We start from the raw sequence: 57671 nt of genomic DNA on the forward strand, positions 1-57671 counted from the left end.
ACCTTGACCATGGTGAATTCCTTTTCGTTGCGGAACTTCCATTCCACTTCGCCGTTAGCAAGACCCTTCTTGCCGATAGCGATACGGACCGGGGAGCCCCACAGGTCGGCATCCTTGAACTTGACGCCCGGACGTTCGTCACGGTCATCCACGAGAACGTCGATACCATTAGCTTCCAGTTCAGCTTCGAACTTTTCAGCCAGTTCGACCAGTTCCGGTTCCTTGCCGATGGGAACGATTTCCACCTGGAAGGGAGCGATGGACTTGGGCCAGATGGGGCCGAAGTCATCGTGGCTATTTTCAACAACAGAAGCCATCAAGCGGCCAATGCCGATACCGTAGCAGCCCATGATTGCGGGAGCGGTGGTCTTTTCGGCAGTAAGATACTTGGCACCCATGGATTCAGAGAACTTGGTACCCAGCTTGAAGATGTTACCCAGTTCGATACCGCGGGTTTCAGAAAGTTCGCCACCGCAGCTGGGGCACTTGCAGCCGCCCTGAGCTTCGGCGATGTCGGCCACTTCGAATGCCGGGAAGTCGCGCTTCGGGGTGCAGTGCAGCAAGTGGTAGTTTTCTTCGTTTGCGCCCATAACGAGATCGCAAGCGTCAGCCAGAGCTTCGTCAACGATGATGCGGGTGTCGTGTGCGCCGATGGGGCTAGCAAAGCCCGGCACCATGCCGCACTGGCGGATCAGGGCGTCGTCTGCGGGGTAAAGTTCCTTGGCCTTCAGCAGGTTGTGGAGCTTGATTTCGGAAACGTCCAGGTTGCCCGGAACCATGACGGTAATGAGCTTGCCTTCGAAGTCGAAGAACACACACTTGGCGGTGGACTTGGGATCGATCTTCAGGAATGCGCTCAGTTCTTCAATAGACGGGCAGTGGGGAGTTTCAACCTTTTCGGGCATGGCGTTAGCGTCGCCCTTGTAGGTTTCGCGGGTAAACTTTGCAATTTCACGGTTAGCCTGGTAGCCGCACTTCTTACAGAGGATCAGGTAGTCTTCGCCGTTGGGAGTGTCCAGCATAAACTCGTGGGCAACCTTACCGCCCATAATGCCGGTATCGCTCTGCACCACCACCGGTTCAATGCCTACGCGGCGATAGATGCGGAGGTAGGCGTCATATTCTTCCTGGTAGTGCTTGTCCAGGTCTTCCTGGGAAGAATGGAAGCTGTAGGCGTCCTTCATGAGGAATTCGCGAACGCGGATCAGACCGCCGCGGGCACGGGCTTCGTCGCGGTACTTGGTCTTGAACTGGTACAGCATGAAAGGCAGCTGCTTATAGCTGTTCAGCACGTAGCGAGCCATATCGGTCATGGCTTCTTCGTGGGTCATGGCCAGCACCATGTTGTGGTTGTTACGATCCTTAAAGCGGAGAAGTTCTTCGCCAATGGCCTGGTAACGGCCAGATTCGCTCCACAGGTCTGCGGTCTGAACCACAGGCAGATCCACTTCGATACCGCCAATCTTGTTCATTTCTTCGCGAACAATGTTGGTGATCTTCTGGATCACGCGGAAACCCATGGGCATCATGGAATAGATACCGGTGGAAACGGGCTTGATGTAGCCGCCGCGCATCAGGAAGATGTGGCTGGGCATGGTAGCGTCGCTGGGCGTTTCGCGGAGCGTGACGTAGAAGTACTTAGAGAGTTTCATAACGATCCTTTAAATCCGTATGGACTATAAGACAAATTTTTCGGGCGAAAATTTAGCAATATTACAACAGCTATTTTTTTAAATGTCAGGGTTTGGCACCGCCAATTTTGTATTTTTTCGGCCATGGAATTTATAGATAAAGTTCGCAACAAGCCTTCCGTTCAAAAAATCATGAAGTTTTTCCCGGCAATTGCCTTTTTAGGCGGTTTCGGCTGGGATTCCATTACCCTGGGAATGTCTATCGATGATTCGGACCTGTGGTTTCTGCTGGCCTACTACACCGGCGCCCTGATCCTGGTCATTTTGCTGTCTGCCCGCCTGGAACACCCTGAAGGATGGACCAAGGAGCGCCTGGCAGCCGCTGCCGCCGCACAGCCTGTAAGGCCCGCCGCCAAAAGCACGGCAAAAACCGACAGCAAGGCCGAAGCAAAGGTTGAACCCCCTGCCGAAATCAAGGCAGAAGCCCCCAAGCCCGCAACTGCCGCCAAGGCCGCCCCCACCGGCAAACTGGGCAAGGCCGCCGAAATGGCAGCAGGAGTGGCCGCAAATGCAGCAGGTGTAGCCGCAAACGCCGCGGGAGTTGCCGCCAAGGCAACTGCAAATGCCGCCGCCAACGCCGCAGGAGCTACCGCCCGAGCCGCAGCAAACGCCGCCGGAAAGCTGGCCGACAAGGTGGGCTACGAAAGTACCGCCATCCCCCAGAACGCCATCGTCGTAGAGCACCACTTCCTGGACCGCGAATGGAGTCCCGTCTGGAAGGACCGTTTCACTTGGGCCCTGCAGTTCTTCTTCGGCGGCATGTTCAGCGCCCTGGTGGTCTGCTATTTCAAGAGCAGCGGTTCCATCGCCTCCTTCATCCTCGTTATTTTACTTGCAATTCTCCTGGTCGGAAACGAATTCCTCAAGAAGCATTACGAAAGTTTCGGCTTGAACCTGGCGCTGTTCTGCCTGCTGGGGACCATGTTCATGAACTTCACCATCCCCCATGTGGTTCACCGCATCGGTTTCGGATGGTTCTTCCTCTCTACACTTCTTTCCTTCGGCATCTGTACCGCCATCTGGAAGATTTCCCGCCGTTCCAAGGGCGTCCTGATTGCACCCGCCCTCATCAGCATCCTGCTGGTGGTTGCTTACCTCATGAACTGGGTTCCGCCTGTTCCCCTGGTATTAAAGCAACACATGGCCTGCCAGAATTTTGACAAGGCCACCTACACCTGCGACATGGACGAACCCACCTTCCTGCAAAAGATCGGCCTGGGCACCCCCACCGTCCATAAGCAAGAAGGCAACGAAGTCTACTTCCTGGCCTCGGTTTATGCCCCCGCCAAGCTCAAGGCCGAAATAGAATACCGCTGGTACTACGAAGACCCCACCACCGAAAAGTTCAAGCTGACCGACAAGATCTCTTCGGGCCGCATGGTCATTAACGGTGGCCGCGAAACCGGATTCCGCAGTTTCTCTCGCAAGAAGAACGCGCCCCCCGGCAAATACCGCGTAGAAATCGCCTACAAGAACGGCGCCGTGATTGGCGCAGGTGCGTTCGAGGTCTTTGACGCCACCCCCGAAGACACCTTCGTCCGCGATACCCTGCAGTAATCAACCTGACTCCCCTACATAAATATTAAAGGTCAGACGAACTCTTTCGCGGATCAAACCCATAAAAACAAAACGGACTAAACCTGCATCAAAGCAAAGTTTAGTCCGTTTTTTTGTGCCATTCCGAGGTCTACAGCCCCGAGGGAGCCCGCAGCAATTACTTACTCGGGCTGATTTTGTTCAGGCCGATTACTTGCCCAGGCCGAAGCGGATAGCGCGTTCACCCTGCACGCGGAGCACATACACGCCGCTATTCAGGGAGCTCAGGTCAACCATCTGACCGGCAGAAACATTGCCGCTCATGGCTGCACGACCGCGAAGGTCCACAACTGCATACTGCAGGTCCTTGCCGCGAGAAACGCTGAAGTTCATGTTGCCTGCGCCCATGCGGATTGCAGAAGCCTGGGCAAGCATAATGGGCTTGCGTTCGATACCCACCACAGGTTCGCTCTGGGTCAGCTTGTAAAGGAACTCGAAGGCTCTCTTCTGCACTTCCTTTTCGTACTTGGGATCGTCATCGTAGAATTCGTGGGCAACACCTTCGACAAAGTAAGTTTCATGTTCAATCTTCTTCTTGGTCAGCAGGGAGTCAATCACATAGCTGCCATACAGAGTGGGAGCGTGCAAATCCAAGGCATAAGAAGCCACAGTGGCACCCAATTCAGAAGGAATCAGGTTCTGCAGCACCTTGGCCACATTGCTCAGGGGGCGACCCGTCTTGAAGTAAACGGTTTCATCCTTGGTGCCGTGAATCAGGAGCACCGGAGTCTTGTTGTCACCAATCATCTTCAGGTTGTGAACGGCACCCCACAGGGCAACCACACCGTTGGCAAAGGGATTTCCCTCAGAACCGTAATCATCCAGGAGACCCAGGTCAGGAGCGCCCTTCTTCTTGATATAAGAGGGGAAATCATCTTCGGTACGGGCATAAACATCTTCCAGGGAGATGATTGCGCCGGCGCTATTTCCGAGGAGGTAGATACGTTCGGGGTTGATGCCGTACTTGTCGGCGTTGGCACGGAAGTAACGAACGGCGGCACGAACGTCCTGAACGCCACGGTAAACGGCGCGGGCGAAGTCAACGCTATCGATGCTGAGCTGCTTATCCTTACCGGTCAAGGTTACGCCCAGGCGGTATTCAATGGAAGCGGCCACGTAACCGCGGGCAGCCAGGGAGTCGCAATAGTTCACGGACTTCTGTTCGAAATCGTCCTTGGCACCGGCCACCATGGCACCACCATGACTCACGATCACCAGGGCACGATCCTTGGCCTTGTCATCCTTCGGTTCATAAAGGTCCAGCTTCAGGTCGCGCTTTTCGGTATCATTTTCGTTGTTGTAGAAGTAGGCGACCGTCGTGGGGTCCTGCTTCAGAATTGAAGCTGCCTGATTGTACTTCAGCAGGGATTCCGTAATGGTATGATAGGAGCTGAGGTGCGGCACCTTGGTAGCGAAGCTAACGTCAGTAGTCTTCTTGACCTTGAACTGGCGATCCTTATAGCGTTCTGCGGCAGTTGCAGACGTCGAAAGAACCAACATAGAGAGCGCAACGGCGGCTACGCCCCATGTTTTTGATGAAAAATAGTTCATATTCTCTTCCTTTCTTAAAAATTCGGCGGGAAATATAGACAAATTTTCATAAATTTGTAGGTATGACAAAGATTAAAACCGCAACTCTGCAAGGAAAGTGGACTGGTGATACCAAGTCCAACAACGAATGGTACAAGGCCGAAGCCCGCAAACTCAAAGGCCAGGGTGTCGATATCATCATCCTCCCCGAAATGTTCCACACGCCCTACTTCCCCTTCGAAGAAAACGCCGACTTCTTCGACATGGCCATCGAAAAAGATGACGTCCTTGTTCAGGAATGGCAGAACATCGCCCGCGAATTGAACGCCGTCGTGGTGTTCCCCTTCTTCGAAAAGCGCGCCCGCGGCATCTACCACAATTCAGCCTTTGTCTTTGAACGCGACGGAAGCATCGCCGGCCTTTATCGCAAGAGCCACATTCCCGACGATCCCGCCTTCTACGAAAAGTATTACTTCATCCCCGGCGACACCGGCTTTGAACCCATCCAGACTTCCGCCGGCAAGATCGGCGTGCTGATTTGCTGGGACCAGTGGTTCCCCGAAGCCGCCCGCATCATGAGCCTGAAGGGCGCAGACCTTCTGATCTACCCCACCGCAATCGGCTGGATGAAATCCGAACCCGCAGAACTTTACCCCCGTCAGCAGGACAGCTGGACCACCGTCATGCGCGGCCACGCCATCGCCAACCGTACCTTCGTGCTTTCTGCAAACCGCATCGGCACCGAAGGCGAACTGACCTTCTGGGGAACAAGCTTTGTTGCAGCCCCCGATGGCTACCTGATCAAGAAATGCGATACCGATTTCCTGGGAGCCTCCATCGTCGAAATCGACCTGGGCGAAACTGAATTCAATCGCCGCTGGTGGCCGCACTTCAGAGACCGCCGAGTAGACCTGTACGGCGACATCCTAAAAATCTGGTGCGACTAGGACGCACCTTCGGTGCGTTGAGGTTTAGGGAGGCGTCGCCGACCGACCTCATCGCTCAAACCTAAAATTGGAATTATCTATGGCAACATCTATTCGATATCCCGCTGAATGGGAAGAACAGGCAGCCACATGGCTCGCCTTCCCCCACAATCCCAAGAACTGGAACGGCGAACGCGGCGTAAAAATCCGCGCCTTCTATTTCAAGCTGATCAAGACCATTACCGATTTCCAGCCGGTCAACGTCATTGTCCCCAGTCAGAAGTTCTTCTCTGACGAAGAAAAAAGTATCCTGGCCTCCTGCAAGCACCCGGCCAACGTCATGGTCATCAAGAACAACGACATCTGGATCCGTGACTACGGTCCGTTCTTCATGCAGAAGGGCAAAAAGAAAGTCATCGTAGAAACCCTGTTCAACGCCTGGGGCGCCAAGTTCCCCCCTTGGACTCTCGACAACAAGATTCCCGCAGCCATCGCCGAAAAGACCGGAACCAAGCTGGTCAAGAGCGTTCCCTACATCTTTGAAGGCGGCGCCATCGAAGTGAACGGCGACGGTCTGGGCATCACCACCCTGGATTGCCTTATCGGCAAGAACCGCAACGCCGACAAGGACCTGCCCAAGGTTGTAAAGGCCCTCTGCAGCGCCTTTGGACTCCGCGATCTACTGGTCCTCCCCCACGGCCTTCACGGCGACCACACCGACGGCCACATCGACAACGTCGCCCGCTTCGTAGAAAAAGACCGCGTGGTCATGTGCTGGGCCGAAGGCAAGTCCCCCAATGCCCCTATCCTCGCCGAAGCCAAGTACCTGTTGGAAGCCTGGCTCAAAAAGCACTACGGTGATTCCGCCAAGGTCGACACCCTCCCCATGCCGCCCCAGCGCACCTTGCCCACCGGCGAAATCATGCCAGCAAGCTATATGAACTTCATTTATGCAAATGGAGCATTGATTTTCCCCAAATACAAGTCTCCTAACGATGCAGTCGCTATGAAGTATTTCCAGAGCGTCTATCCTGACCGCAAGATTATTGCGATCGATAGCCGAACCGTTCTGGAAGAAGGCGGAAGCCTTCACTGCATGAGTAAACACGAGAACGCGTAGTTCAAGCGAACTCTTTGAAATATGGGCCGCAGAAAAAAAACTGCAACCTGTAAGAAAAGCCTCTTGATTCAAGAGGCTTTTTCTTTTGGACTTGTAGAAAATGCAGAACGTTTGTGCAAAGCAAAAAAAAACGCCCCCCCCAAAAAAAAGAGGAACGTTTCTCAGTTTTTTACTTGAAATTTTCAAGTAGTTTCTATGCGTTTTCCAGCAGTTTCTGGACGCTCTGGGCAAACTTTTCCAGGCTGGGGTCGCGGGCGCCCATCAGGAGGATGGTATCACCGGGCTTGGCGTCGGCAACCATAGCCTTGGCACATTCATCACGCTTTTCAATGTAACGAGCATCTGCGCCAAGGGCCACCAGGTCGTTGGCCAGATCGCCTGCGGAAATGTCACGAGTAACCGTTCCACCAGCGTAGTAGATTTCGCTGAAGTACATTGTGTCGGCGGCACGTTCCCCGTCTGCGGAGGCTGCGTCGGAACCGCGCAGAGCCTTGTTGATGAATTCAACCAGATCGTTACGCAAGAAGCGAGTAGGTCCAAATCCATGAGGCTGGAACCAAGCCAGAACGCGGCCCTTGGTGAAACTCTGGGCGCTCAGGATACTTGCAGAAATCTTTGCTGGATTATGGGCAAAGTCATCCACCAGGGTAACGCCATTGAAGGTGCCAAGAATCTGATGACGGCGGAACACTCCCGGGAAAGAGCTGAGGGCATCGGCACAAGTGCGGAGACTTACACCAGCCTGCAGTGCAGCAGCCGTTGCGGCCAAGGCGTTTTCCATATTGTGACGGCCCGGCAGCGGCACCGTAAACTTCACCAGTTCATTGTTGTGACGGCAACGGAAAATGATGCTGGGGCCTTCCGTGCGGAAATCAATGCCCTGGACGCCCACATAGCTTTCAGTACCGAAGTCGTTATGACGATCCTGGCTGAGAGGCTTTGCCAGCGGATGAGCGTCATTCACAATCAGAGTCTTGCCGTTGTTCAAAATGTTGCTGCGGAACTTGCCAAAGATTTCCTGCAGCTCGCTCATTTCCTTATGGTCCTTGTCCACGTTCAAAATGAGGCCCACTTCAGGTTCGTAACGGACCAAAGTTCCATCGCTTTCGTCAGCTTCAACCACCAGCCATTCGCCAGAACCGCTGACGGCGTTACCAATCTTGCCTTCCTTCTGGAGGTTCACAAGACCTGCGCCCGTCATCACCGACGGATTCAAACCGGCGTACTGCAGAATGTGGTAAATCATAGCAGTCACAGTGGACTTTCCACTAGTACCGCTCACAGCAATGGTCTTTGCTTCCTTGGAAATCTTGGCCAGCATTTCACTGCGGTGCATCACCTTCACACCAAGTTCCTTGGCACGCTTCAAATCAGGATTGGAATCTTCGATGGCGGTGCTGACCACAACGGCGGTCAAGTCTGCGGAAACACCGGAACCATCCTGGGCAAAGCACTTGATACCGCATTCTTCCAGTTGTTCCATCACACGAGGCTTTTCGCAGTTGCCTGCAAGATATTCACCAAACTGACGGTCAGATCCGCGAACTTCTACACCGCGGCCAACCAAGTACTGGCCAATGGCACTCATGCCAACACCAGCAACACCAATAAAGAAATAAGCTTCCATAATTCAGGTGGCTCCTGCGCCAATTATAAAAGGTTCGGATCGATTGTGGGTTCGTAACCGGGTTCTACGAAGTCTTCCTTGGCAATTCCCTTCTTGCGGGCGGCCTTCATCTGCTTGATGAGCTTGCGTTCGGCAGCCTTGGCCTTACGGGCAGCGGCACGTTCCTTACGTTCAGCAAAACGCTGGGCACGAGTCTTACGTTCCTTATAAGGAGCAGCTTCTTCCGGAGTGATGGCCAGGAGTTCGTCGCTTTCGTATTCGTCGATGTAATCGCCCTCGTCCTCAAAACGCATTTCGGGATCCAGTTCGCGGAAGGCGGTATCGTCTTCAGAGAAGTTGGGAGCGTCTTCGGGGCATTCCTTCTTCAAGAGTTTCAGCACCTTGTCGAAAGGCTTTTCCAGAGGAACCTTGAACTTCATCTTCTTGCCGGTAGTCGGGTGAATCAGTTCAATCTTCACAGCCTGCAGCAACTGGGCCGGAGCAATTTCCAGAACCTGTTCTGCATATTCGCGCATCAAGGGAGACACGCGGTTCAGGCAACCTTCGCGACCATCGTACAAGGGATCGCCCACCACAGGGTGGCCCATGTAACGGCTATGCACGCGGATCTGGTGAGTACGGCCGGATTCCAGCTGCAGTTCCAGAAGGGTTGCAAAATTAAAGAACTTCTTGGCGGTATAATGGGTACGGCTTTCCTTGCCGCCATTGACCACAGCCATCTTCAAGCGGTTCTTGGGATTACGACCAATGGGCGCATCGATAGTACCTTCCAAGTCGCGAACATGGCCCCACACCAGAGCGTTATAGGTGCGGTGCAAAGTGCGGGTTTCCAACTGATGTGCCAGATGACGGTGAGCGTTGTCATTTTTGGCAACCACCATCAAACCCGGAGTGTCCTTATCCAAACGATGGACAATACCCGGGCGCAGAGCGCCATTGATGGTAGAAAGGTTTTCCTTGAAATGGTACAGCAAACCGTTGGCCAAGGTACCGCCCTTTACGCCGGCACCCGGATGCACCACCAGATTACGAGGCTTGTTGATCACCACAATATCGTCATCTTCGTAAACGATATCCAGAGGAATTTCTTCCGGTTCCAGGGTAGAGGCTTCCTTTTCGGGAACTTCACCGCAAACCACCACCATACCCGTTTCTACACGGAAGTTCTTGGGAGTGGCCACCCCACCCACCTTCACTTCGCCGGCAGCGATCATCTTCTGCACATCGGTACGGGAAACATTTTCAAGAACGCCAACAAGGAACTTGTCGATACGTTCACCATTCTTCTTTTCGTCTACGAGATAATTCATACAAGGGTAAAGATAGAAAAAAGCCAAATCCCATTTAAGATTGGAATACAGCAAACAGTACAATTCAGACTTTTTGGATTTATATTAATCGGTATGCGATACTGTATACGATGTGCAAGGGATATCGGTGAAGGGCACGAGTATTGCCCTCACTGCGGGACTCCGCAAAAGAGCCCCCTGCCTCGCCCAGTACCTGCAAAAAAGAAAGCGATCTGGTTCAAGATCGCAATTATCGTGGGAATCGTGCTGGTATTGATTATCGCGGTCTGCGTATCCATGGCAGTCACCGTGTACGAAGATTCGAAACCCAATCCCGACGCCATCATCCACAACGCAAACGGGTCCATCACCACCACTGCAAAGACACTGCTCAAGGAATTCAACGACAACGAAATCCGCGCCGGCGAAATGTTCAACGAAAAGCGGGTCTCTTTCTCGGGATGCGTGGAATCCGTCAACGACATGCTCCTCTTTTCGACGGTTCACATCAACAACTGCGGAATCCTGGGCTCAAAAACCATCAAGGCCATCTTCCCCACCTCGGCCAAAAAAGACCTGGCCACCCTGGTAAAAGGGAACAAGGCGACCATCACCTGCACCATCGTAGATGGCGGCAACATCATGGGCGTCCTGGCAAAGGAATGCCTTGTAAATCACTAGAAGTTAACGGTTCCAGCCGGAATGGCCGTCACCATAAAGCAGGGGGCCGTTATCATCGGGGTGACCTCCCCCGGTAACCGCGCCCTTCACTCCAAGCCAGCCACGCATCCTTTTGATACGTTCGGCCTTGCGCTTTTCGTCATCAAGTTTCTTCTCTTCATTAAGGCACTGTTCGTAGGCATTTTCGTCGTAGAGAGACATAGATTATCTTCCTTTGTAAGAAAGATAATCATTTTTTGCAAACTATCTCTCAATGAATTGAGCTTTTTCCTCTAATGAGAGGTCGTTTATTGACTTGCCGACTTGTTCTGCATACGCAACCAAGGCACGATGATCATATCGGCAAGATGGAGCCACCTTGTAAGGGTCAATGTTCGCCACATATTCACCATGATTGTCAGCCAAATTCATCGTCTTTTCATTTCCACTCATAGGTGTAATTCTCCAAAAGTTTCCTTGCAGACTTAGGCTCCAAGAGGAAGTGATAAGGGTGGCGGATACCGACAAAGAAGCACCCTAGAACTTCAATATAGTGATTTAACAATTCTTTGTTAAGAGCATAGCCATAAACATATCCCTCATATCCCCATTTAATCGACATATCCACCGCAATGGCGAAAAGATGACCTCCGACACCAGCATACCTTTGCGAACCAAACAGATGCTTGTTATTCCTAGGAGCTGTACACGCCCAATGCAACTGAACAACCTTGGATTCAGGTTCATTTTTAACAGCTACAAGCCCCTGAATTTCTCCTGAATCTTTTAATCCAAGGGCAAATACATCAATTTCCTTGGGAATCTTATTCCAGTCTATCCCCCACCCTTTTTCCTCTGTAAAATTGTCTAGAAAAGACCTGCTCTCTATCTTAAAAACAGCAGTTTCCTTTATCTCGCCGGTTTCATTATCCTTAAGGCATGGGACTATTTCGTCAAGCCAAATATCCACGCACCCTATTTCTGTATATTGCATATATCCTCTGTACGTTAAAACCATCATTTTCCCCACGTCGGGAAAATGATCGATAGCATTCTTCTGATTTTGTGATGTTCTAGCACTGTTGTTGGCAGGGGTATTCCCTGGCTTACGTAATGAGCAGGCTGCGTCTCCTGCCAGCTATCCAACAACATCAACCAGATGGTTAATGAGCCTTGCCGCGAATGCACGTACGGACTTATGCAAGTCTATGTCGACTGTCGCAAGGATTGGTGAAATACGGGTAAAATATACACCACCCCAAAACAGACGTCAATAGCCCCAAATTAGGGTAAGAATTTGCCCTAATTTGTGCCACTTGACTGCGCAAAGAACCCCTGTTTATATTAAGCAGAAAAAGGAAGGCTTATATGACTCTCGAACAGGAACTGAACATTCGCTACAAGAAGGGACGGGTAGAAGAAAAGGTGGCTGTCGCGCGTAGGATGTTCGAAAAAGAAAAGCCGATTGCAGAAATCGTTGAGTTCACCGGACTATCCGAAGCAGAAGTTCTTGAACTGCAGAAGGAAATGCAATAATTGGGGTTTCGCAGACTAGAACCGCAAACCATATAGAAAAGGCCACCCTTTAGGGGTGGCCTTCTTGCTTAAAATTTCGGCAAATCATCTTCCGAATTGGCTTTCGCAAGGAACGCCGTCGCCGTCGCCATCCATCTTTGTGCCGGGGCAATTTCTTATGAAGAACAGAGCCTCTTCATAACTTGTCATTTGGCTGCAGTAAACACGGCCATCACAAACAAACCCCTTATTCTCATTTTTTGAAGGAGTAGACGACCCATTATTCTTATGGGACGGAGCTGAGTAATCTTCGTCTTCTTCGCAATCCTTATCGCAAGGAACAGTGGGTGTAGAACAGCCAATAAATAGAGCAACCAACACGGCCAATAGGCTAATAACACGGAAATTCATATTCCAAAGATAACAAATCCTCGACTATCAATTAGGATATCTTTCCGAAACGTCTTGTAATTCGGTACTCATATCAAGAGGAACCCACACATTTTTTAATATATATTTTCAGTAATAATGAACTGATTATGGGGAAGCTTACAAAAATGGGTAGCTGACAAAATAGAGCCAAATAAAAACAACGGTATATTAACCGTCCAAAATAAAATCAAAGAGATTGTAAATGATACTAATGCTAACTTCATCTCCCCTCCTCCAGTCTTTTCTTTCTTTCTTCCCAATCGGGCATAAATGTTGATAGCTGCTGGTAGAATTTCTTTGAATGATTCGGGTGCAATAAATGGGTGAATTCATGCATCACGACGTACTCAATACTTGATCTAGGTGCAGCAACCAATGCTGTATTGAAAGTCAATGAATTGCTTTTCTTTTGACAACTCCCCCACCTGGAAATCATGGTTCGAAACTGAATTTTAGGATACTCGACCCCATATTTCTTAAACTTAGGATAATATGCGATGCAAATTTCTTCAATCAGTTTTTTGAATTCGGCACGAAGCCAGCGATTCAACAGATTGCATTTTTCCAAATAATTCTTTGGATCTTTCACAAATAAGGTTACAAAGCTGCCATCACATTCTACATGGCGATTCATATCCTGAACGACTTTTAAACGAAGATTATGGCCCAAGAATTCAACAGATTCTCCATCAACGAATTGCTTTGTCGCGTTCTTATGTTCCGCAGACTTTTTAAATTCTGCAAGAGCTTTGAAAATGTAGTTTGCACGATTGAATACTAATTCGTCAATTTTCTTAACTGGAACACTTTTGGCAGCAGAAACATAAACCGTCAAATCAGCTCTAACACGCAAATTGATGTTCTTTACATCCTTGCGTTCCAAATTGTAGCTGATTTGCCCTAAATCGGTTTCGACAATCCGAATCATTTAAAGCGCCTCAAAGCAACGGTAATAACATTTTCGGCAATTTTGTCAATGACATCAAAGTCAACCTTCAATTCATATTTTTCTTCCATATCAAAGAACAAATCATCAATATCCTGGCGAATGCGATTGTGAATGTCCGTATTATTCTGCCAGTCAACACTAACATTGTTCTGAACAACAGACGTTACTTCCCGGGCAATTTCAGTAACGACAAAACGATTGGCATCCATATCTATGGCTTTTACCAATTCCGCACAAATTACGCCATAGAATGCTTCTGCATGGGGACTTCCCTTGATTTCGTCAGGATAGCTCGTGCCAGAATTTCCTTCGCGATAATCCTTAAGAATCTCCTTCATTTCCTTTAAATACTGAGCTTCATCAAGGAGTTTCTGCTTAAAGGCTTCCAGAGCCTTCTTGATTCGTTTGGAGAAGCTTTCGTACCATTCAGGATGTTCATCGTGGTTCAACTGAATACTTTTCGTCAAATGTGATGCAATAGCATCCGCCTTGGCACGCGGGGATTCCATTTTTTCCACAGCTTTTTCAAACGCCGGCTTATCCAGAATATCTACCGGTTCATAAATTTGCTGAACATCACCCACAGACATATAAGTATCAAGCAAATTCTGCATCTGTTTTTCATAAACAGAATTGTCTATGGCATCGGCATAGCGAATCTTTACGCAGCGACGAACCTTGGAGAAGAAAATAAACGCAGACTGATATTCTTCAATTTCCTCTCGGTCAAAGGCTATGAACGCCTTCTCGGAATTCAGCACCATGGTCAATCGACGACCAAAAAGGCAAAGAGCGTTATAGAAGTTTTCGCGAATATCGCCATCGGCAAGCAACAATTCTATTTCCTCTTCATCTCGCTTATTTTTCAGGGAAGAGAAAATATCGCACAATTGAGAATAAGATTCACGGAGCCGAGAAACATAGGACATTACATCAACGACAACGCCTTTGATATCTTCCTTGTCAAAGTTTTCAAGACCCGCGCCGCTATACATTTCCATGGCTTCATCAAGATTACCGATCAATCCACGATAATCAACAATCAAACCAAAGTCCTTGCCGTCATAAAGACGGTTCGTTCTTGCAATAGCCTGCAACAAGCCATGTTCCTTCAGTTCCTTATCGATATAAAGGACTTGAGTTCTCGGGGCATCAAAACCCGTCAGCAGCTTGCTACAGACTATGAGAATGTCGATTTCACCATCAATAAACTTGTTCTTTAAGGAATCCTCATAATCATCAGCATTGTCGTAACGATCCATCATCTTTTTCCAAAAGCCCTGAACAAGACTATCGTTACTTTCGTCGATATCTTCGTGACCTTCACGCATATCCGGCGCTGAAATCACCACTTCCGTTGTAATATCGCATAATTGATCAAACACAGCCTTGTAGCGGATCGCGTCACGCTTAAAGTTACATGCCAACATTGCTTTAAAGCCAGAAGCCTTAAAGTTATCCATAAAATGCTGGTAAATATCAATAGAAACGCGTTTAATACGAGTATCGCTAGATGTGAGTTTTTGAATGCTACTCCACTTGTTCTTCAGGTCTATGATTTGAGCCTTGCTCAACTTTTTTGTAACCATGTCAAACCATAGGTCGATATTCTTTTCATCAACATCTTGCTCAACAAAGCGGCCTTCATAAATCAAAGGAACAATAGCTCCGTCTTCCACACCATCCTTAATGGTATATTTATGGATGATTTTACCAAATTTCAGTTTGGTCTTTTCATTTTTCAAAAGAGGAGTTCCGGTGAAACCAATGTAACAACCATGCGGGAACACAATACGCATCTTGGCGGCCAACGAACCATAATTGGAACGATGGCTTTCATCAACTAGTACGAAAATATCCCTAGACTTGTTCTTTATGCCCTGATTTTCAACCGTATTGAACTTGTTGATAATCGAGGTGATAACATCAGCAGAACCTTCATTAATCAAGTCACAAAGGTTCTTGCCACTGGTAGCTCGTGTGGGAGAAAGTCTTGTATGGGAGAATGTATTGGCAATCTGCTTATCCAGTTCCTTACGGTCTGTAACGATAATCACCTTGGGGTTACAGGAACTCATTTCTTCAAGGATATATTTAGCCACCATGACCATGGTCAAGGACTTGCCACTTCCCTGGGTGTGCCAAATGAAACCGCTCTGACGGTTTCCTTCTTCATCATTCTGGTTGATGGTCTTGATAATTTCTTCAACAGCAAAGAACTGCTGGTAACGACATATCTTTTTTATCTTGCCGTCATAAAGCACAAAATACTTCGCAAACTTGCGAAGTCTTTCATGATCAAATAATGAAACCAAAATGCGGTCTTGTTCGGTGGGTTCCCGTTTGACAACATGCTGTTCCACCAGCTTACTTTGCCATTCTTGATTTTGTTCTCGCCACACATTCCAGTATTTCTTTCCGGTTCCTGTTGTAGCGTATTTCACCTTATTCTTGTTTGTTGCCACCAGAATCTGGGTGAACTTGAACAATTGCGGAATGTAATCCTTGCCCTGGTTTCTTATGTTCTGCTCTACAGCTTGGTCTTCACTAATGGTCGGAGCCTTACATTCAATGACAGCAAAAGGGATTCCATTTACAAATAGGACTATATCCGGTCGGGCGTTATTTCGTTTATCCCAGCTTTCGCACTGGAATTCTTCTGTTACATGGAAGACATTATTTTCAAAGTTTTCCCAGTCGATATACTTGAGATTGAAGCTTTTGGTAGTGCCATCCGTAAGAGTTTCTGGGTAACTTTTACCGAGCATCAAGGCGTCGTAAATACGCTCGCTAGTCTTAACGAGCCCTTCGGTAAGAGGAACATCAAGGTCGTTGATGGCCTTCTCTACATTTTCGGGAGAGAATCGATAATTTACGCCACCATATTCAAAGGTATTCATCTTCTGAAGTTGCTTACGAAGCACATCCTTCAAAAGAACATTGTAGAGAGTTCCGCGCTTCTGTTCGCATTCTTCACGAGAGATAAAAGTATAGCCTAGCTTTGTCAGCAATTCTATGGCAGGATACTTGCTGATATTATCTTCCAACATGATGTCTGACTGATTTTTGAAACTCATAAGGCACCTCTAAAAGTAAATTCGAATAACTAAGCAGAAACACGTACAAGTCCAGTAAGCAACAACTGCATTAGGGATTTTTTCTTCAGTTTTTCCTGTTCAAGATCCTTCTGCAAAAGGGAAATTTCTTCATCAGCAGTAGAGAGAACCTTAGCAATAGCCCTCATTTCCTCTATTGAGGGTAACGGTAATTCAAAACTTAAAAATTGAGATAAATGAACCCTTTTTTTCTCTATAAGAGATCCTGTTGAAACTTTATCGTAATAATTTAGCATAGCATCTGATTTTAAGAAATGTTCCATAAAAATTAAAATAGAAGGATCTTTGCATGTAAATGTATCATAGTAACCGGAAACCGCAACAGGAAACTCTTTCTTATGCAAACCTATTGCTCCGAAACGAATATTCATCGGGTTGTAAGCAAAATACTTCGGCTTAAGAATTTTATAGACATTTTCTTTTTTTACAAGATGTTGCCTTTCATAGCGCTCTGTCTTTGGAGTCACACCATTCTCTATCGTCAAACTGTATAAAGGATACTCTATCAAATTTTCCGTATGCTCTTTACACACATCAAAAAGTGTTTCAAATAAAAATAGTTTCCAATCACTTGGAACAGAGCCTATGGCACTAGAAACAAATGATTCCGTTTTTCCAACCAATCTTTTTTGACCAGAAAATAATTGATCCATCAAATAATTTTTTTGAGTCTGTTTTTCGGCAATAAGATTTTCCTTCAGTTCAATCACCCGATCCTGCGCAGCCAAAATCTCCGCAATCTTTTCCTGTTCCCTCTTTGAAGGAGTGTCTACCTCAATTTTTTTAAACCACTCATATTTCAAAGATCTAGTATCATCGACAAGCCCTTGTGAATTTCTATAAAAGCAGTTTATCAAGGATTTCATTTTAAATAAATAAGAAAAATACGGAACACAAATGCTTTTTATGGGATTCAAAACTGTATATGCCGGACTAACAATTCCTTCATATAAAGATAAGGCAGAAACCCCTTGCCACATACGCATTGTATTATACGCTATATCTCCAACATAAACTCGTTTATATTTGCTCTTATCCTCACTAGAATTATCCTTTCCTTCAATTTCGGAACGAGGAATAATTCCTTTATCTGCTGTAATAGAAAGTAATTCCATTGAAGAACAATTACTCTCGTTCCTGTCTGAAAAAAGAGTACCCAATAATACTGTTTGCCATTCTTTCGGAACAATCCCAATCTTAGTTCTCTTATAACCAGCCGGGACCTTCCCCGCCTTCACCAACTTAATTCGTTTCTCAATCTCAGGAGTCATTTTACATTTCCTCTTGGTGTAACGGGAATTTTGGGTAACAAATCACTTCCATCAGATTCATTTCTATCATGATGATATTTTGCTATTTCGACATTACTTATAATTTGTGTATTAATAAGATCTGTTGTTGCCTTTATTCTGTTTGCGAGACCTGTTGGATAATAATAATTTTTTATACATTCCCATCGAATGTTTTTTAATCCTAAAGACCTTGCCATTTCTTCCAACAATCGTAAATATTTGTCTGCTATATTTGCGTTTTGTCCCTTATTAGTCTCCGCAATAAAATTGGCATATGCTTTACGTACGGATTGATTCTTATAAAAGAATACATCAACAGTATTTAATGCTTTCACATTTTCTTCCGCAGCAATATCATAACGATAATGCATTACGACTTCAAATATTTTTAATTTTTGATTTTTCGAAGCTGTTTTACTTTGCCAATATAACGTAACCAAAGTAGCGATTAAACCTGATACCAAAGCCGTTCCAGCTAAGCTTAATATATTTATCCAATCTATATTATTCACAATCATCCTCTTTTTAAATTTCCGGTTTAATAAAAATCTTCACAAATCCATCGTGATTTTTTTCTAAATCATTTTTTATGCCAATAGAGTTGCCTAAATATCCATCTGGATCGTACACGAAACAGTACAGTTGTTTACAATCCGGATGAACTTTATACTTTTCAATGTCTACAATAAGCTCTTCGCCTAATTCCTTTTTTGACATGGAAGGACGGGTCTTTTTCACTTCAATAACCGTTTGTAAATCTTTTAGCAAGAAATCCATTCGTTCACAACCTCCTGCATACGAAGGAGTCCATTCCTCATCGCGAACATCATCAAAATGTAAGACCAACAAAGCATGCAATAAATCCTGCACATCATATTCGTCTTTTATAGTTAAGGTTTCTCTATTGTCATGACGAGTGCGCAATTGCCTCGCGACGCGAGCAAATTTATTGAAGATGTTTTCTAATAACTTACAAGAAAGTTCTTGAGCAGTATCGTCACAAACTATAAGACCTTCTTCTAAAGCAGAAATAGCACCATTTAGCTGTCCTAAAACGTCATTTACATATTCAAAGTTTGCAAAATTCACCTTGGTGTATTTCTGGATTTGTTCAGCATATATAGATTTTTCACATCCAACCTTGTTAAACAAAATCAGTATATCCGATACCCATTTCAGGAACAAACTTTTATCACACGATGTAACACAAAATCTTCCCTTCGTACTTGTAGATCCATTCCTAATGAGAGACTCTCCATCACTAACCTTCTTACGCAATAATTTAAGGTAATCCTTACCCATACCATCTCCTTATCATTTTCGTGAACCCACGAAAATGATAATCTCTATTTTTCAACATCTGAAGGAAAGCCACCTGACATTTTAACCTGTTTATCCTGTGTTTTCGCACGTCGTTCCAGTTTCTTAATATCTTCAGACGGAGGTAAATCCTCTGGCTTGATGCCTCGATTAACAAGCAATTCCCTAATGCCTACATTATTTTGAACATGTTCTTTTGTAATTGCAGGCTCTCCGAACAAGTCCTTGGTTTCAACATTAACGTTGGTCATTTCTGTTGCAAGATTTTTTGCTGCTATGGTAAGCGTGGGCAAAAAATCAGCTAAAGGTCTGTTTTCGCTAACACCATACTTCGCCTTCATCGCCTTTGTTGTATTTCCTCCAAACAAAGCCTGGTCTCCACGAGAACGAATTCTAGCAAAGCCGGAATCATCAACACCTCGCTCATAAATGTTTTGAGAAAGTCGTTTCTCAGACTCCTTCAAACGATTGCGAACCAAGGTTCTTTCTATGTAATTTACACGTTCTTCAATCAGTTCTTGCTTTCTTGTCTGGATTGCAAAATATCCTTGAGCAAAGGCAATTTCTTCCTTAGAAGGATCGCCATTCATCGCAACCAAATAACAAGCATAACGCGTCAGCATGAAGTCCTTGACTTCTCTTTTTGCACCGCTTCCAAGCGCAACCATTTTCGTGACCTCACGAAAATGGTTTTCAGGTTCTCCTCCAGCTGTTTTACACCCTGTTACAGCTCGTTCAATAGCCTTCTCGAAATTTTCCCATCGTTCATAGCCAAGCAGTTTCATCATATCACGAGCAAACCAATATTCAATATCCGTATTTTCGTAATGCTGCAAAGACTTATCGAAAGTGTCCTTAATGGCTTCAATCTGTTTCTTTTCCATATTCTCTCCTTACCATTTTCGTGGACTCACGAAAATGGTTTACAACCCCAGTTCCTTCATGTAATCGGCCATGCGTTTCTGAACCTTGGAAAGTTCCTTTTCGATGTACTTGATATTATCCTGGACCTTGTTGATATCAATCAGTTCTTCTTCTTCGAAGGTATCTACATAACGAGGAATATTCAGGTTATAGTCATTGTTCTTGATTTCTTCAAGAGTTGCAACATGGCTATACTTATCTTCGCCCTCAAAGTCAGGATTTTCACGATAGTTCTTGTAGGTTTCTACGATACGAGCCACATCCTGATCGCGAAGGATATTCTGGTTCTTGCCTTTTTCAAAGTTACCTTCACCACTTGCATCCACAAAAAGAACCTTGTCGTTGGAACCGCGATTCTTGCGGAAAATCAGGATACATGCAGGAATGCCTGCACCATAGAACAGGTTTGCCGGAAGACCAATCACTGCATCAAGGAAATTGAACTTTTCGATAATGGTCTGGCGAATTTTGCCTTCGCTTGCGCCGCGGAAAAGGACGCCGTGAGGCAACACAATACCCATACGACCAGTGGCATCATCAAGGCTATGGAGGTAGTGCATCACAAACGCATAGTCGCCCTTGGATGTAGGAGGAATGCCCCAGTCAAAACGACGGTAAGGATCCATATCCGGCGTCATCTTGGCTTTTTTATCGCTATCGGCATTTTCACCAAGGAAACCGCTATCCCATTTGTCCAGGGAGAACGGAGGATTGGCCACAATGCACTGGAACTTCATCAGTTTGTCGTTTTCGATATTGCCTGGGTTCGCGATGGTATCGCCCTGCCAGATTACGGCGTCATCAACGCCATGGAGGAACATGTTCATGCGGCAGAGAGCCCATGTCTGCATGTTCTGTTCCTGACCATAAATACGGACCTTCTTGCTCTCAACCTGATGGAACCCCTTGAGCAAAAGGCCGCCACTTCCGCAGGTACCATCATAAATTCGGTCATTTTCCTTGGGCTGCACAAGTTTTGCCACAAGTTCAGAGACCTTACTCGGGGTGTAGAATTCGCCACCTTTCTTGCCGGCATCCGAAGCAAAGTTTGCAATCATATATTCGTAGGCGTCACCGATAATATCGGCACTACTCAACTGAGAAGGTCGTAAGTCAAGATCCTTGAAATCTTCAAGAAGATTCTTGAGGATTGCATTCTTTTCCTTTGGCTCACCAAAATCCACTGTAGAATTAAAGTCGATGGCTCGGAACACATTGTGAAGCTTTGCGCTATTGTTGTTTTCAATAGCAGCCAAGGCAACATTAATCTTCTGACCGATTTCGGAATCGTTTCGATTGTTGTAGAGATAAGTGAACGAGGAAGATTCTTCCATCACAAAACGTTCGCGACTCATGGCACGAGCAACACGCTGTTCGTCACCCTTGTACTGCTTGACATACTTTTCACGGGTTTCCGCATACACATCGGTCAGATACTTGACAAACAGCATGGAAAGGATATAATCCTTATAACGGGAGCTGTCAATTTTACCACGGAAGCTGTCGCAGGCATTCCAGAGAACCTTTTCAATATTTTGTTTTGTAGTCATTATTCTATCCCTTATTTTTTAAACTTTTTGTAGGCAGCTTCGATGGTGAGCTGACGCAGTTGGAGTTTCCTCTCTGCCAAATGTTTTAGTAAGAACTGTTCTAGTTTTGCCTGGCGAACCATATTGCCGATAATCTTTTGCTTTTCCAACGGAACATCCGGAATTTGGATAGTCGCAAAGAAGCCCGAATTTATGGTACCCAGGAATGAAGATCCGTTTGCATTCTGGAGAATTTGCTGTTTTGTAGATTTATCCTGTAGAAAGTGGAAAACAAAGGCTGCATCCGCTTCTTCTGGAATGACTCTAATAATCGCAAAATGGGAAGGAACCAAAAGGTTCGTGTGTTCCCCTGTAATCAACATAGTTGTGTAAGGGGCGCTCAAACGAATCAAGATATCGTCTTCATGCGTCAAAAACACATCACTCAAAGGCTCCTTGGTGCAAAGATATTCTACCTTTGACGGGTCAATTTCGCCGGAGTCCGAAACGCTCTTCAAGTTCAACGCAAGATACTCTGGAGCTTCCCCCTCAAGGTCCTCCATTTGCTCAATTTCGTCGGAATTCGCCCTTTTTCGGGCTAGAACGACCCCTGTTCTAATAACAGCAACGTCTTTCAAAAACATTTTGTCTTGTACCATTTGTGATTTACAGAGATAAATATAATCAAAAAGCAGGACAAACGGGGATATTTTTGAAAATATTTTTGTTTCGCTCATTTTGTGACAACAATGAATTAACCACACCCATCAAAGAAGCATAATTCCAACAAAAAAGGTCGCCCGAAACGACCTAAACAAATCCCAACTATCCCTCTTAGCCTTATTCCTCTTCCCCCAGCTCCACGCCTTGTTCCCAGGCGCGTTCGGCGTCGCATTTGGGGATTTCGATTTCATCTAGCGGTTTGCCGATCCATTCCTTTTTGCAGCGGTCGATTTCATCCCAGTCGGAACGCACGATGTAGATAACCCTTCACTTTCGGCACCCTTGTTCATCATGCGGGAATACACCGATTCATCCGTCTTGTAGATGTTGTGGAAGCCCTCGAATTCCACACTGAATGTTCTTGACTACATATTTAGACATAAGCAACTCCTTCTTGGATTCCTATACCAAATATAGGAGCAAACCTCCGTCCGTTGGATTCAATCCGAAGCACCATCCCGCGCAAGGGATACCCATAGGATTCAATCCGACGCACTTTCCCGCGTAATGGATTTGCCTTGGGATGCAATCCGATGCACCATCCTGTGCAATGGATTTGCCTTGGGATGCAATCCGACACACTTTCCCGCGTAATGGATTTGCCTTGGGATGCAATCCGAGGCACTTTCCCGCGTAATGAATTCGCCTTGGGACGCAATCCGACGCACCATCCCGCGTAATGAATTCCCTTGGGATACAATCCGAGGCACTTTCCCGTTTTTGGGACACCCTTTTGGATGCAATACAACGTACTTTCCCCACTTTTTAGCTGCTAATTTGAACAGCGTTTATTGTAAATTTTACTCATTTGTTCAGTATCAAAAATCAGAAAAATGCATTTTTTTCTTCATTCATACGCCAAAATGGCCAGTTCATACGGAACACCCCCCAAAAAAGTGGTTTTTTGCGAAAACTTTTTTGTACATTCTTTTACAAGGAAATGTTCGAACAATTATCCTAAAAAAGACAAACAAACTTTCTTATATAAAGGATTAAGAATATGAACAAAATCAAAAGAATTAATTTCCATAGCATGCGCAACGAAGAAGTTCGCGCTTTCCACTACGAATGTCTGAAATTCACCAAGTATCTTTCGTCCGACATCTTTTCAAACAACGTAGCCGCCTACGAAAATGTATTCCAGAAATATAGTGATGCGTTAAAGTTGAACGCTACCGAGAACTTCGAAACCACCAAGGATCTTGATATCAAGCGCACCGATATCTATGTGGCCTGCCGACGTATCGCCCTGGGGTTGCAGCAGTTCCCCAGCCAGGATCCGGTCATCCAGAACACAACGGCAAACATCGTTGAGTTCTTCAGCAAGGCTCCCACCATCCACAAAATTGCCCAGAATCAGACTAGCGGTATAATCAAGGGGATTGTGGAGAGTTGCTACGCCCTGGATTCCAACGCCCTGGAGGCTTGCGGTTTCAAGGTTTACCTGGATCAGCTTAAGGAAGCCAACGAGCGTTTCATCGAGGTTTCTGCCGAGCGCGCAGCCGCCTTGGGGAATCGCGAGACGGAGCTGGTCAAGCACACCCGCGATGAGTTGAACGAAATTTTCGACCGCGTGTGCTCCGGCGCCGAAGGCCTTGGCGCATCAGGTAACGAAGACTGCCTGAACTTCGTCAACAATATCAACGGAATCATCGAACGATTCAGTTCCGTCTACAAGTTGCGTCAAACCCTCAAGCAAAACGCCAAGGAAAAAACAGAAGAAAAATCTGAAAACAAAACCGTGGTTGCCTCCGCAGTGAAAGCAGCCTAAACCCAAAACTAATTAAAGGAGTTCGCCCGGCCCATCAAAAAAAATGGCCGGGCTTTTTTACACAACAAATTTCTTACAAAATCATAAAATATGTATAACCTACGATTATGTTTCTAGGTTAACACTTGTTTACCTGATGTTCATCCAAGGTATGCCATAGACAAATCGTCTATGGCATTTTTGGTTCGGCCAGATTAAGGGGGTTCTTTTTAGGGTAGATTATATTTGGGCGAATTTTTGCCCGGGATACAATAAGGAGTTCTTGTGAAGCACAATTTCCAGAAAGCTTTTGTGGCGGGGCTTTCCGCCTTGGGTTTGGCCATGTTCATGGCCTGTAGCGACGATTCCACCCCTCATGCGGCCGACCCTGTGGTTGATCCCTCTGCCGGATTAGAGGAACAGCCGCAAAGCGGCGTCAACCAGCCCGAAACCCCGGCAGACCAGTTTCCGGCCGAAAATCCCGACCCTAGCGAAAATACGGTCCCGGCAGAAAGCTCCGAATCCGGCGAAATTGCAGACCCGGCCCCCACATCCAGCGAAATTGCAGAAATTTCAAGTTCTTCCGAAGAGGTTTCCAGCTCCAGCGAAGAGGAACCCGCCTCTTCCGAAACGGTTCCTGCCGAGCCTTCCTACGCATTCGGCTATGCCCTCAAGAACGCCCCCACTCCCAGTAAGGGTTGCGGCAGGGAAACCACCCTCAAGACCGACAAGTTGGTCGAAAATGGCGAGCATCATGTGGTCAACGTTAACGGTACCTACCGCGAATATTTTATCACCCTGCCCAAGAATTACGACAATACCAAGCCCTACAAGCTGCTGATCGCCCTCCACTGCTACGGCAGTTCCGCCGAGGACTTCGTCCACCACACACCGGACTACGACCACCCCACTCCCTATTACAGCCAGCAGGCCCAGGATACCGAGGGTAACTACATGTTCGCCTCGCTCCAGGCGGTAAATGGCCTGTGGAACCAGGGTCAGGCAGACCATGATTTCTTCGGTCAGGCCCTCACCACCATCGAAGACAACTACTGTATCGACACCAGCCGCGTGTTCATTACCGGTTTTAGTTTCGGAGCCATGTTCTCTTACTCCCTGATGCAGGACTACCAGGAACGTATCCGCGCCGCCGCCACCTATGCCGTGGCCGATTACAACATCTGGCTCCCCCAGGATGCGGGTACCGACAAGAACCTGCCCGTGGCCTGGATGAATGTTCACGGCCAGAACGACGACCGCTGCCTTTACGACAAGGCAAAGAACAGCGCCCTCCCCCGAATTTTAAAGAAAAATGGCAAGGCCTCCGACGGAGATAGCCAATTTACCGACGCCAGCGGCGAAATCATGGCCGAAAACCAGGGCAGCACGGGCCACACCTGCCACGACTTTACCACGGTAGACGAACGATTCCCCGTAAAGTTCTGCAGCTGGCCCGGAAACCACCAGTGGACCGCCCACGACACCGGCAACATGGGTATCGGCTGGGGCTGGGAAGACACCTGGGTCCCCGAAGAGGTCCACAAGTTCTTCGAGCAGTTTTAACGACCGTCTAATTTGGAATGAAACTATATTAACAAGAACAATCCCAACAGCAATGCAAATCCTGATGACGAACTGAACGAAGATCAGCTGGACCAGGTTTCTGGCGGCGGAAAATTCGGCGGTTTGGATATTGCAGGTTCCCTCGGCGACGTCAGCAAGGACTTCAATAAGGGCAAAAACGGCGATCCGAAGTGTAATAGATTCTAATAATGGTGTAAATTTCTATAAAAGTAAGAAAAAAAATGTTTTTTTCTGTACAAAAGAGTTATATATAGCGATAGAAATCTTAGACGCCATCATCAAGGAGAAAAAATGGCACGTAAAAAGGTTAATAACGACCTGGACAACGAACCGATCGTACCTAACGAAGACGTTGAGCTTGAAGAAAACTCCATCTTCGAAGAAGAAGAAGACGAATCCGAAGACAAGGGCATCGACGAGATCCTGGGTGGAGCAACCCTGGGCCGTGCCGCTGGTGACCTTGACGGCTGGGGCTCTTCTGAATACGAAGACAACTAAGCGCCAGGTTCTTATCGCTTAAAAGAAGCGTTCCTCCAGTGGAGGAACGCTTTTTTTATTCAGTCTGCCCTAGCCGGTCTAAGCCGGGCCGAGTCTAAGCCGGCCCTAAACCAGGCCAAGTCCGGCCCGCGAAAACGGCATAAAAAAAAGAAAACCCTCGTTTTTCAACGAGGGTTTCCTTTAAGTTTTCTTAAGCTAGAAGCTTAAAATTACTTGGTGATGACCTTGGCCATTTCGCAAACCTTGTTGGAATAGCCCCATTCATTGTCGTACCAAGCGCAAACCTTCACGAAGGTCGGGTCGAGCTGGATGCCAGCCTTGACGTCGAAGATGGAGGTGCGAGCATCGTTGCGGAAGTCGGTAGAAACGAGAGCTTCGTCGGTGTAACCGAGGATGCCCTTCAGGCCGCCGTCGCAAACGCACTTTTCAGAAGCTTCCTTCATAGCAGCGCAGATTTCTTCGTAGGTAGCAGCAGTCTTGAGTTCTGCAGTCAGGTCAACGAAGGAAACGTCAGAGGTAGGAACGCGGAGGGACATACCAGTGAGCTTGCCGTTGAGCTGCGGGAGAACCTTACCAACAGCCTTTGCAGCGCCGGTGGAAGACGGGATGATGTTTTCGAGAATGCCACGGCCACCGCGCCAATCCTTCATGGAAGGACCGTCAACAGTCTTCTGAGTAGCAGTTGCAGCGTGAACGGTGGTCATGAGGCCACGTACGATGCCGAACTTTTCGTCGAGAACCTTGGAAATCGGAGCCAAGCAGTTGGTGGTGCAGGAAGCGTTAGAGATGATGTCCTGGCCAGCATAGGTGTTGTGGTTAACACCGTAGACGAACATCGGAGTAGCGTCCTTGGAAGGAGCAGACATGATAACCTTCTTGGCACCAGCCTGGATGTGCTTGCGAGCCAGTTCGTCGGTCAGGAAGAAACCGGTGGATTCAACAACGACGTCAGCCTGGAGAGCGCCCCAAGTGATGTTCAGAGGATCGCGTTCTGCGAAGATCTGGATCTTGTTGCCATCAACGATGAGGTAGTTCTTTTCGCCCTGTTCGAAGGAAACTTCGTGTTCGAACTTGCCGTGCACGGAGTCATACTTCAGCATGTATGCGAGGTAGTCGACAGTGAGGAGGTCGTTGATACCAACAACCTGGATGTCGTTAGAGAAGTTTTCCACAGCAGCGCGGAACACCATACGGCCGATACGACCGAAACCATTGATACCGAGTTTGAGAGCCATTATTGGATCCTTTTTTAGTAGTGAATTGTTTGCACCCCCTACAATAGGGAACGCTCAACTGACTCCAAATTTATTAAAATTGCGAAAGTTGAAAAGAGTCTTTTGAAAATTTTTTGCTTTTTATTGGCTTATGAATTTGAAAATTGCCCAAATGTTCCGTTTTGCCCCCCTTTTCGGGCTGTTTTTTCTGGTTTCCTGTGCCGGTAACGGTGCTCCCCTGACCGAAAACACCCCCCAGTCCGCCCCCGAAGAGACTACCCAGGGTAGTTACGCCGACGATTATTTCAACGACGGCACCCCCACAGCCGCCTCGACCCTGAACAGCCAGGCAAAGTCCGCCCCCGCCGCTAAGAAATCAGCCCGTTCTGGCGCCATCGGTTCGGCCGGTTTCAATTTCAAGGTCAAGAACCCCGCAGACTGGGCCCTGATTAGCGGCCCCGAAGCCGGAGAATCCGGCGTACCCTACGAATTTTATAATGCTAGCACTGGGCGCCGTGCGGTCCTTATAGAAGTGGAACTTCCCCAGGGCGAACCAATGCGCCTGATGGACCGAGCCCAGGTAGAAATGCAGGCTTTCGAAAGTAGCGGAAAGAAGGCCACCCTGGCCGAAACCTACCCCGAAGAGGCTTTCGGGACTACCGGAGCCTTCTTTGACGTGGCCGGCAAGCGCTACGAAACCCCTTATGAAGCCGTAGGCTTTGTCACCGGCGGCGGCAACCATATTTATACTCTGACGCTGTCGGCTACCGACGATGTTCCGGCTCCCGGTGCCCTCAAGGAAGAATGGAAGGAATTCTTCGCCGACTTCCAGATGCTGGAGACCGCCCAGGAAACGGGCCCCGAGCTTTCTCCGGAGAACGTCCAGAGCTATCATTCCGACGCCCTGGGCTACGACTGGGCCGTAAAGGACACCCTCTGGCACCACTGGATGGGGATTTCCCGCCAGAACGAGGACCCGGACCTGGTTCTTTCTAATAAGGCCGAGGATGTTTCGCTGTTTGTGTACGGCGCCATAATTCCCCAGGACGAAGTGAGCCAGCAGGACCTGTTCAAGGTGCTTTTGGTGCGCCTTGGTGTGGATCCGGGGAACCCCACCCTGGACGTGCAGCGCCAGAAGATCAAGGATGCCGACGGTAATATCCTTTATGCCCAGGATTTTACCCTGACCCACACGGTGAACAAGTTCGACTTCTATTACACCGGTCGATATATATATAATGAGGGTCGCGGGATTTTGATCGTCTCCTGGACCCAGGGGATAAATAAGGGCAAGTACAGCAAACTGATGGATCGAGCCGTAGAAGGCTTGACTATGGGAGCCGCTCCTGCCGCAGACGCCTCTGCCGAGGCCGCCAAGAAGCAGGCCAAGTTCAACGCCGCCATCATGAGCCAGGTGGGCCTGCTCCGCCTGCTTGAAAATCAACCCCTGGTGGCCTTGAGTTACTTCGAGCGCGCCAACAAGATGGACCCCGAGGACCCCCTTTACCTGATCAACTGCGGTTTCGTGTACCAGATGAAGGAACTGTACGGCCCGGGTATCAGCCATTTTGAAAGCCAGAAGGAACTGGTCCGCAAGAACGGAAAGCTGCTGAGCATTCTGGGTGAAATGTACGAGGCACTGTTCGACTATGGCCGCGCCCGCGAATGTGCCGAAGGCGCCCTGCGCTACACTCCCAACAATCCTGAATATGTAATCAACCTGAGCGACGCCTTGTGGGGCCTGGGCCAGCGCAACCAGTCCCTGATTGTGGTGCAGCGTCTTTACGATACCCAGCCCAGCAGCCGTCTGGGTGTGTACCTGGCCAAGACTTACATGGGGCTTGACCAGTACGCCGAAGCGGTGGACGTTCTTTATGGTGTCCGCGGACGATTCGGCATGAGCGTGGAACTGGGAACCGCCTTGATGGACGCCCTCATGTTCCTGGGCCGCTACGAAGAGGCCCGCGCCATTAGCGAAGAGACTCTGGCCAAGGACCGCAACGATTATAAGATCTGGACCACCCAGGGCAAGATCCTTTTCTATTCCCGCAATTACCGCGAAGCCGAAAAGAGCCTGACCAAGGCCCTTTCCCTGCGCCCCGATAACGAAGATGCCAAGAGTTTCCTGTCGGCCACCAAGGCTTTCCTGGGCAAGGCTGACAACCGCACCCTGCAAAAACCCATTACTCCGGTGGAAGACCGCACCTCTGACCTGAAGAAGCTGCTGCGCCCCGAAGCCAAGGCCGAAGCCGTAGATGGGGACTTCCCCGCCGTGGTCCATTACAACAAGCACGCCCTCAAGGCCGACAAGGGCGCAAGCGACAAGGGGTTCGCCTGGACCCGCACCGAAGAAATGCTCATGGAAATCCTGGATGTGCGCGGTGCCGCCATCTATCGTGAGTTCACCTTCGACTTCTTGCCCGGTTTTGACCGCATTTATATTAACGCCCTGGAAGTCTACGACAGCAACATGAAGCTGAAGCAGAAGGCCAGCCTGAACGGTGCCTATATTACCTATGCAACCGAAGTCGGTGGCGGCAACGAATCCCAGACGGCCCACTTCCCCCTGACGGACTTGGAACCGGGTGACTTCGTGTACATGCAGTACAGCCGAACCAACATAGAAAACAAGGGCATGATCCCCTACACCAACTTCATCAGTTCCAAGGATGTTCCCGTTGGTGAATCCGTATTCCGCATCTACGCCGACAAGGACCGCTTCGTTACCGAAGAATATGGTCCTCTCGAACGTCAGGAAATCAAGGGCGGCATGGAATGGAAGATCAACAGCCCCGTGGTGATCCGCAAGGAACTCTACATGCCTGTTTACCGCGACTTTGGCGCTGGTGTCATGCTCACCGGCAAGCAGGAATGGGCTTCTGTTGGCGAAGATTACCAGAACTTGATCAAGCATCAGTTCAAGCAGGCCGTTTCTGTTCGCGAAAAGGCTTTTGAAGTCAAGGGATCCAAGGCAAACGACAACGCCGTCAAGGCCATCGTCAACTTTGTGCGCCGCGATATCCGTTACCGCGACATTCGCTTCGGCGGACACAGCCTGATTCCGCAAACAGCAGAATCCACCCTCAAGCAGCACCGCGGCGACTGTAAGGACATGGCCCTCTTGCTTAAGGAAATGCTGCAGTCCATTGGCGTCAAGAGTTATCTGACCGCCATCCACCTGACGGAAGAAGGTTTTGAACAGCTGCCCACCATCCAGCAGTTCAACCACATGATTCTTTATATTCCCAAGCAGGGGAACATCAGCGAAATGTGGGTAGACGCTACCGACAAGACGGGTAACGACCGCCCCGTGCCCCTGGATATGGAAGGCAAGGTGGCCTTGATCATTGACGACGACAGCAGCCGCGTGGTGACGACGCCTATCCTCGAAGATAATCAGGAACATCAGATTTCTGTGGACCATCGTCTGTTCATTGGCAACGACGGCGCTTGCGAATTTCGCGACTCCGTGGCTCTGGCAGGCAAGTTCGGAAGCGTCATGCGTAACCGTTTCTATGGCCGCGACGTCAAGGAACAGGAAAAGCTGATGGAAGACTTCCTGGCCTCCGGTATTCCCGACGTAAGTATCGGAAATATCAAGATCGAGAATCTGACGGAGTTCAACAAGCCCCTGGTTCTTGTGGTGACTTACGCCTCCAAGGGTTACTTCGGTCAGGGCGGTTCTGAACTGAAGGGAAGATTCCCCAACGTGTGGGAACGTAGTTTGTTCAAACTCCCCAAGGTTTCTAAGCGTCATCACCCCATCCGCATGCCTCATGAGACTCAGTTCAGCTACAGCCTGAATGCGAAGGCCGCCGGTGGCCGCGAAGTGGCCGTGAATGGCCCCAAGGCACTGACCCGCGCTCCCGACTACGTCAGCTACGAAAAGGGCTGCGCCGAAGGCACCAACGCCCAGAATTGCATCAAGTGGACTACCTTCGCCCTGTACGCCGACCCCAGCGAATACGAAAAGATTCGCGAGGAATGGACCTACCTGCTAAGCGAAACCAGCCCCATGATCATGGTGAAGTAAGTTCCTAAACGGTTCAATAAAGACCTTTTTTGGCCCCCGAGTTTTTCGGGGGCTTTTCTCTTTTTTCTAAATTTGCGCCCACTATGAGTATTGCAATTCCCCAGCTGCCGAAAGGCACCCGCGATTTTTATCCTGAAGCACAGCGCATTCAGAACTATATCTTTGACACTTGGCGTAAAACCGCCGAAGAATTCGCTTACGAAGAATATGAAGGCCCCATGTTTGAACACCTGGAGCTGTACACCGGAAAGTCCGGCGAAGAAATCGTAAGCCAGCTTTACAATTTCGTAGACAAGGGTGACCGCGAAATCGCCCTCCGCCCCGAAATGACTCCGACTCTCGCCCGTTTGGTGATCCAGAAGGCCCGCGAACTGAAGAAGCCCTTCAAGTGGTTCTCTATGCCTCGCCTGTTCCGTTATGAAAAGGCTCAGAAGGGTCGCCTTCGCGAATTCTTCCAGCTGAACATGGACATTATCGGTACCGAAAGCATTTATGCCGAAGCCGACCTGATGGCATCCATCGCCACCATGCTCCGCAAATTCGGTCTGGAAGACACTGACTTTGCCATTGGCGTTTCTAGCCGCAAGCTCTTGGCCACTTACCTGGACGAAATCGGCGCACCGAACCCCGCCCAGGTCTACCCCGCTCTCGACCGCCGTCTGAAAATCGGCCCCGAAGCATTCGCCAAGGCTCTGGCCGACGCAGGCCTTACCGAAGAACAGGTTCAGAAGCTTGACGCCTTCATGAGCTGCAAGTCTATCGAAGAAGTCCAGGCTGCAGTCCATAGCGAAGCCGCTACCGCCGCTCTCGAAGAAATCAAGGACCTGTTCGCCACTCTGGAAGCCGCTGGTTTTGGCGCTTGCGTCAATCTGGATTTGAGCATCGTCCGTGGCCTGGCCTACTACACCGGCATCGTTTTCGAAGTGTTCGACAAGGGTAAATCCATGCGCGCCATCGCAGGTGGTGGCCGTTACGACAGCCTCACCGAAAAGCTGGGCGGCGACCGTATTCCGGGTGTTGGCTTCGGCATGGGCGACGTGGTTTTGGCAGACTTGCTCCGCGAACACGGCAAGCTCCCCGACCCCAAGCAGAGCGTTGACTTCTACATCGCAAGTTTCACCAACGACATGAAGAAGGTTTTCGAGACCGCTCAGACCTTCCGCGCCAATGGTAATTCCGTTTCCCACCCGCTGGCTTCCATGAAGATGGGCAAGCAGCTGGACCAGGCAAACTACCAGGGTGCAAAGATCGTTGTTTACGTTGACGGCGACAAGGCAGCCGCAGGCGAGTTCGAATACAAGGACCTCCGCGACGGCACCATGCACGTAGGCAACGTAGAATCCATTAGAGCAGCACTGTAGCTTCGCAATTATGAATTATGAGTTATGAATTATGAGAAACCGCAAAAAAGCATTTGCCCACACGTTTTCTCTTTTTTCGTAATTCATTCTTCATTTTCTCGTACCTCGTAATTCATACCTCATACTTAACTACATGACTCCTCTTAAAACCTTACTTAGCATCCTTAGCCTTTTCGTGGTCCTTGGCATTATTGCCATCGTTTACCCCGAAGGCGGAATTCATGTTGGCGATAAGACGCTCCGTTACCCCAAGCTGACGGACATTTTCGAGAAGGCTCCTGCCAAGGTCGAAGGCGACTCCTCTGCCGCCCAGGAAGATCCCGAAGCCGCCATCCAGGCCATGATGGAAGCAACCCGTCAAAAGGAATTCGCCGAATTCTCGGATTCTCTGAAGTTTTACGAGGACTTCTTCGAAAAGGGCAAGACCCGATTCGACCTGCCCAACAACGACGCCACCTGGTTCGACAGGTTCTTCTTGCATATGCAGTTGGCCGCCCTGGACAGCAACACCGTACACATCATTCACTACGGTGACTCCCAGCTAGAAGAAGACCGCATCTCTGCCACCATCCGCGAAGACCTGCAAGATGAATTCGGCGGTGCTGGCCCCGGCATGATGCCCGCCATGATGACCGTTCCTTCACAGACAACCAGCCACTCCAGTTCTGGCGCATTGGAACGTTTTATCTTGTTTGGACCCTCCGACGAAGAAGCGGACCACAGCCGTTACGGCCCCCTGGCACAGCTTTCTAAGCTAGATGGCGAAGCTTCCATTACCATCCAGAAGCGTAAGACTGGCCGCAAGAACGCATTCCCCCACGTTGGCGGTTACAAGAAGATCAAGTTGCTGGTGAACAAGAACGCCCGCATCAGAACCAAGCTGAACATCAGCCAGACTTTCGTAGACACCATCGTCAACGCCGACAGCTCCATCAAGGAAAAGCGTTATTCCAAGATTGTGGAGATGCAGGCTCCCGCCATCGAAAAGTTCAACAAGCTGGCCGTGTACACCTGGAAACTCCCCGATACAACTTCCCTGGCCAAGCTCTACATTTCTGGTTCTGCAGAAATCTACGCCATATCTGCCGAAGGTTCTTATGGTGTGAACGTAGACAACGTAGCCATGCGCGGAAGCTCGGGTACAATATTCCACCGCATCGACAACGAACTGCTGGCCGAAAGCTACAAGGCCATGAACGCCCGCCTGATCATTATGGAATACGGTGGCAACATGGTTCCCGGCATGGGCTCCAAGACGGTTGAATGGTTGAAGAAGGTCATCACCCGCCAGATCCAAGCCATCCAGAAGGCCAATCCCGACGCCGACATTCTCTTTATCGGTCCTGCAGACATGGCCCGCCAGCAAGACGGAGAATGGCAGACTTACCCGGGCCTTGCCATTACCATCAAGACCCTCCGGGAAATCGCCCTGGAAAACGGTGTTGCCTACTGGGACATGCATCGCGTTATGGGAGGAAACGGATCCATGATGAAGTGGGTTCAGAAGGAACCGGCCCTGGGCTTTACCGACCACATTCACTTTACGCGCCGCGGCGCCGCCTATATGGGTGACCTGTTCTGTGCCGCACTGCGCATGCACTACGATTACTTCCAGTTCCGCGAACGCCATCACATTACCGATGAAAAGCTGAAGGACATTCATAAGTATGCCGACGGCGTGAAGGAAGAAAAGAAGAGAGCAAGAGCTGCAGCCAAGGCAGCTAAGGCTGCAAAGGCCAAGGCCGCCAAGGAAAAATCTTCCAAAGAAAAGGCTGCCACCAAGGGGAAAAAGTGATTCGCATATTCTTTACTTTACTTATAGTGTTAGCTGGTTTTACCTGCGGATTTTCAAAAGATCTGCCGATCGCCCCGGGTAGTTACCACATTGATTTTAGCAAGTACAGCTTCATCGATTCCACCTTGAACGTGATTCAGTTCCCCAAGGGGAACGCCAGTTTCGAACCGTTCTTCAAGAAGCTGGACACCCTGGTTTTCGAGAACCGCGGTCAGGTAAAGATCCTGCATATCGGCGGCTCCCATTTACAGGCCGACGTTATTTCTGGGCGTATCCGCGAACATCTGATCAAGGAATATCCCGGCGCCAGTGCAGGTCGCGGTTTCGTGTTCCCCTACTCCGCCGCAAAGACCAACACCCCTTCGACCTACGGCAGCGCCTACAAGGGCATCTGGAATCGCAATCGTAACATCCAGAAAGAAATCACCCGCCCGCTGGGTCTCCTGGGTATCGCCGTAAGCACCAGCGACCCCCGCGCAGAAATCAGCATCTTGCTGGACAAGTACAACAGCGAACCCATGTGGGGCGAAACCCGCCTGCGTCTGTTCGGCTACAGCGACAACAACGATGTGGTCCCCGTGCTCCGCGTCGACACCACTGACATCTATGGCGTCCAGGACACCGCAAGCCAGAGCTACGTGTTCACTTGCCCCCGCCCCATCGACACCATCCAGATTCAGTTCCGCTGGATGGATAGCCTGCAGCAGGCCGCCATCGCCAAGTTCATTACCGACTCCCTGTATCAGGATTCTATCGCCCGCGCTTCCGCCGACACCACCCAGAAGGATTCCGCAATCGCTTCTAGCGCATCGGCACAGCCGGCAGCAAACGTACCCGCCAACGTGGCACTGATCGCTCCCGACGCCCCCAGCGATTCCATGTTCCAGGGGGACTGCGACCTGCTGGATACCGCCTGCATGGCCAAGGCCGAAACAGTCGCCGCCAGCATGAGCAACAGCGAAGGTTTGCGCAAGTGTTCCGACGCCATCCAGGCTACAGCCGCAGCCAACGAAGATTCCTCGAACGCCGTCAACGTCCACTGCATTCCCGACGACGAAATCATTCCCGATTCCGTCAAGAAGAATGCACGCCCCAACTTCACCTTGACCGGCATCCTTACCGAAACCGACAATCCGGGTATCACCTACACTGGCGTAGGCATCAACGGCGCCCGCGTCCACGACTACTTCGAAGAAGTCTGCCCCCTGCTGGAACGTCAGATGGAATTCTACAAGCCCGACCTGGTGATTTTCGCCATCGGCATCAACGACGCCAACGTAGAACATTTTAACGACAAGCTGTTCATCGAGGAATACGGCAAGCTCCTGGCCCGCATCAAGCGCGTATCCCCCAATGCAGCAGTCATTTTCGAGACTAACAACGATATGTACCGCAAGGTGAAAAAGAAGCGCTACGTGCAGCACCCCAATGGCGATGTAGCCCGCAAGGCCTTCTTTACCCTGGCAGAAAAGTACAAGGCCGGTGTATGGGATAAGTTCAGCCTCATGGGTGGTTTGGGTTCCATGTCCAAGTGGGAAAAGGCTGACCTTGCAAAATCCGACAAGGTCCACTTCAAGCTGGCAGGCTACAACCTGCTAGGAGACCTTTTCTACAAGGCCCTGATCAACGCCTACCAGGAACACATCGCAAATTTGCCCGCCCAGGAACCCTAACGAATTACTGAACGATGCTTGACTACGTTATTCCCTACTTAACCCGCACCTTCTCTTTCGACCCCAACAGCCCCCTGCTGTTTACCCAGTTCTATTTCTGGGGATTCTTCGCAGTGGTCTTTGCCATTTTGACTCTAGTTCACAAGCGCATACTTTTACGCAACGCCTTCCTGTTTGCCACAAGTATGTTCTTCTACTATAAGACCAGCGGCAGTTATGTTTGCATTCTCGCCTTCTGCGTCGTGGCCAACTTCTTTATAGGCAAGTGGATCGAATCTACAGAAACCCAGTGGAAAAAGAAAGTCTGGATGGTCCTGGTAGTGATTATCGACTTGCTGGTGCTGAGCTATTACAAGTACGCCTACTTCTTCCTGGATGTAATCTACGACATTTTCGGCATCGAACTTCACGTCTATAACTTCTTTGCCGCTGCAAGTAACGCCATGTTCGGCACCAATTCCCTGGTAGACCGGATCATCTTGCCTGTGGGTATTTCCTTCTTCACCTTCCAGGCCATCAGCTACTGCGTCGATATTTACCGCGGGAAGATCAAGGCCGTATCCAACATCCTGGATTTCGGATTCTACCTGACCTTCTTCCCCCAGTTGGTGGCAGGCCCCATCGTCCGCGCCGACAAGTTCGTCCCCCAGCTCTATAGAAAGTTCTTCTTGACCCGCACTGCCTTCGGTATCGCCGTGTTCTGGATTCTGAACGGCCTTGCCAAGAAGATCATCCTGAGTGACTACCTGGCCACAAACTTCGTGGACCGCGTTTTCGATACGCCGCTGCTTTTTACGGGCTTCGAAAATCTGATTGCCCTGTTTGCCTATTCCCTCCAGGTTTACGCCGACTTCTCGGGCTATACCGATATCGCCATTGGCGTGGCCCTGCTCATGGGTTTCCGCCTGCCCCAGAACTTCAACTCCCCCTACAAGGCAATCTCCCCCACAGAATTCTGGCGCCGCTGGCACATGAGTCTTTCTAGCTGGCTCCGCGACTACCTTTACATTCCCCTGGGCGGCAACCGCGGCGCAAGTTTCGGCACCTATTTCTGGATTGCCTTTATCGCCCTCACCGCCATCCTGCTTTCGGGTAGCGTCTGGGTGGGACTGGGAATCGGCCTGTTCTTTGTCTACATCGCCCTGTACGCCTATTTTAAGCCGGAATCCCGCAAGTTCATTACCACCAACATGAACGCCATGACCACTCAGATCATGGGCGGTCTGTGGCACGGAGCCAGCTGGAACTTCATTATCTGGGGCGGCCTTAACGGTTTCGGCCAGGTATTCAACAAGATCTGGGTCAAGCGCAGCCTCAAGTTCCGCGCCTTCGCCTCCTTTATCCTGTTTGCGGTCTCGGCCATCATTTTCAAGCGGGAACATATCGCCATTTTCGCCATTTCTGCCGTCTGGTTTGGCGTTATCTTCTTCGGCATCTACGCCGTCATGATTTTCCGCCTGTTCAGCGACAAGACCTTCGGCTGGCTCCATACCGCCTGGAACGTCACCCTGACCTTCGTGTTCATTACCTTTACCCGTCTGTTCTTCCGCGCCGGTTCCAACCTGGACCCCGCCGAAGCCAACGAAGTGGCATGGAACACCGCCAAGAACATGGTGCAGCAGATGGGTACCGCCTGGAAGCTGGAAACCATCCCGGCCATCGCCTGGGAACACATGAACATTATCTTGGTGTTCATTGCCGGTATGCTGATCCACTGGATCCCCAAAAAATACAAGAGATGGTACCGCCTGAACTTCGCCATGCTCCCCATCCCGGTCATGGTCTTGGCAACGGCCCTTATCATCTTCGTGATCTACCAGTTCATGAGCGCAGACTCCTGCCCCTTCATCTACTTCCAGTTCTAGCGATTTTCATTTAAGCAAAATCACACTTTGAGTCAAAAACACCGCTATTTGTGGTGTTTTTTCCGTTTTACGCGTCAAAGAACCATTTTTCTTACAATAAAAAGTTATTTTACAACCGATGAGTTTCCAGTATCAGATATGCGGTCTAATTATAATAGTGTTGATCCATGTGATCTACTCTACTCATAAGCGTCTGATGCTCCGTAGCGAAAGGGTGTTCAGCAGGGCACTTCGCATTACTACGGGAATGCTGATTCTCGACATTTTGAAGGTCTTAGCCATCCAGAATATGGATACTCTACCCCTGAACATGATCAAGGGCATGAGTAAAATCTACGAAGGGTCCATCATCCTCTGCTCGGGGACCGTGCTGATCTACCTGATGGCCAACATTCTCAAGAAAGAAGCCTATAACGACCTGAACAAGACGACCCTGGCCGTACTTCTGGCCGAAATCGTTCTAGCAGCCGTTCATACCACCCATATCGACCCCCGTGGATTTTCTTACGGACCGGCCATTAACGTGGGCTATGTCATTGTGGGCGTAAACTTCCTGGTCACCCTGTTTTTCCTGATCAAGAATATCGAAAAGGTGGAACGTCGTAGACGTTTTGGGATCCTGCTCTGGATTGCCATGTGGGTGGCCCTAGTCCTAACTCAGCGTTACGTTCCCCATATCATGCTTTCTAGCCTGGCCGTTGCGTTGGGCGTGTTGATCTTGTTCGTCTTGCTCGAAAAGCCGGAATCTAAGCTGGACAAGGAATATGGCTGTTTCAACTATTTCGCCTTGCTGAACTACCTGGACGAAATGCTGGAAATCAAGGCCCCCATCCACCTGATGTCCGTTTCATTGAAATCTTCAGGAACACTGACTGGTGCCGCCCTGTACAAGGAAGCCTCCCACGCCCTCAGCGTCATGGAACGCATACCCGGCGTATGGGTTTTTAGAGGCATCGGCCAGGATTTTATTGCCATCGCCAGGACCAAGGAAGCCATTGACGACCTAGGCAAGGAACTGGAACGAGAAGCAGCCCTGATTCCCTACATTTCTAAACTGGCCCGATTTGTGCGCAGCGACAACTGCTCCATATTCAACAATGCCGTAGAAGTTCTGAGTTTCTTGAGTTTCGCCAAGACCTGCGACAACGAAAAGAGCCGAATTTTTACCACCAACGACAGTTTGGTTGAAGCTTATCATAACCGCAAGCAGCTTGAAATAGAACTGAATAACGCCCTGATCGAGAACCGCATCGAGACGTTCATTCAGCCCATCTATTCTGTTCACGACAAGCGAATTTCTTCTGGCGAGGCCTTGGCCCGAATCCGCACCCGCGACGGAAAGATCCTGATGCCCAGCGATTTCATTCCCGTTGCCGAACAGAACGGTTCCATTTCGGAACTGGGCTACAAGATTTTTGAACAGACCTGCGAATTCATCTCGAAGAACATGGACCTGTTGGATTACATCGAAATCAACCTGTCGGTGGTCCAGTGCGAAGATGAAGGCTTGTCTCAGAAGTTGATCGAGATTATGGACCGCTACCACGTTCCGCCCCAGAAGATCAACCTGGAAATTACCGAAACGGCCTCCATCGTGACCAAGCAGAAATTGCTGAAGAACATGGAACGTATGCTGGAACATGGCGTCACCTTCTCCTTGGATGACTTCGGAAAGGGCGAATCTAACCTGATGTACATGGTGGATATGCCGGTTTCCATTGTGAAGCTGGACTTCGACATGAGCAAGTCCTACTTCAAGAATGACAAGGCCAAGTATGTGGTGAACGCCGTAGAAGGAATGTCTCACGGTTTGAACATGAAGCTGGTGGCCGAAGGTATCGAGACCGAAGAAGAACTGCGCGCCATGGAAAAGCAACGCGTGGACTACATTCAGGGTTACTACTTCTCTAGGCCCCTGCCCCAGGATGAGTTTGTAGATTTCGTGCAGAACTACAACGCTAACAGGGATATGGAAGCCGGAAACGAAAAGGAAGATCCCATCGAGAAGTTTAGACCCGCATAAGGGTACTGCAAATTTTATATTTGTAGTGATGAATTCCTCCGAAAATAAAAGCCCAGAATCCAATCTGGAAAAGCGCCTGAAACGTCAGGTCATTGGCAAGCCCCACCGCTTTATGGCCGTGGTGCCTCTGGGATTTGAAGGGACTTTGGTGGAGGAGTTGAAGTACATCGGAGTGGAGTGCGTCCAGGATTGCACCGCTAATGGGAACTGCGCCGCAGGTATCAAGGTCGCGGGCGACGGCAAGGTGGAATTCACCGCAAAGATTACCGAAGCCTGGAAGGCCGTAGCCTACAGCCGCATCGCCAACCGAGTCCTCATGGAAATCGCCACCTTCAAGGCCGAGAACTTCGGACAGCTGGAAAAAGGCGTAGCAGCAGTGCCCTGGGAACTTTATTTAGGCGAGATGGGCGTTGTCATCCACGTCACTTGCAGGCATTCTCGCCTGTACCATAGCGACGCTGTCGAAGAACGCATCCGCAAAAACATCACCCCCACAGATCACGCTAGCGCGCCCCAGCACTTGTACGTCAACCTGCAAGACGACCGTTGCACACTCTGGCTAGACCTAGCCGGCGAAGAACTTTACAAACGCGGCCACGAACGCTTTGTGGCAGAAGCCCCGCTGAAGGAAACCATAGCCGCCGCCATGATCTTCGAGGCGTCAAAAATCGCGAGCACCAATAACCCCAAAAGCACCGAAGGTGCGACCCCACACCTCAAAGCGAGCGACGCGAGCGCCCTCATAACCTTTATTGACCCCATGGCCGGCAGCGGCACCTTCTCTCTCGAAGCCGCCTACATCGCAAACGGCCTCATTCCTGGGAAATGTAGGGACTTTGCCTTGAAGCACCAGCCAGCCTTCAAGGAAGGAACGTGGAACTTTATTCTGAAGGGACGTCATTCTGAAACAGCAGCGCCCTTACGTCATTCTGAGGAGCGGAGCGACGAAGAATCCACAACGAACCTTCTATCGATTATTACCTCCGACATTTCGGAACGCCCCGTCAGCATCATCAAGCATAATGTAGAATGCAGCCCGCTGGCAGAAATTGCGAAAACAAATCCCGACGCGGTTACCATCAACCCACAGCTGAAAGATTTCTTCAGCTACACCATAGAAGATTTTCAGAAAGCGTCGAGCGAATCCGCCCGCAACATCATCATCCTGCTAAACCCGCCCTACGGCAAGCGCCTGGCATTTGACGCCCCAAAACTTTATTCCCAAATCGGTAAAAAGTTAAACGAATGGAGCCGCGACGCCCACCCCCGCGGCATCAACTTGACCGTAGCCATCCTCGCCCCCAAAGACGATACCCGCGGCGGCGCCCATTACACCTGCACAGAAAACCTGCTGAAAGCCTGCCCTGCCCTAAACCCAAGCAACAATCCCGAGGCAAAGCTCATCGAGACAAGTCACGGCGGCTTCAGCCTAAACGCAATCTTTGCAAGAATCTAACAAGCGTCCCAGCCTTTCAAATTAAATCTATTGACAAATACACATATACTTTTGTATATTATCAATTGATGACAGGGTGGCAGGCCAGCCCACCTAAGATAAAAAAGAACGGCCATTGGATGACAGGGTGGCAGGCCAGCCCACCTAAGACAAAAAAGAACGGCCATTGGATGAATATCCGCGTTTTGTATATCCTACAGAACGCGGATTTTTTTTGTTTAAGGAAAAATAAATGAACGAAGTAAAAACTGTTGTCCTGAAAAAAGACTTCTACGAGAAACACAAAGAACACAAGGAAATCCTTTCCGACAAGGACGGGCGCCCCTACCTTACCTTAGTTGTGGAATGTAAGAACAAAAGGGACTGCCTGGTATTGATTATACAAAGGCCGTAGTCATTCAAGAATCAGACATTGAACGAAACAGCGCTGTTGATAAAAAAGAATGGCTAGAATTAAAGAGAATTTAGAAACTCACTGGATTCTTCGCCCCTGGGGCTCAGAATGACAATCGAGAAATATCGCGATATACTATATTTTCCTCGTTCAAATTTTATAGAATCGGCGCAGCCCCGCCCCGCATATACGGAACTGCGCAATTTATGAGGTAACATTATGCCGAAACTTCGTTCGTTGAAGACTATGGAAGGCCGCGAAATGGCCGGTGCACGTGCCCTTTGGCACGCAACAGGTACCAAGGTGGAAGACTTTGGCAAGCCGGTGATTTGCGTTGTTAACAGCTACACCCAGTTTGTTCCGGGTCACGTTCATCTGAAGGACGTGGGTCAGATCGTTGCCCGCGCTATCGAAGCCGCCGGTGGTGTTGCCAAGGAAATGAGCACTATCGCCGTGGATGACGGTATCGCCATGGGTCACGACGGCATGCTTTACAGCCTCCCCTCTCGCGACCTCATTGCAGACTCTACCGAATACATGGCCAACGCCCACCGCGCCGACGCCCTGGTCTGCATCTCCAACTGCGACAAGGTGACTCCGGGTATGCTCATGGCCGCCATGCGCCTGAACATTCCTGCCATCTTCGTTTCTGGTGGCCCCATGGAAGCTGGTCACGTTACCACTAAGGACGGCAAGGATCGCGCTCTTGACCTGATCGACGCCATGATCGATTCTGCAGACAACTCCGTTTCTGATGAAGAAGTTGCCGCTATCGAAGCTAACGCCTGCCCCACTTGCGGTTCCTGCTCCGGCATGTTCACTGCAAACTCCATGAACTCCCTGACCGAAGCTCTTGGCCTTTCTCTCCCGGGCAACGGCACCATCGTCGCCACCCACTCCGAACGTAAGAAGCTGTTCGAAGCTGCCGGTAAGCGCATCGTGGAACTCTGCCACAAGTATTACGACGAAGGCGACGAAAGCATCCTGCCCCGTAGCATCGCTACCATGGACGCCTTCGAAAACGCAATGCGTCTGGACATCGCCATGGGCGGTTCCTCCAACACCGTGCTCCACCTGCTGGCAGTTGCCCAGGAAGCCGGCGTTGACTTCACCATGAAGGACATCAACCGTCTCTCCCTGAACACGCCTTGCATCTGTAAGGTTGCTCCCACCGTTCACAACATCCATATTGAACAGGTGAACCGCGCTGGCGGTATCATGGGCATCCTCGGCGAACTGGACCGCATGGGCCTCATCCACAAGAATGCAAAGACTGTTCACGCAGCAACCATGGGCGAAGCTCTTGAAATTAACGACATCGTCCGCGGCAACGCAACCGAAGAAATCAAGCAGCGTTACCTGGCAGGCCCCGGCCGCAAGTACAACCTGGTCGCTTTCAGCCAGAGCACCTACTACGAATCTCTGGATCTGGACCGCGAAAAGGGCGCAATCCGCGATGGCGCACACGCCTACACCAAGGACGGCGGTCTCGCAGTTCTGTACGGCAACCTGGCTCAGGACGGCTGCATCGTGAAGACTGCAGGCGTTGACGAATCCATCTGGAAGTTCACCGGTCCCGCTGTGGTGTTCGAATCTCAGGAAGACGCTGTTAACGGCATCCTTGGCGACAAGGTTAAGGCTGGCGACGTCGTTGTGATCCGCTACGAAGGCCCGAAGGGTGGCCCCGGCATGCAGGAAATGCTGTACCCCACCTCTTACCTGAAGAGCCGTCACCTGGGCAAGAGCTGCGCTCTCCTTACCGACGGTCGCTTCTCTGGCGGTACCAGCGGTCTTTCCATCGGTCACGCTTCTCCGGAAGCTGCCAACAAGGGTAACATCGGCCTGGTTGAAACTGGTGACGTTATCGAAATCGATATCCCGAACCGCACCATCAACGTGCAGCTCACCGACGATGAACTTGCAGCACGCCGCCAGGCTATGGAAGCTCGTGGTGCCAAGGCATGGAAGCCGGTTTCTCGCGACCGCGTAGTCTCCAAGGCTCTGCAGGCATACGCCGCCATGGCCACCTCTGCAGACAAGGGCGCCGTCCGTGACCTGTCTTTGATTGGCGTAAAATAAAGGAACATGGCGCGGGCCGCACCCGCATACAGCCTAACTAAAAATCCCGACGGTTCAAAAAACCGTCGGGATTTTTTGCATTCCCCTTCTGCGAATAAATCGCAGGCAAAGCCTGCGACGAAATGTGCATCGCACATTTCAGCGGGGGTTCTAAGGGGGGGGGAGTGCCCCCCTTACGTCATCGCTTACTCATTAGGCGTAGCAGTTCATCGGTCACTTCGCCCCACATGTCCAGCACCACCTTGCCAATGGCAGGATCGTACATCTTCCCAAGATTTTTCTCGATCTCTTCGCGGCAGAAATCCAGGGACATGGCATCGCGATAGCAACGTTTACTGGTCATGGCGTCGATGGAATCCGCAATGGCAATAATGCGGGAACCCAGCGGAATATCATCACCAGAAATTCCTTCCGGGTAGCCTCTACCATCATAACGTTCATGATGATGCATCACAATATTCACCAGTTCCTGGGTATAGTTGGACTGCATCAAAATCTTGGCACCGATAGCCGGATGCTGTTTAATCGCGGCGAACTCATCATCAGTTAGCTTTCCCGGCTTGCCGAGAATAGCATCGCTAATTCCCACCTTACCAATATCGTGGAGAATGGCCGCATCAGAAATCATCTTCAAGGAACTGTCAGAAAGTCCGAGAGCTTTTGCAAACTTAATGGAAAGTTCCTGCACTCGGTCGGAATGATGGGCAGTGTATGCATCCTTTGCTTCTTCGATGGAAATCAGGCAAGACACCAGTTCTCGCAAATTCTGATTTTCGCCGAAACTATCCGCACGATGAGACGCACTCTTATCGCGATACATATTCAAGTCGGCATCCATTTTCCAGTCGCTTATGGACTTGCGCATGCCGTAATCATTTTTCAAACGGCTTTCACCTACAGCCATCGAAAGCCTGTACAGGGCGGTCTTGTTGTAAGTCTCAACCGCATTGCGAAGGCGCTTCTGCAGCTGGAACATCTTTTCTTTGCCGGCGTCTGCAACAACCACAAATTCATCGCCGCCAATTCTAAAGCAACGACCCGAAGCACCGAAGGCCTCTGTAACGGTCTGGGCAGCTGCCACGATCAAGGCGTCACCAGCCAGATGTCCAAAAGTATCGTTGGTATACTTCAGACCGTTCACGTCGATCATGAGCATCGACCAATCCGAAGGAGCATTCCCCTCGGAATCAATTCGCTTTAACAGGGAATCAAAAGCCAACCTGTTTTCAAGCCCGGTCAGGCTATCCCTAGAAGCAAGGCCCTTCAGCTGCTGGTTGTACACCTGCAGCTTGCTGTTGATTTCTTCCAGTTCGAAGGAAGTCTCGCGAATGAAGGTTGCCATTCGTGCGGCCAGGGGCAACTTGGTGGAACGAGCTTCATGGCGCTTGAATGCCGAAGCCTGCAATCCCTTGCCGGGGCCCTCTCGCATAGCCGCAATCACAAGGGTAATGTTATGCTGATTCAAGTGGCACTTCTCACGCAGGAATTCACCGTGGGAGAAAAATCCCGTGCTATGGGCGATGCACTTAAAGGGGAAAATTTCGTAGGTCGGTTCCTGGGTGGCCCAGAAGGCCTTGCGGGCGGCACAAGAAAAGATATGCAGCACGTCAGGATTAAAGACCTTGATCTTTTCGCTTTCTTGCCTAATGGATTCCAGAATGGTTTGAGGTTCTCCATAGGAAAGTCTAACAATAGAACCCACCTGTACATCGGAACTCATGTTGATGGAACCGTCCGGATTGCTGGAAGCAGGAGCGCGGACAATGGTGGTTCCGTTATGTTCGTACATAATGGGGAAATCCAGCGCGTTCATAAAGAAATTGCTGTCGTTGTTGATGTTCAAATACTTGTGGTAAACATCGAAAGCGGGAATGCCGCTCAATTCGTGGAGAACACTTCCGTCGGACTTGGTCACATGGAAATTACGTCCGATAGGTTTCCATCCGCTGATCTTGATGGACTCCACAATAAAATCTTCGCCGCCGAAAAAGAGGATAATCAGACCGTTGGGGTTATAACCGCCGACAGAAGAGAACACGCAGGAATCAGAACTGCTTAAATCCGTAGAGCAGACAATGCCGCCAAACATTTGGATATCGGGACGCAGACCATCCATGCCTTCGCAGAAATTTGTAGAGGAGTTGGCCGAAATGGTACGGTACATTTCGATAGCCTTGACCCACGGATTTTCATTGGCCTCGGCCACAATGCTCTGGGTAATTTCGCGGGCCGACATCTTGGACATGTCGTACTGTAAAAGTTTGAACTGGGTCGTGGGCTTTTCAAAAAAAGTAACCGCAATGGTAATTTCGGCAGCAGCATCGCAGTCAACGATGTTACCGCTAGTGGAATTTCCGAACCAAGGCACACCGGGGAATACTTCCTCGATGATCGTCCAGATAGGCTGCAGCTTGTGCGGGCTCAGAACCGTTGTGAAAATCTGGATGTACATCCTAGGCAATTCAGTTCCGTTCCCAGTCATGGGCAAAATCGCCTTCAGGACTTCCAAATTGTTCCGTAATTCCTCGTCACCCTTGTAAGATATGATTCTCTTCTGCATCGAAAATGTAATTCCACTTTAAGATATTTATTTCTTACAATATATGTTAATAATATACACCTAGGCAAACGGAATTTCACAACGCTTACATTTTTTTAAAAATTCTATATTCCAGTTCGTTACAAGATGAAATTAACTTGCGCCTAGATTAAGGCCAAAGAAAAGCGAGATTATTTATGAGTGATCAGAAGGATTCGCTCCAGAAACCGTTCATGAACTCCAAGAAGGTGTTCGTTTCCGGCAAGATTTTCAATGATATCAAGGTCGGCATGCGCGAAATCCAGATTGAAGATCCGGATTTTCCCTCTGTTACCGTCTATGATACCAGCGGACCCTACAGCGATGCCGACGCCAAGATCGACGTAACCAAGGGTATCGAACGTTTCCGTGAAAGCTGGATTAACGAACGTGGCGACGCCGAACAGCTGGACGACATGACTTCTGCCTATGGCCGCGCCCGCCGTGAAAACCACGAGCTGGACCACCTGCGCTTTAGCGCAGAACACCACCCCATGCGCGCCAAGGCTGGCCACAAGCTGACCCAGCTGGACTATGCCCGCGCAGGTGTCATTACCAAGGAAATGGAATACGTGGCTATCCGCGAAAACCAGCGTATTGACGAACTGGTTGCAGCAGGAAAGATAAAAGCTAACGGCAAGCCCATTACCGCCGAATTCGTCCGCGACGAAATTGCCGCCGGCCGCGCCATCCTTCCGGGCAACATCAACCACCCGGAATGCGAACCTATGATCATCGGCACAAACTTCCTGGTGAAGATCAACAGCAACATCGGCAACTCCGCCATTACCAGTTCCATCGAAGAAGAAGTGGAAAAGATGGTGTGGTCCGTGCGCTGGGGTGCAGATACCGTCATGGATCTTTCTACCGGTAAGCACATTCACGAAACCCGCGAATGGATTATCCGCAACAGCCCCGTACCTATCGGTACAGTGCCTATCTACCAGGCCCTGGAAAAGGTCAACGGCAAGGCCGAGGAACTGACCTGGGAACTTTACCGCGACACTTTGATCGAACAGGCTGAACAGGGCGTGGACTACTTCACCATTCACGCAGGCCTTTTGCTGGAACACATCCCCATGTGCGCCAAGCGTACCACCGGTATCGTTAGCCGAGGCGGTTCCATTCTCGCCCTGTGGCAGATGAAGCACAACCAGCAGAACTTCCTGTATACCCACTTCCGCGAAATTTGCGAAATTCTGGCACAGTACGACGTAGCCGTCTCCCTGGGTGACGGTCTCCGTCCGGGTTCTCTGGCCGACGCCAATGACGAAGCCCAGTTCGGCGAACTTGATACTCTGGGCGAACTGACCAAGATCGCCTGGGAATACGGCGTTCAGGTGATTATCGAAGGTCCGGGTCACGTGCCTATGCACAAGATCCAGGACAATATGGCCCGCCAGCTGGAAAAGTGTCACGGCGCCCCCTTCTACACTCTTGGACCTCTCACTACCGACATCGCTCCCGCCTACGACCACATCACTTCTGCCATCGGTGCAGCACAGATTGGTTGGTACGGTACCGCCATGCTCTGCTACGTGACCCCCAAGGAACATCTGGGCCTCCCCAACCGCGACGACGTTCGTGCAGGCGTTGTGACCTACAAGCTGGCCGCCCACGCCGCAGACATCGCCAAGGGCCATTTTGCAGCCCAGTTCCGCGACGATGCCCTGAGCCGTGCCCGCTTTGACTTCCGCTGGAACGACCAGTTCGCATTGTCCCTGGATCCGGAAAAGGCCATGGAATACCACGACGCGACTCTGCCCGGCAACCAGGCAAAGTCCAGCCATTTCTGCTCCATGTGCGGCCCTAACTTCTGCAGCATGCGCATTACCCGCGCCATCCGCAACTTTGTGGCCACCGGCGACATCGGCGATGTCTAACAGAAAATCCAAAGCGACACCGAAAGGCAAATTCTAACTTTGTGTAAAAAAACGAGTTCCCGTACATTCGGGAACTCGCTTTTTTATATCTTTTCAGCATGATCAAAGATTGCATTCAACTCGCCATTTCCATCGTCAAGATTTGCGTCGTGCAGATTCTGACCTGGACCTATATTCTGCCGTTGTTCTATTTCTTGAAGGGTATGCTTGAAGTGCGCCCCTTCAATTACCTCAAGTCCCTGAACTGGATCGTGCTCCTGGGCATTGCCGCCTTCTGCGTGATCCTCGCCATCGTAAACAATATCCGCGTCGAAGATTCCAAGTCTGTGGAATGGATCGGAAGCCAGGAAATCCTGGAAAAGCCGGCAGACATTCTGTAAGGGGGCCATATGGAAAAGTTTACCAAGAAGACCGCAATTTCTCTGGCACTGCTGATTGTCGCCTCCATTCTTGTCGCTTTCGGCGTTGCAGAAATCTCGTTCCCCGAAACCTTCCTGACCGTTACCGACAAGGATTGGATGATCGATATCTGGCCCAAGTCCTACCGCTATAACATTCATGTGGGTCTGGGAGCCATCATCGTGGCAGCAGGCATCTGCATTCCCGCCTACAAGCTTCACAAGGACTTCGCCATCCGCGCCCTGGAAACCTTGTTCCGCGTGGGCATTGGCGGCATGTTCATTTTCGCAAGTATTTTCAAGATCCAGGATCCTCACCAGTTTGCAACGCTGGTGGCTCAGTACCAGTTCTTCTCCACCCTGCACCTGGATTTCATCAACAACTTCTTCGCCCTGGTGTACCCGCAGTTTGAACTGTGGTTCGGTCTGGCCATGATCTTTAGCCCCTTCGTCAAGGAAAGCGCCTTCGCTATTTTCTGGATGTTCGTCAGCTTCATTATCGCGCTGGCTTGGGCCCTGGGCAACGACCTAGGCATTACCTGCGGTTGCTTCGAACTGGAAGACGGTGACGCTCACGACAAGGCCGAAGCCTGGACAAGCCTTATCCGCGACCTGGTGCTGATCTGGCCCACCCTGTGGCTTATCTTCCGCAAGAACAGAAGCCTAATCAAGGTCTGGACAGAAAAGAAGTAAGTGCCGAAAGCACACAATTCTTAAAGGAATTCATAGAGCAGTGGAGCAAAAGTTCCGCTGCTCTTTTTTCGTCTACCACATTTTCGCCGGCGATGACGCGGTCAATTACCTTGGCGTAGGCTTCGGCATCGGTAGGCGGATCAATCAGAGGAACAACCCCTTCCAGGTTTTCTTTTACCGCAGAGGTGGCTGCACACAGGGCAGGAGTTCCGCAGGCAAGAGATTCAATAGGAGGCAGGCCAAAACCTTCTAACAGAGAGGGGTATACCATCAGGTCGGCATGGCGGTAAAAGTCCCGCAGTTCCGTTGCGTTCAGGCGTTCAAAATGGTAGACGTTATAAAGCTTTTTAACGTTAATGATTTCGCGGAGTCGTTCCGAAAGTTTACCCACACGGACAAAGGCCACATCGGGGCGGAGCCTTGCCGTTTCAAAATAAGTGTCGATATTCTTGCGGGGTTCATCAAGGCTAACGTTAACGCACATGCCCTCGAAATTACGCATACCGTGCTTGCGACGGAATGCCTTTTTATCGTCGGCAGTAATTGCCACTTCGGGCTTGTTAAACAGATCCTGGTCAATGGGGCAACCGATTACAGAGCCGGGAGCACAGGACATTTTCTTGCCAAAGTGAGCCGCAGCCTGTTCACGAGTCCATCCCGAATTATAGACAAAAGAATCCGCCTTGACGGTTGCACGGATATAGAACAGGTTCAACAGGATAAACTTGGCACTTGTGGGGTAAAGGGTTTCTGCAAAGGTATCGTGAACGAACATGACTGTACGTCCGTCATTCTTGCAAGCCTTTAACGCCGACTTTGCCACCGGCACCAGAAAACCCAACTCCGGTCGAATAAAGAAAACCACATCCGGCTGCACCGCCTTAATCGCCTTCTTTAAAGGACCGCGGAAACTCATGAATCCAGTATAGAGCGACTTGGCCCACACTTCGTGAGAAGTATAGGAATCCGGCGACACCACTGCAGCGGCACCTTCAGCCGACTTGGCCGCATCCGGGAAGAACTTGGGTGTCTTTAACCACAGCACATGGGTTTCAAACTCCGGCGTTACCGCCTTCACCAAATTCAAGGTTAGACGTCCAAAACTGGTACACTCATTCTTATCGCAAACAAAAAGGATTTTCTTCACAACGTCAATTATAAAAAATTCCTTTTTTTATATTGTGGGCTATGAGCAAGCACCTCTACTTTTATAGCGATGCGTCGGAATGGGGCGGCCAGGAAATTCTTTCGGCCCGTATCGCCAACATTCTGGCAGAAAGTTACCAGGTGCATTTTTTCTTTTCCGCTCAAAAGTTTGATTCCGAGTTATACCCCTCCATTGAACGAATTCCCCTACCCTACCATTCCCAGGGACCATTCCCCATTGTTCGAGATAGGTTTTCGGGTAAGTCGGGCAAGGCCTTCAAACTTTTAAAAGAACATGGAGCAGGTTCCGCCAACTTTAGGCAGCTTATCATCTGCCCGGGCAACATAGAACGTTGTATTCCCGCCGTAGTTGCCGCATCCAAACTCAATCTGGAATTGATTTCCTATTACCCCATGGCCTTCACCCAAAAGGAATCGCTGGCCAAGTTTGGAACACTCCGCGACAGGCTGGCATTGAAAGTCTATCCGAAGATTTCGAAATGGATCGTCAACACGCCTTACCAGGAACGTCTGCTCCGCAGATTTATTCCCAGTGAGACGCCTGTATTCCAGTTGCCCAACCCGCTGACCTACCAGGAAGACGCAGCCCCCAAAGCACCTTCCGAAGTAAGAAACATCGCAAACATCGGCAGACTATACTTCGGGCAAAAAGGTCAGGAGATCATCCCCCCGCTAGCAAGCCTGCTAAAAGAAAAAGGCGTTCATTTTCACGTCATCGGACAAGGCCCCGACAGGGACATTTTCAACAAGATGGTCCAGGACTGCGGAACATCTAACGTTGTTCATAATTACAGTTGGCTTTCCCCTAACGAGGTCAAGGAAAAACTTCAGAATCAAATGGACCTGCTGCTTGTAACGTCAAAGTTTGAAAGCGGCCCCATGGTGCTTTTCGAAGCCTTGCAATGCGGCATTCCCGTGTTAGCCGCCAACGAAGAATACGTCAAGGACTACAGGCTTCCCTGCTGGATGACCTACGACCCCGGCAACGTTCAGGACGCCGTCCATAAGATCCTTGATTTGCCCCAGGCGTGGAATCAAAAAACCTTTGAAGAGGTCCGCCAATTCCTTTTTGCAGGCCGTAGAGACCAAGAGTTCCAACAACAGGTGTTGAACATCTTTTCTCAGATTTAAACAGCTCCCGATATTTATATATTAGGGCAATGAACTCTGTACACGTTGTCCTATGCACCTATAATGGCGAGCGCTATCTTGATGAAATGCTCCGTTCCATTGCATGGCAGACCCTTCCGGCAAAATCCGTCACCATTCTTGACGACGCCTCGTCTGACAGGACTTGCGAAATTGTAGAAAGCTATAGAGAAAAGCTCCCCCTCCATTTTTACAGAAATGAAACCAACACGGGGCACAGAGCCGCATTTTCAAAAGCGCTGGAATACGCTCGACAGCTTGTACAGCCGGGAGATTTCATCGCACTCGCCGACCAGGATGACATCTGGAATCCAACCAAAAACGAAAAGTTGGTCCAGGGCATCGGCAGCAAGGCCCTTGCATTTGGAGACGCCCAGATCATAGACGGTCAAGGCAACAAGACTGCAGATTCCTGGCGCGCCCTCGCCCATATTAGCAAGGACTCCAACATTTGCCGCCAGATTGCCGGCATCAACAACGTCACGGGAATGATTTCTCTTTTCAGAGTAGAATTGCTGAACGAGATCCTCCCCATTCCAGAAGGAGTCACCGTACACGACCGCTGGATCGCCATGATGGCCCTGAAGAACGGAGGCATTGTCGCCATCGATGAAACCGTCGCCAGCTACCGCATTCACGGAGGCAACGCCGTTGGAGGTGTCGCCACGCCTTGCATGAGCAAGACCCTGGCCACGGCAATTTCCTGGAACGAGACAATTATCGCCAACGCAGACCGACTCAAAATGAATGACGGGGAAATCAATTTCGCGAAAAAGCACCTGCGCTGGACTCAACACAAGACAGCCCACACAACCGCTTTCCGATTCCTCCCCTGGGTTTTTGCCCACAGAGATGACCTTTTCTTAAAGACATCTGCAGTCACCAGATTAAAGCAGATTCTCTTTAGCGCCCTTGGATTACCACTGGCTAAAAAACTTTTTGGGAAATCCTGATGGAAAAGCAGACTGCCATTATTTTGGTTACCTATAACGGATGGGCCTTGACCGAGGTCTGCCTTAAAGATTTGCTGCCCCTGGTTTCTGCCAACGATGCAGAAACTGCAGGTCATTTCGTCGTAGCCATCGCCGATAATGGAAGTTCCGACGGAACTGTAGAAAAAATCCGAGCCCACTTTCCATGGGTACACCTCTACCCGCAAAAAGGCAACCTGGGCTTTGGCGCCGCCAACAACGGGGCCATCAAGGGTCTCATCGCAGACGGCATAGAATTCGACGCCATCTGCCTTCTCAACAACGACACGCGATTCAATCCAGAAGCTATCGTGACGTTGCGAAAGAATCTTGACCAGGCTGCAGAAGCAGGCCACGAAGCGATCATCGCGCCTACAACGCTAAACGCAGACGGCAGCCGTCAGAACAATTTTTTTGCTGGGCTGGGCCCCGACGGAATTGGAGCCATTCCGTTTTTCCTAAACGCCTTCCGCAGCGAATCAGGTGCCGCCCGCATTCTAGAGGGCACACCCGCCCCCGCCGACAAAAATGGTCTTCAGGAAGTCCACTGGGCAAGTGCCGTCTGCTGGATGCTGCACCGAGCCCTCTGGGAAACCGTCGGCGGGTTCGACGAAAAAATTTTCATGTACTACGAAGATGCGGATCTGGCCCTGCGATTCCGCAAACTGGGCGCACGCTTCTACATCGCACAGAACGCCCCCATCACCCACCTGGGTGGCGGCTCCGCAAGCAACAGCCTCAGTCGCGCCCTGCAGCATGACCGCTCCCAGCAATACGTGTTCCGCAAGCATTTCGGACTCCGCGGACTTCTGCTTTCCAAGTTATTCCGCATGACCCGTAGCCTTGTCCGCATATTGACCGCCCTTCCCCGCTGTCTGGCAGGAGCCTCCGCCAAACAAAAGAGGGAATACCTCCGCCATCATTTAGCCTTGTTGAAGGAAGCCTTCAAATGAGAATCGTCGCCGCCCTTCTATTGTTAGCCGTTTATGCATCGGCTCATTTTACCGTAGTCGATACGTCAAAAAATTACGAAGTCAATATACACGCCCAGCTGTTGGATTCCCTGGCAATTACCAATTACGAAAAAATTCCAGGTCAAGGCAACACCCCCACCCATTACGACAACGCCATGTCGGTGCGTCTGTTTTTGGATGGTCATTTTACAGACGCCTTCCAGTTCGCTGCCCGCGTAAAAGTCAGCACCGACTTTACCAACCGCGATATCGCCGACCATTTCTACAACCCCAACGAAGGCATTCCCTACAACAAGCAGAGCGACACCAAGCGTACCTGGGACCTGTTCGCCGCACACGCCAGCTACCAGCTTTCCGCCGTAACATTGCTTGGCGGTTTTGATTACCTGGACATGGGTCCCGCCCGTCGAAACCATGTGATTCTCCGCGGAGAACAGGCAAACTACCGCCCTTGGCAAGATAGCAGTAGCCGCATTAGCGACCCGGCCCCTACGCCCTATTTCGGTTATCAGTTTGAAGTGGGCCCTGTCGTATATTCCCAGTACGGCATGAAGCTTTTCGAGAAAAAAGGGAACGGTAAATATCTACACGTCCATCGTCTTGACCTGAACTTGCCGGCCAACATTACCTTGGGACTTTCCGAAACGGCCCTCTATGGAACCACAACAGAACCCGCAGGCTCCAACCCCAACCTGGATGCCGATAGCAGCGGCCGCGACTTTGAATGGTCCTACATGATTCCCTTTATCCCTTACGTTTTCCAGGAACATCTGCAGGGAGATCAAGACAACATCGGCCTAGCCTTTGATCTAAGCGTCAAGACCATTCCCCATTGGGAATTCTACGGTGAACTGCTTTGGGACGACATGAAGTCCCCCACCTCCATGTTTGATGATTCCTGGTGGGGCAATAAGTGGGCCGCCTCTGTTGGCATCGCCCGCGACAGCCTGCGTCTCGGCAAGACGCTCTGGAACTGGTATGGGGAATACACCCGCATCGAACCTTGGGTTTACACCCACCACAAAGGCGGCGCTTACACCTATGCCAGCTACGCCCAGAGCATGGGAACCGATCTTGGCCCCAACAGTCAGGAACTCTACACCGAAGTTAGCGGTCTCTACCGCGTAGAATCCGGTCTGCTGAAAGACGCCCTCATCCGCGGAACATTGCTTGCCAGCGCCGTCGCCAAGGATACCGCATTCGGCGGAAACATTACCGACATTCACACTCCCGAAAGCGCCATCGACAAAAAATACCTGAATGATGAAACCTCATTCAGGTATTACGAAGTAGGCGGCAAGCTGGAATTCTATCCCTTTAGGTGGATGAGCATCCGTGCCGGTTACTCACGATTCTTCGGAGATTACGAAGGCTACAGGACCTACGGATTCGGATCCATTCAGTGGTGATGCCCCTTCTTGGGAATAAATCCCACCAAAATCAATAAGGCAAGAACAGCGGCACAGCTGTAATCGAACCATCCCAGGCCATCACCATCCCCGTAGTGGCCATTTGCAGTTATGGTGCTAAGGAAGGTGTCCATCATGAACGTATCCACCAGCCATCCAAAGAAGAAGGCTCCGGCAGCAATGCTGATTAGGTAGGCAATCAAAGTACGCTTGCCAAAAGTCTTACCCACCACAACCATAGATGCAATGCTTGTTGCAGGACCAGCCATCAGCAACACCAAGGCAGCACCAGGAGGAAGTCCCTTTGCCATCAAGGCCAAAGCCAGAGGGATGGAGCCTGTGGAACAGGTGTACATGGGCATGGAGATCAACAGCATGGCAAACATGCAGAGGATGGGATACTCGCGAATTGACATGAACAATTCATTGGGAACGAAGGCAGCAATCAAGGCACCCAAAACCAAACCGACCAAAAGCCAGCGGGTAATTTCAGGCAATAAATCGCCGAAGCCGTACTTGAAAGTTTCCTTCAATTTTCCAACAAAACCGTTCGCCTTTTCAGAAGAGTGTTCATCGAGACAGCAACTGCAACCATGCACTTCTTCATGACCGCAGCAACACTTGCGTTCCTCATGTTCATCATGGTCGTGATCGTGGCAGCAGCAACATTCGTGATTCTCATGTTCGTCGTGTTCCTTATGGTCGTGACCGCAACTGCCGCAGCCACATTCACTTTTGGGAACCGCAATTTTCGAAAGGTCATCTTCAGCCTCGCCCCGCGTTACCAGATTGGTTAGCAGCCCGCCGAACATCGAAGAGACAAATGCAGCCACCGGACGGAGAATGGCAAAAGGTAGTCCCAGCAGAGAATAAGTCGCCAGAATGGAATCCACCCCAGTAGCAGGCGTAGAAATTAAGAAGCTGACGCTGGCACCCTTGCTAGCCCCTTCCTTACGTAGGGCCACCGCCGTAGGGATTACGCCACAACTACAAATAGGAAGCGGAATTCCAAATAGCGCCGAAAGCAGAACCGACTTGAAGTTAGGCTTACTTATCTTAGGCACATATAAGGATCTGGGAACCCACACGTGCAAAATTCCCGCCAATAGGAACCCTAAAAGCAGGAAGGGCGCCATTTCGGCAAAGAGTTCTGTTAATGCAGAAAGAAATATTGTTACGTATTCCATGATATTATTCCTCTTTTTAAGATTCAATAGTTGAACAATCTTTCAACCTCCAAGAGAAAGAAAAACAGCCTTCGCCGTTAATCTTCATCCTCCATGACATGGGCCATGCCCTGATTGAAAATCATCTTAACGTGTTCATCGGCCAGGGAGTAATAGACAACGCTCCCTTCCTTACGGCACTTCACCAGATTAGACTGTTTTAAAATTCGAAGCTGATGGGAAATGGAAGACTTGGTCATATTCAGCAAGACCGAAATATCGCTGACGCACATTTCCGGGCGACAGTCATTCCCATGGCATTTGCTAATTCCTTTTTTGTGGGAAGCCATATGGACTTCGGCACGCATCAAGGCGCAAAGAATCTTGACGCGGGTAAAATCACTGAAAATCTTGAAGATATCCGCCAGATCCATAAGGTTTTCATCCTCAGGCATCATAGGACGAATAGCGTTCACCACTTCTTCGTGAATGCAGCTACAGTCGGTTCCTTCTAATTCGATTTCAACCATTGTTACCTCAAGGATCTCAGTTCAACCAAACAAGCAGTTGAACAATCATTCAATTGCCAATATAAAAAGTTAAACGTTTCCCTGCAAGTGGTCCACATTATTTTTCATAAAAAAAGACCACGCCTTGGCGCGGTCCCTTTAAAAATTTGCTGTACAATCCAGCTATCCAAACAAGGCCCTTATTTCTTCGTCGGTCTTAACCGCCAAAGCCTTAGTCTTCCATTCAGAGTCCAGCATCTTACGAGCCATGTCGGCAATGACAGTGGTATGGGCCATTGCAGACTCCGCCGGAGACAACAGCACGCACATGAACTTCGCCTTTTCACCACCGCGGATTTCAACATCCGTCAGACCCTCGGGGCAAACTACGAAAGCCATCAACGGTTCAGCTAGTCCCGGCACACGAGTATGAGGCAAGAGCAAGCCCTCCCCCATATACACGCCCTGCTTCACACGATCCACAAGCCCCTTCCATGTCGCATTAGCATCAAAGGAGCAGGGACCATGTACAAGAGCATCATAAGCGAAACCCAAGGCTCGGCCAAAGGTTTCTTCTGCTGCATAAAATTTTGTATAAACAAGAGCCATGGGCTATGCCAGTGCCTTATCCATAAATTCGAAGACTTCCGGTTCGGTGACCTTGGCGATCTTCTTGAATTCACCGAACAGCACGCGGAGCTGAGCCTTACCCGGTTCGATGTACTGTTCAAACTTCTGGATTCCCTTAACCTTAGAGAGGAAGCAATAAGCACCCATGGCCTGCATCACGCGCTGGAGGCTTGCATGGAT

General features: G+C 49.9%; 47 protein-coding genes and 1 pseudogene (2 of these 48 cut by a window edge). 24 read left to right on the plus strand and 24 right to left on the minus strand.

The genetic code is table 11. The features are described 5' to 3' along the window. On the minus strand, positions 1-1652 hold the 5' portion of the coding sequence (locus tag B7992_RS04865; protein ID WP_088665699.1) for a proline--tRNA ligase. It extends 43 nt beyond the left edge of the window; the window shows 1652 of its 1695 coding nt (coding positions 1-1652); it begins with the start codon at positions 1650-1652; its stop codon lies off the left edge, out of view. Between the two features lie 123 nt (positions 1653-1775). On the opposite strand from B7992_RS04865, the gene B7992_RS04870 reads away from it, so the two are divergent. Further along, entirely contained in the window at positions 1776-3248 is a 1473-nt protein-coding gene (locus tag B7992_RS04870) for a DUF2914 domain-containing protein (RefSeq protein WP_073284125.1), read from the plus strand. 189 nt (positions 3249-3437) lie between these two features. Here B7992_RS04870 and B7992_RS04875 read toward each other — a convergent pair whose 3' ends face one another. Then, on the minus strand, positions 3438-4838 hold the full coding sequence (locus B7992_RS04875; RefSeq protein WP_112131790.1) for a carboxylesterase family protein: 1401 nt from the start codon (positions 4836-4838) through the stop codon (positions 3438-3440). A 62-nt stretch (positions 4839-4900) separates the two neighbouring features. On the opposite strand from B7992_RS04875, the gene B7992_RS04880 reads away from it, so the two are divergent. Both B7992_RS04880 and B7992_RS04885 read left to right on the plus strand, forming a co-directional pair. After that, on the plus strand, positions 4901-5764 hold the full coding sequence (locus B7992_RS04880; protein WP_073161616.1) for a carbon-nitrogen hydrolase: 864 nt from the start codon (positions 4901-4903) through the stop codon (positions 5762-5764). Between the two features lie 79 nt (positions 5765-5843). Then, positions 5844-6863 carry an agmatine deiminase family protein gene (locus B7992_RS04885; protein ID WP_088665700.1) on the plus strand — a complete coding sequence of 340 codons (1020 nt, stop codon included), beginning with the start codon at positions 5844-5846 and terminating at the stop codon, positions 6861-6863. A gap of 193 nt (positions 6864-7056) precedes the next feature. Here B7992_RS04885 and murC read toward each other — a convergent pair whose 3' ends face one another. Both murC and B7992_RS04895 read right to left on the minus strand, forming a co-directional pair. Continuing rightward, positions 7057-8490 carry a UDP-N-acetylmuramate--L-alanine ligase gene (murC, locus tag B7992_RS04890; protein ID WP_254917619.1) on the minus strand — a complete coding sequence of 478 codons (1434 nt, stop codon included), beginning with the start codon at positions 8488-8490 and terminating at the stop codon, positions 7057-7059. Positions 8491-8513: 23 nt separating this feature from the next. Beyond that, positions 8514-9800: an RluA family pseudouridine synthase gene (locus B7992_RS04895; RefSeq protein ID WP_073161619.1), complete on the minus strand. Its 1287-nt coding sequence runs from the start codon at positions 9798-9800 to the stop codon at positions 8514-8516. 93 nt (positions 9801-9893) lie between these two features. Here B7992_RS04895 and B7992_RS04900 point away from each other — a divergent pair, with 93 nt between their 5' ends. Continuing rightward, the gene (locus B7992_RS04900; protein ID WP_088665702.1) at positions 9894-10460 is read left to right on the plus strand and encodes a hypothetical protein; all 567 of its coding nucleotides are present in this window, start codon (positions 9894-9896) and stop codon (positions 10458-10460) included. A gap of 3 nt (positions 10461-10463) precedes the next feature. On the opposite strand, the gene B7992_RS04905 is transcribed toward B7992_RS04900, so the two are convergent. From B7992_RS04905 to B7992_RS04915, 3 genes are read right to left on the minus strand one after another with little or no spacing between them, the layout of a single operon-like run. Then, positions 10464-10661, minus strand: coding sequence for a hypothetical protein (locus tag B7992_RS04905; protein WP_073235284.1), 198 nt, complete (start codon positions 10659-10661; stop codon positions 10464-10466). A 42-nt stretch (positions 10662-10703) separates the two neighbouring features. Beyond that, the gene (locus B7992_RS04910; RefSeq protein WP_073235281.1) at positions 10704-10892 is read right to left on the minus strand and encodes a hypothetical protein; all 189 of its coding nucleotides are present in this window, start codon (positions 10890-10892) and stop codon (positions 10704-10706) included. Further along, positions 10879-11433, minus strand: a complete 555-nt coding sequence (locus B7992_RS04915) for a hypothetical protein (protein WP_073235432.1) — start codon at positions 11431-11433, stop codon at positions 10879-10881. The genes B7992_RS04910 and B7992_RS04915 overlap by 14 nt, the downstream gene beginning before the upstream one ends. Before the next feature lie 374 nt (positions 11434-11807). Between B7992_RS04915 and B7992_RS16550 the strand changes: the two genes are divergently transcribed. Beyond that, a complete protein-coding gene (locus tag B7992_RS16550; RefSeq protein WP_175549686.1) occupies positions 11808-11975 on the plus strand; it encodes a hypothetical protein in 168 nt (55 codons plus the stop codon). Between the two features lie 84 nt (positions 11976-12059). On the opposite strand, the pseudogene B7992_RS17370 reads toward B7992_RS16550, so the two are convergent. From B7992_RS17370 to B7992_RS17105, 10 genes and pseudogenes are all read right to left on the minus strand, one after another. After that, positions 12060-12212 (minus strand): annotated as a pseudogene (locus B7992_RS17370) (excalibur calcium-binding domain-containing protein); the annotation flags it as partial. 394 nt (positions 12213-12606) lie between these two features. Then, complete coding sequence (locus B7992_RS04925; RefSeq protein WP_088665703.1) at positions 12607-13314, minus strand: M48 family metallopeptidase; 708 nt, start codon at positions 13312-13314, stop codon at positions 12607-12609. After that, on the minus strand, positions 13311-16412 hold the full coding sequence (locus tag B7992_RS04930; RefSeq protein WP_088665704.1) for a type I restriction endonuclease subunit R: 3102 nt from the start codon (positions 16410-16412) through the stop codon (positions 13311-13313). Before B7992_RS04930 ends, B7992_RS04925 begins: the two co-directional genes overlap by 4 nt. Before the next feature lie 29 nt (positions 16413-16441). After that, the gene (locus B7992_RS04935) at positions 16442-17722 is read right to left on the minus strand and encodes a restriction endonuclease subunit S (RefSeq protein ID WP_088665705.1); all 1281 of its coding nucleotides are present in this window, start codon (positions 17720-17722) and stop codon (positions 16442-16444) included. Continuing rightward, positions 17719-18255 carry a DUF6680 family protein gene (locus B7992_RS04940; protein ID WP_141100376.1) on the minus strand — a complete coding sequence of 179 codons (537 nt, stop codon included), beginning with the start codon at positions 18253-18255 and terminating at the stop codon, positions 17719-17721. Before B7992_RS04940 ends, B7992_RS04935 begins: the two co-directional genes overlap by 4 nt. Positions 18256-18268: 13 nt before the next feature. Beyond that, on the minus strand, positions 18269-19045 hold the full coding sequence (locus tag B7992_RS16555) for a hypothetical protein (RefSeq protein WP_176421856.1): 777 nt from the start codon (positions 19043-19045) through the stop codon (positions 18269-18271). A 44-nt stretch (positions 19046-19089) separates the two neighbouring features. After that, entirely contained in the window at positions 19090-19947 is an 858-nt protein-coding gene (gene dinD, locus B7992_RS04950) for a DNA damage-inducible protein D (RefSeq protein ID WP_088665707.1), read from the minus strand. Positions 19948-19986: 39 nt separating this feature from the next. Continuing rightward, positions 19987-21537, minus strand: coding sequence for a type I restriction-modification system subunit M (locus B7992_RS04955; RefSeq protein WP_088665708.1), 1551 nt, complete (start codon positions 21535-21537; stop codon positions 19987-19989). A gap of 11 nt (positions 21538-21548) precedes the next feature. Further along, positions 21549-22253, minus strand: a complete 705-nt coding sequence (locus B7992_RS04960; protein ID WP_088665709.1) for a restriction endonuclease subunit S — start codon at positions 22251-22253, stop codon at positions 21549-21551. Positions 22254-22356: 103 nt separating this feature from the next. Next, on the minus strand, positions 22357-22491 hold the full coding sequence (locus B7992_RS17105) for a hypothetical protein (protein ID WP_254917620.1): 135 nt from the start codon (positions 22489-22491) through the stop codon (positions 22357-22359). A 748-nt stretch (positions 22492-23239) separates the two neighbouring features. On the opposite strand from B7992_RS17105, the gene B7992_RS04965 reads away from it, so the two are divergent. The 3 genes from B7992_RS04965 (at position 23240) to B7992_RS04975 (ending at position 26071) form a co-directional block, all read left to right on the plus strand. Next, positions 23240-24010, plus strand: coding sequence for a DUF6261 family protein (locus B7992_RS04965; protein WP_088665710.1), 771 nt, complete (start codon positions 23240-23242; stop codon positions 24008-24010). A gap of 264 nt (positions 24011-24274) precedes the next feature. After that, positions 24275-25552, plus strand: coding sequence for a PHB depolymerase family esterase (locus B7992_RS04970; protein ID WP_254917621.1), 1278 nt, complete (start codon positions 24275-24277; stop codon positions 25550-25552). A gap of 312 nt (positions 25553-25864) precedes the next feature. Further along, positions 25865-26071: a hypothetical protein gene (locus B7992_RS04975; RefSeq protein ID WP_073160655.1), complete on the plus strand. Its 207-nt coding sequence runs from the start codon at positions 25865-25867 to the stop codon at positions 26069-26071. Between the two features lie 209 nt (positions 26072-26280). Here B7992_RS04975 and gap read toward each other — a convergent pair whose 3' ends face one another. Next, entirely contained in the window at positions 26281-27306 is a 1026-nt protein-coding gene (gap, locus tag B7992_RS04980; RefSeq protein WP_073160653.1) for a type I glyceraldehyde-3-phosphate dehydrogenase, read from the minus strand. A gap of 130 nt (positions 27307-27436) precedes the next feature. On the opposite strand from gap, the gene B7992_RS04985 reads away from it, so the two are divergent. The 9 genes from B7992_RS04985 (at position 27437) to ilvD (ending at position 43964) form a co-directional block, all read left to right on the plus strand. Then, positions 27437-31318 (plus strand): DUF3857 domain-containing protein, encoded by a 3882-nt coding sequence (locus B7992_RS04985; protein ID WP_088665711.1) that lies wholly within the window; start codon positions 27437-27439, stop codon positions 31316-31318. A gap of 83 nt (positions 31319-31401) precedes the next feature. Then, positions 31402-32679 (plus strand): histidine--tRNA ligase, encoded by a 1278-nt coding sequence (gene hisS / locus B7992_RS04990; RefSeq protein WP_088658549.1) that lies wholly within the window; start codon positions 31402-31404, stop codon positions 32677-32679. Between the two features lie 133 nt (positions 32680-32812). Continuing rightward, positions 32813-34474: a GDSL-type esterase/lipase family protein gene (locus B7992_RS04995; protein WP_141099744.1), complete on the plus strand. Its 1662-nt coding sequence runs from the start codon at positions 32813-32815 to the stop codon at positions 34472-34474. A 26-nt stretch (positions 34475-34500) separates the two neighbouring features. Continuing rightward, positions 34501-36147, plus strand: coding sequence for a GDSL-type esterase/lipase family protein (locus B7992_RS05000; protein WP_249269274.1), 1647 nt, complete (start codon positions 34501-34503; stop codon positions 36145-36147). A 14-nt stretch (positions 36148-36161) separates the two neighbouring features. Next, positions 36162-38012 carry an MBOAT family protein gene (locus B7992_RS05005; protein WP_088658515.1) on the plus strand — a complete coding sequence of 617 codons (1851 nt, stop codon included), beginning with the start codon at positions 36162-36164 and terminating at the stop codon, positions 38010-38012. A gap of 169 nt (positions 38013-38181) precedes the next feature. After that, positions 38182-40035 (plus strand): EAL domain-containing protein, encoded by a 1854-nt coding sequence (locus B7992_RS05010; RefSeq protein ID WP_175547680.1) that lies wholly within the window; start codon positions 38182-38184, stop codon positions 40033-40035. A gap of 28 nt (positions 40036-40063) precedes the next feature. After that, a complete protein-coding gene (locus B7992_RS05015; RefSeq protein ID WP_088665712.1) occupies positions 40064-41491 on the plus strand; it encodes a class I SAM-dependent RNA methyltransferase in 1428 nt (475 codons plus the stop codon). 232 nt (positions 41492-41723) lie between these two features. Next, entirely contained in the window at positions 41724-41885 is a 162-nt protein-coding gene (locus B7992_RS16560) for a hypothetical protein (RefSeq protein WP_176421857.1), read from the plus strand. A gap of 219 nt (positions 41886-42104) precedes the next feature. Beyond that, positions 42105-43964 carry a dihydroxy-acid dehydratase gene (gene ilvD, locus B7992_RS05020; RefSeq protein WP_073235233.1) on the plus strand — a complete coding sequence of 620 codons (1860 nt, stop codon included), beginning with the start codon at positions 42105-42107 and terminating at the stop codon, positions 43962-43964. Positions 43965-44142: 178 nt separating this feature from the next. Here the strand turns inward: ilvD and B7992_RS05025 are convergent, their stop codons facing one another. After that, positions 44143-46524: an HD domain-containing phosphohydrolase gene (locus tag B7992_RS05025; RefSeq protein WP_254917623.1), complete on the minus strand. Its 2382-nt coding sequence runs from the start codon at positions 46522-46524 to the stop codon at positions 44143-44145. Between the two features lie 176 nt (positions 46525-46700). Between B7992_RS05025 and thiC the strand changes: the two genes are divergently transcribed. The 3 genes from thiC to B7992_RS05040 all read left to right on the plus strand — a co-directional run bounded on the left by thiC (position 46701) and on the right by B7992_RS05040 (position 49516). Next, positions 46701-48425 (plus strand): phosphomethylpyrimidine synthase ThiC, encoded by a 1725-nt coding sequence (gene thiC, locus B7992_RS05030; protein WP_073160630.1) that lies wholly within the window; start codon positions 46701-46703, stop codon positions 48423-48425. Between the two features lie 98 nt (positions 48426-48523). Next, a complete protein-coding gene (locus B7992_RS05035; RefSeq protein ID WP_073160628.1) occupies positions 48524-48805 on the plus strand; it encodes a hypothetical protein in 282 nt (93 codons plus the stop codon). 9 nt (positions 48806-48814) lie between these two features. Next, the gene (locus B7992_RS05040) at positions 48815-49516 is read left to right on the plus strand and encodes a MauE/DoxX family redox-associated membrane protein (protein ID WP_073160626.1); all 702 of its coding nucleotides are present in this window, start codon (positions 48815-48817) and stop codon (positions 49514-49516) included. Here the strand turns inward: B7992_RS05040 and B7992_RS16920 are convergent. Continuing rightward, positions 49491-50663 (minus strand): glycosyltransferase, encoded by a 1173-nt coding sequence (locus tag B7992_RS16920; RefSeq protein ID WP_088665713.1) that lies wholly within the window; start codon positions 50661-50663, stop codon positions 49491-49493. The two genes, B7992_RS05040 and B7992_RS16920, sit on opposite strands and share 26 nt — an antisense overlap. A 41-nt stretch (positions 50664-50704) precedes the next feature. Between B7992_RS16920 and B7992_RS05050 the strand changes: the two genes are divergently transcribed. The 4 genes from B7992_RS05050 to B7992_RS05065 are packed head-to-tail and all read left to right on the plus strand — an operon-like array spanning position 50705 to position 55186. Further along, on the plus strand, positions 50705-51814 hold the full coding sequence (locus tag B7992_RS05050) for a glycosyltransferase (protein ID WP_088665714.1): 1110 nt from the start codon (positions 50705-50707) through the stop codon (positions 51812-51814). Between the two features lie 29 nt (positions 51815-51843). Further along, positions 51844-52785 (plus strand): glycosyltransferase, encoded by a 942-nt coding sequence (locus B7992_RS05055; protein WP_088665715.1) that lies wholly within the window; start codon positions 51844-51846, stop codon positions 52783-52785. Further along, complete coding sequence (locus B7992_RS05060) at positions 52785-53756, plus strand: glycosyltransferase family 2 protein (RefSeq protein WP_073284044.1); 972 nt, start codon at positions 52785-52787, stop codon at positions 53754-53756. Before B7992_RS05055 ends, B7992_RS05060 begins: the two co-directional genes overlap by 1 nt. Beyond that, a complete protein-coding gene (locus B7992_RS05065) occupies positions 53753-55186 on the plus strand; it encodes a hypothetical protein (RefSeq protein WP_176421858.1) in 1434 nt (477 codons plus the stop codon). The genes B7992_RS05060 and B7992_RS05065 overlap by 4 nt, the downstream gene beginning before the upstream one ends. Here the strand turns inward: B7992_RS05065 and B7992_RS05070 are convergent. The 4 genes from B7992_RS05070 to B7992_RS05085 form a co-directional block, all read right to left on the minus strand. Then, complete coding sequence (locus tag B7992_RS05070) at positions 55177-56373, minus strand: SO_0444 family Cu/Zn efflux transporter (protein ID WP_088665716.1); 1197 nt, start codon at positions 56371-56373, stop codon at positions 55177-55179. The two genes, B7992_RS05065 and B7992_RS05070, sit on opposite strands and share 10 nt — an antisense overlap. Positions 56374-56450: 77 nt before the next feature. Next, positions 56451-56882, minus strand: a complete 432-nt coding sequence (locus tag B7992_RS05075; protein ID WP_088665717.1) for a helix-turn-helix transcriptional regulator — start codon at positions 56880-56882, stop codon at positions 56451-56453. A gap of 162 nt (positions 56883-57044) precedes the next feature. Beyond that, on the minus strand, positions 57045-57470 hold the full coding sequence (locus B7992_RS05080; RefSeq protein WP_073160610.1) for a PTS sugar transporter subunit IIA: 426 nt from the start codon (positions 57468-57470) through the stop codon (positions 57045-57047). Positions 57471-57473: 3 nt separating this feature from the next. Next, positions 57474-57671: the 3' portion of an aminoglycoside phosphotransferase family protein gene (locus tag B7992_RS05085; protein ID WP_073160608.1), read on the minus strand. The gene runs 816 nt beyond the window's last position; only the last 198 of its 1014 coding nucleotides appear in the window; its start codon lies beyond the right edge, outside the window; its stop codon occupies positions 57474-57476.

Origin of the sequence: Fibrobacter sp. UWH1, assembly GCF_002210365.1 — a bacterium.
In the GTDB taxonomy this organism is placed as follows: domain Bacteria; phylum Fibrobacterota; class Fibrobacteria; order Fibrobacterales; family Fibrobacteraceae; genus Fibrobacter.

What these genes read in the sequence shown, in the direction of transcription:
- B7992_RS04870 (WP_073284125.1), top strand. Translation starts at nt 1,776, where the DNA reads ATGGAATTTATAGATAAAGTTCGCAACAAGCCTTCCGTTCAAAAAATC.
- B7992_RS04875 (WP_112131790.1), bottom strand. Translation starts at nt 4,838, where the DNA reads ATGAACTATTTTTCATCAAAAACATGGGGCGTAGCCGCCGTTGCGCTC.
- B7992_RS04880 (WP_073161616.1), top strand. Translation starts at nt 4,901, where the DNA reads ATGACAAAGATTAAAACCGCAACTCTGCAAGGAAAGTGGACTGGTGAT.
- B7992_RS04885 (WP_088665700.1), top strand. Translation starts at nt 5,844, where the DNA reads ATGGCAACATCTATTCGATATCCCGCTGAATGGGAAGAACAGGCAGCC.
- murC (WP_254917619.1), bottom strand. Translation starts at nt 8,490, where the DNA reads ATGGAAGCTTATTTCTTTATTGGTGTTGCTGGTGTTGGCATGAGTGCC.
- B7992_RS04895 (WP_073161619.1), bottom strand. Translation starts at nt 9,800, where the DNA reads ATGAATTATCTCGTAGACGAAAAGAAGAATGGTGAACGTATCGACAAG.
- B7992_RS04900 (WP_088665702.1), top strand. Translation starts at nt 9,894, where the DNA reads ATGCGATACTGTATACGATGTGCAAGGGATATCGGTGAAGGGCACGAG.
- B7992_RS04905 (WP_073235284.1), bottom strand. Translation starts at nt 10,661, where the DNA reads ATGTCTCTCTACGACGAAAATGCCTACGAACAGTGCCTTAATGAAGAG.
- B7992_RS04910 (WP_073235281.1), bottom strand. Translation starts at nt 10,892, where the DNA reads ATGAGTGGAAATGAAAAGACGATGAATTTGGCTGACAATCATGGTGAA.
- B7992_RS04915 (WP_073235432.1), bottom strand. Translation starts at nt 11,433, where the DNA reads ATGCAATATACAGAAATAGGGTGCGTGGATATTTGGCTTGACGAAATA.
- B7992_RS16550 (WP_175549686.1), top strand. Translation starts at nt 11,808, where the DNA reads ATGACTCTCGAACAGGAACTGAACATTCGCTACAAGAAGGGACGGGTA.
- B7992_RS04925 (WP_088665703.1), bottom strand. Translation starts at nt 13,314, where the DNA reads ATGATTCGGATTGTCGAAACCGATTTAGGGCAAATCAGCTACAATTTG.
- B7992_RS04930 (WP_088665704.1), bottom strand. Translation starts at nt 16,412, where the DNA reads ATGAGTTTCAAAAATCAGTCAGACATCATGTTGGAAGATAATATCAGC.
- B7992_RS04935 (WP_088665705.1), bottom strand. Translation starts at nt 17,722, where the DNA reads ATGACTCCTGAGATTGAGAAACGAATTAAGTTGGTGAAGGCGGGGAAG.
- B7992_RS16555 (WP_176421856.1), bottom strand. Translation starts at nt 19,045, where the DNA reads ATGGGTAAGGATTACCTTAAATTATTGCGTAAGAAGGTTAGTGATGGA.
- dinD (WP_088665707.1), bottom strand. Translation starts at nt 19,947, where the DNA reads ATGGAAAAGAAACAGATTGAAGCCATTAAGGACACTTTCGATAAGTCT.
- B7992_RS04955 (WP_088665708.1), bottom strand. Translation starts at nt 21,537, where the DNA reads ATGACTACAAAACAAAATATTGAAAAGGTTCTCTGGAATGCCTGCGAC.
- B7992_RS04960 (WP_088665709.1), bottom strand. Translation starts at nt 22,253, where the DNA reads ATGAGCGAAACAAAAATATTTTCAAAAATATCCCCGTTTGTCCTGCTT.
- B7992_RS04965 (WP_088665710.1), top strand. Translation starts at nt 23,240, where the DNA reads ATGAACAAAATCAAAAGAATTAATTTCCATAGCATGCGCAACGAAGAA.
- B7992_RS04975 (WP_073160655.1), top strand. Translation starts at nt 25,865, where the DNA reads ATGGCACGTAAAAAGGTTAATAACGACCTGGACAACGAACCGATCGTA.
- gap (WP_073160653.1), bottom strand. Translation starts at nt 27,306, where the DNA reads ATGGCTCTCAAACTCGGTATCAATGGTTTCGGTCGTATCGGCCGTATG.
- B7992_RS04985 (WP_088665711.1), top strand. Translation starts at nt 27,437, where the DNA reads ATGAATTTGAAAATTGCCCAAATGTTCCGTTTTGCCCCCCTTTTCGGG.
- hisS (WP_088658549.1), top strand. Translation starts at nt 31,402, where the DNA reads ATGAGTATTGCAATTCCCCAGCTGCCGAAAGGCACCCGCGATTTTTAT.
- B7992_RS04995 (WP_141099744.1), top strand. Translation starts at nt 32,813, where the DNA reads ATGACTCCTCTTAAAACCTTACTTAGCATCCTTAGCCTTTTCGTGGTC.
- B7992_RS05005 (WP_088658515.1), top strand. Translation starts at nt 36,162, where the DNA reads ATGCTTGACTACGTTATTCCCTACTTAACCCGCACCTTCTCTTTCGAC.
- B7992_RS05015 (WP_088665712.1), top strand. Translation starts at nt 40,064, where the DNA reads ATGAATTCCTCCGAAAATAAAAGCCCAGAATCCAATCTGGAAAAGCGC.
- B7992_RS16560 (WP_176421857.1), top strand. Translation starts at nt 41,724, where the DNA reads ATGAACGAAGTAAAAACTGTTGTCCTGAAAAAAGACTTCTACGAGAAA.
- ilvD (WP_073235233.1), top strand. Translation starts at nt 42,105, where the DNA reads ATGCCGAAACTTCGTTCGTTGAAGACTATGGAAGGCCGCGAAATGGCC.
- B7992_RS05025 (WP_254917623.1), bottom strand. Translation starts at nt 46,524, where the DNA reads ATGCAGAAGAGAATCATATCTTACAAGGGTGACGAGGAATTACGGAAC.
- thiC (WP_073160630.1), top strand. Translation starts at nt 46,701, where the DNA reads ATGAGTGATCAGAAGGATTCGCTCCAGAAACCGTTCATGAACTCCAAG.
- B7992_RS05035 (WP_073160628.1), top strand. Translation starts at nt 48,524, where the DNA reads ATGATCAAAGATTGCATTCAACTCGCCATTTCCATCGTCAAGATTTGC.
- B7992_RS05040 (WP_073160626.1), top strand. Translation starts at nt 48,815, where the DNA reads ATGGAAAAGTTTACCAAGAAGACCGCAATTTCTCTGGCACTGCTGATT.
- B7992_RS05050 (WP_088665714.1), top strand. Translation starts at nt 50,705, where the DNA reads ATGAGCAAGCACCTCTACTTTTATAGCGATGCGTCGGAATGGGGCGGC.
- B7992_RS05055 (WP_088665715.1), top strand. Translation starts at nt 51,844, where the DNA reads ATGAACTCTGTACACGTTGTCCTATGCACCTATAATGGCGAGCGCTAT.
- B7992_RS05060 (WP_073284044.1), top strand. Translation starts at nt 52,785, where the DNA reads ATGGAAAAGCAGACTGCCATTATTTTGGTTACCTATAACGGATGGGCC.
- B7992_RS05065 (WP_176421858.1), top strand. Translation starts at nt 53,753, where the DNA reads ATGAGAATCGTCGCCGCCCTTCTATTGTTAGCCGTTTATGCATCGGCT.
- B7992_RS05070 (WP_088665716.1), bottom strand. Translation starts at nt 56,373, where the DNA reads ATGGAATACGTAACAATATTTCTTTCTGCATTAACAGAACTCTTTGCC.
- B7992_RS05075 (WP_088665717.1), bottom strand. Translation starts at nt 56,882, where the DNA reads ATGGTTGAAATCGAATTAGAAGGAACCGACTGTAGCTGCATTCACGAA.
- B7992_RS05080 (WP_073160610.1), bottom strand. Translation starts at nt 57,470, where the DNA reads ATGGCTCTTGTTTATACAAAATTTTATGCAGCAGAAGAAACCTTTGGC.